We start from the raw sequence: 52,847 nt of genomic DNA, 5'->3' as shown, positions 1-52,847 counted from the left end.
TGGATGGAAAGGTGTAAAAGCTTGACTAAAAATTTTGTTTGCGCAGCATTCGGCAGGAAAAGAACTCTGGAAAATGCCACAGCCAAGATTAATCTTTGTTTGATTCGACTGATGCTTAACAGGTTGGCGATCGCGACTTAGTATAATCTTGGACAGAAAAGATACGGTTAGGGGTTCTATAGTCCTTATTAGTTACGTTTACGACTGTTGTGGTCATATCTAACTTTTCCTAATATGTTCAGTCCTTTTACTTTGAACTCCAAGAGATTCACCAGTCTTTTGTTAGCACCCTTTCAGGTTAGGTATTTCAAGATGTTACTTGCCTTATCCGTCAAGTTATACCAATTATGGCTTTCCTTTTGGGTTTCCCCAGACGGCATTCGCTTCTAAAGACCTCCCTCACCCTCTAAGGAATTGATAGTCCTCTTGCGATTTCTCTACTTTGAGCGTGGGAATTAGCTCAAAGACCTTATAGGGGTTATCCTGTTCCGCATGGGATGGAGATACAACCGACTTAGGACTCTATCTTTACTCCGGGGCTAGGTGTCCGCGAGTGATGCTCCTTATGACATCATTCCATTAAACCCATACTTCCGTATCAATCACTTTCGGAAGTCCGACGTCACGAAGCATGAGATAGATTTGCTGTTCGCTGTCCATATCGGTTTGGCCCTGGCCTCCTTTTAGGTTGTGATTACTTATTCAGGTTCGGCTTTTCTTCTCGCTGTGCGACCTCTGGATTACTCCGGATGCCGTGAAAAGATGGACACAGGCTTTTTGGACACTTGCCTGGGGAGTTTCAGAGTCTCCCACTCTCCCATGCGACTTTCAGGTCGCACCTAACAAAATCATCAGCATAGCGTATCAGAGAAAGACTTAGGCATTTCGCTTGCCAACTTTTTTGACGACCATTAGAATTTTTCATATCTATGGTCTTGGCAAATGTCAATTAGTCTTTCTTCCATACCGTGTAGGGCGATGTTAGCTAGTAGGGGCGATATTACCCCTCCCTGTGGTGTACCTTCCACAGTGTCTAGAAATTGATTGTTGTCAAACACTCCAGACTTTAACCATTGCTTGATTAGTCGTCTATAGAACCCATTTGAGATCTATTTAATAAAGAGATGGAGATATCTTACAAGGGTATGTTTTTGATATTGGCAACCAAAACAACTTCTCTCGACTGACTGAAAGCTTGATTTTTTCGTTGTCTTACTCTAAAACTAAAAACGCTGAAACCAATATTTTTCCTAGGTTTATTAACAACATAAAGTATTATGCCACAGTGAGCAAAAGAGGAGCGAAATCAACTATTCCACCATGCCAAAATGCTGTGATTGGACAGCGTGGCAACTGCAAAGCTACTCTCCATCCCAGAGACGAGAGTTTCAGACGAATTCGTAAAAAAGGAGGTAATCAATGGAAGCATGAAAGTGGATATCATCGACGCACTAAGATCGCAAACCACTATGTTTAGACTCAAAGTTTGATTTGGGGGTAAACTGCGAAGACAATTGTTTGAAAACCAAGCAGTGGAGTTATTCATTCAATACCCTATGCAAGGGCCGCATGATACAGAATGGTAAACCCGAAAGTTATTAAATAGACGTAGAGAGTTATTTTTGATTTTAACATCTCTTTAAACATCTCAAAATTTAATCTTTTTTTAAGGAATTAATTCTTATTATAAAGTTAAGAAATTGGAAATAATAGCTAATTATACTCAATGTTTATTAAAATTGAAGAATGTAAACTTAATTTTCGGGTAGTGAAGAAATATATGGAACTATTGCAAGAACAAATTATTGCTTTGAGTAAAAAAATTGAAGCAATACACACCATTATTGAAAAACTGAACGATCAGGTATCAACCTTTATAATTAAACAGAAGATAAATAAACATTCATCTACAGAAACTACTTCTAATCTGATACAGGTCAATGAGCTAAAACAAAAATATAACGGTTTTGATCTAGAATTAGAACACAAAGATGTGCTAGTAGATGATGACTATATGAATCAAGGTAGTCAAAATATGGATGGAGAATTAACATCAGAGATTCAAATTCAACGGCTAACAGCTCAATTGACGGCGGCTTATAATAGAATTGCTGCTTTAGAAGAACAATTACTTTCAAGAAGAATTAAAACTTAGGTATATAGGGTAAATTAGATATGTAGGGTAAAAAGGGTAAAATAGAGGGCTACAAATGAGTTAAAAACCTAAACTAAATTGAGATGTTTTATATTAAATAGACTTAAATAAATGCTTTTAACCCTCAGTAATTAGGTTAGCAAAATTAAACGTCAAATATACGGATGTTGTAAATTTATCCAAACCTGGGCGGAATTCTGTATGTAGCCAATTCTACGGCTCTCCTAATAGATATATCATACCATACTTATGATACTAAATCCGCCGAGCCAAAGGTACTTTTCAATCCTCTCTAACCTTTCTGCCCTCTGGTTTACCATCGTAATAAAGATACTCATAGATAGATAGCCGGATTTAGTGTAGCTTATCCTCTTCAAAGTTAACTTTATTTATGATCGGCTATCAGAATTTTCTTATTAGAATTATGTCTCCTGACTCCTGAGTCCTGACTCCTGATTCCTGAATTATGCAATAACTAATTATGGGGATACTCTGTTACTGCGGAACAGACCAAGACCGCACTTTACCTAATGTTACAGGCATCAAGTCAGATACATCAATAGTAAAACGATATACTTTTTTTGCCCTCCTAGTGTTGTCTGGATTAAAAAACTTGAGCTTTACATCCCAACAGTTGCTATTGTAACGACAGAAAGGACTTTTTTCGACTTCTATACTGTGCAACTCCATACCAACTGCTACTGCTTTAGAAATAGAAGCTGTTGCTTGAAAAGCGTTTGTCGCAGCAAAGTTAATGGCCCGATCACGGTCTGCTTGTCCCAAGTTGCGGAGGTCATAATAAACCCGTTGCAGAAAACTTCTGAGAGATTTTCGTATTGCTTCCTCTTGAGCTTCTTCTCGCTCTGCACTTACTGATGCGAGAGCACTATCAATCAGCATATTCACTGTCCAACCATACATTCCTCTGGGACTATATATTTTTACCACAGGTAGAATTTGCCCAGAAAATAATTTCACAGTTTTGTCGCTCAACCTACCAGTGATGCTGACTCTTTCGATGTAACCTTCATTGTCTTCTTTCTCAACCTCTCCTGCTAACATATTTTGCAGAGTTTTATAAATATCCTCGGCAAATGCGCCTACAGGTTGGAGGGCGTAAATAGGAGTTAATTCTATATTTAATGTCCAGATTAAAGATTTGGCTTCATATAAATTAGCATCTAAATAATTTGCCATTTGGCTAGCATTATAAGGGTTCGCAGGAACTTGAACTCCTAAAATAACTGCTGCTGGCATCAACTGTTTAAATGAGTCGCGCCGTGCTTCTGTGCCAAAATCATAACCCACTGTTCCCAAAGCATAAATTTTGTTGGAAGCAGCACTGGGCATAATACCTTGAGAAGGTAGAAGGCAGGAGGAAGAAGGCAGAAGGTTCTGTTCAGTTGGGGATTCTGACCCCGAATGAATGGGAGTCACTGAACGGGAGATCAGCGGAGGTTTGAAACCCCCTTTGGTTGCCAGAATGCTCCTGCCTATCTCCTGCGGAGACACTACGCGAACGGCATCGGGATAAATCTCTCCTGCCTCCTGCTCTCTGCCTTCTGCCTTTCTATCAACCCCACTATCTCCTAATATTACATCTTCCTCTGGCGTTACCTCTGCCGTAGAAACTTCCACTGCTGCTAACTCCTTTCCTGTCAAAAGTTGAAAAGCTCCGGCAACATTGAGCTTACCTAACATACAGCGTTCTACTTCTTCGGTATCTTACAAAGTACAGGGAATGGCACTATTTGTTAATGCTGCCCGTATTGCTTCTGCATCTGGAGCTGCTCCTTGCTGCAATTGTAAACTCATTAGAAGTGCCGAAATACCTGTTACCATTGGTGCTGCACAACTGGTACCTTTATTACGAATAGTTTCTTCTGTTCCTGGTTGGGCACCAAGAATATTTTCTTCGGGAGCAATAATACCTTGTTTTTGGTACTGCCCACCCCAGTTACTAAATTTGAAGACTTGCCCATTATCTTTCATTGCCCCTACCGACATTACTCCAGGCAAGATAGCGGGAAGACACCAACATTCGCCTTTATTATTCCCAGTAGGAGCGACAATTAAAATATTATTTTCTAGAGCTTGACGTACTGCTTTTTCCAGTAGATGTGGTTCATGGTCGCCCTGAAGACCTAGTAAGAATTCGTATAGACTTGATGCATGGGGCTAATTATAACGATCCAGCTCCCTATAATTATCCGACTTACAATCAGCTCAAATTCTCTGGTTGGGGTTGCTGATAGTTATCTGCACCTGTATAGTCGGGCGATCGCTCATCTTGAAAAAATTTATAATGTTGTTAAATAAGGATAATTATATCAGAGCAAACATCTCAAGCTTCTCAAATTTTGAGAACAGCGAAAATCAACATCTATACTGAGCAAGAACAAGAATCTATGATGCTGGCAACTGGTCTGGAAGACTATGCACATTGGAAAATTATGTTCAAAGACCAGAAGAGGGAAGACGATAAACCTTTCCGTCGCGGACGCATTTGGGCTTAATATCGAATCCAGTAGCATTGGTATATAGTAGAAGAAAGAAAAGTCTTGCTTTGTCTGATTTTTAAGCTTTTGATCTGTCCGCGTCCTTTGCTTCGACTGCTATAATTCAGTATTGAAATTAAAAAATAACAGTCAACATTGTAGGGGTAAACGGCCGTTTGCCTCTACTGATGCTAGAAATGATATTACTCACAAAGCAAAGGAATTTAATATTAAGAAGTTAAAACTTAAAATTCTTGATACCAAACTATTTCTTTGTTGCTAAATAGACATCTCCAGAAAAGAGGGAGTAGGGAGTAGGGAGTAGGGGGAAATAATTGATAATTTCTGTGCGATAATTGATTTGATTTTTTATAATTGAAGATGTCTAATAGAAATCTCCAGAAATTAAATATTACTATCTTCCTTCCAGTTAATAAATTTTAACTTCCAAATTTACCCATTCTTATATCATGTCCGGTAGCATCGGTGAGGAATATTTTAAACTTTTAAAACCTCTGATATTATTTCTTGCCTATCAATTAAAAGGGCAAAAATGGCTAGCATATCCAACTAATGAATCTGATGCTAAAAAACGTTTTTGTTTTGCTAAACCTATAGCAGTTCATCTAGTAACAGAAGGAGCTATGTTTGAGCCAATAATTACTAGATTTGATGGAAGTTCTTGGTGGTTTGAAGATATCGATCGTCGTGCTGACCTTTTTGTTGCGGAACAGTTACGGGAAGCGTTCAAAAATATTACGCCACCCACAGAAGTCAGGTTTAAGGGGATAACTCCAGAAATGAAAACAGTTTATGATTTAGTAGCGCGACAAAAAGAATAATTTATGAAACAAATGCAACAGCAAAGGGATGAAAAAAAACTGCGTGAGGCGTTGAAATGGGAGGAGGTGAGTTGCATAATTTTCGCGATCGCTCTACTTATTGGCAAGTAGAATGGGTGACAAGGGATGGAGAACGCCATACTTCTGCTATTGATAAAAATGATTTGACTGTGGTGAGTGCTGGTATTTGTCTGAGTGGGGGCGATCGACATTTTGACTTACAGTCTTTAGTGGGTGTTGTTGAACAGAGGTATTGAGTGGAAGGAAGAAGGAAGAAGGAAGAGGGAAGAGGGAAAAGGAAGGAAGGAGGAAGAGGGAAAAGGGAAAAGGGAAGAGGGAAGGAGGAAGGAGAAAAATTATGCTTCTAATTTACGAATAGTGGCTATAATGAGACGTTGTAGTTCATCAACTTCTTGAATAATAGAATTAAATAGTTCTGGTTTAGCTAAATTTACTGCTTTAGCAATAATTAATTGGGTATCTAACTCTCTGAGAGAACCTAGAGCAATTCTGAGAAAATGTATATATTCAACTTTACTTGTTCTGCCATATCCTTCAGCAATATTTGAAGGAACTGAAACACAACTACGACGAATTTGACTCGTTAAACCGTAAAGTTCAGAAGTGGGAAAATGTTGAGTTATTTGGTAGCAGTTAATAGCCATTTTAACACCTCTTTTCCATATATATTGTTCTCGATGACTGCCCATAATTCAAAATTCTCTTAAGAAGGAAGAAGTAATCAGGAAGAAGTAATCAGGAAGAAAGAAAAAAAAGTAGATAGGGATAGTCTCCTACAAGCTACTCCATGTCTACAAACTCCAAGCAATTGTAGACAAAGTAGGTTAAAGTGAAGTATAAAACCCATAAATAAAAAGATAAAAAGAAGAAATAAGGAAGAAGAAATCAGGAAGAAGAAAGAAAGAAAAAGTAGATAGGGATAGTCTCCGACAAGCTGATCCATGTCTACAAACTCCAAGCAATCTTTACCGATTATTACTTCTTCCTGATAAATTATATCCCTTCTTTCTTCCAATTGATAACTTTTAATTTCCAACTTTACCGATTATTACTTCTTCCTGATAAATTATATCCCTTCTTCCTTCCAGTTGATAACTTTACCCCTTCCAACTTTACCCCTTCCAACTTCCCCTTTCCTTCCTTCTTACTTCTTACTTCCTACTTCCAACTTTAGTCCTTCTTCCTTCTTCCCTCTTCCTTCTTCCTTCAAAACTATGTTTTTTCACGAACAACTTTACCGCAGTCCAGAAGTTATGACAAAGCTAAAAAATTTGTCAATAACTATTTGTGGAGCAGGTGCTTTAGGAGCAAATATTACTGAAAATTTAGCTCGTTCTGGGTTTAGTAAATTACGGGTTATAGATTGCGATCGCATTGAAGAGCGTAACTTATCTACTCAACCTTATTATCGTTCTGATGTGGGAGCTTTTAAGGTTAAAATTTTGACCAATAGTCTCTATCGTGCTTTAGGAGTAAAAATTGATGGTAAAACTCAAAAATTAACTGAAGAAAATGCAGGTAAACTATTAGGAAAAAGTGAGTTAGTGATTGACACTTTTGATAATAGTATTAGTCGGAGTGCTGTGAAAAATTATTGTGCTGATGCTAATATTTCTTGTCTTCATGTAGGGTTAGCTTCTGAATATTCAGAGATAATTTGGAATGAAAATTATCGAGTACCTTCTCCAGTAAATGATGATATTTGTGATTATCCATTAGCGAGAAATTTAGTAATGTTAACTGTTGCTGTTGCTTGTGAAGTTGTGGTAAATTTTGCAGCGACAAAACAGCAGGATAATTTTACTGTTACTTTAGGAGATTTTGCTGTTAGACCATTACTATTTATGTAGGATTAAATCAATATATGCTATGCTGATTTAATGACTAGATTAAAGTTAATAATTGAATTACAAATATATAGCATCATAGGTAAGATAAATGACAACAGATATAGACATTCTCAAAGATGAAAGAGTTAACTGTTATTCTGTAATGATTCAGTTGAGAGTAGCAGAATATTTAGAAATGGTAGAAAAAGTTTTTAATGATAGAGGAGGTTTAGAAGGACAAAGGGATACTGTAAAAACAACAACAGCTCTTCGGATTCGCAAAAGAATGGTCGAAGATTTGAAAAAAGGAGCTATATTACCACCAATAGTTGTAGGAGTAATTACTTCGGAGGACAAGTTATCTACTCTCAAACAATTAGATAGAGATGACTTTCTAAATCTAATTACAAACCATCCTGAAAATATATCTATAATTGATGGTATGCAAAGAACAACAGCTTTATATGAAGCCCAAAAAACTACTGATATTAGGGATAATAAAGTTCGTATAGAATATTGGATAGCATCTCAAGTAAATAGTCTTATCTATCGGATGTTAGTATTAAACACGGGACAAATTCCTTGGAACTTGAGAAGACAAATTGAAACTGTTTTTAAAGAAAATTTGAAGGAACTAAACAAAAAATACCCAGATATACAAATCATAAAAATTGACGATCAAAAGAAACCTATAAATTCTCGTCAATATCGAGCTGATAAAGTGATTGAGTTATTCTTAGTTTTCGGTTCAAGAAAGGAAAAAGTCGATCTACAAGAGAGATTAGCGGATGAGTTTACGAGACAAGACTTTATAGAATCAGTAGCTAATCCTAATTTTACGAATATATTTTATGAGGTAATAGGATGTCTAGCTGACTTTGACTCAGCTCTATCTGCGTATGAGAATACAACAAAAGAAGTGCATTTCAAAAAAGGTAAAGACTTATTTCGTAGTCATCCAGCTTGTATTGGTTTTGTAACTTCTATCGCTTTATATGTACAAGGTAGACCTGGTAATGATTATAGTTTAGAAAAACAAAATAAAAGGTGGAGAAAGATTAAAAACGATGCCAACACACTTTTTAAACGAGTCAAAGAAATGGAACCTAGTGAGATAGGTAAGTTTTTAGATTTTCCAACACTTAATGAACTGATTAGTAAAAAAACGGGTAAATCTACTAACTTTGAAAGAGCGTTTTTCTTAGAAGCTTTTAAAGTATTAATAGATGAAGATTTCGACGTTCAAGTAATGACACCATGTTGGAGAGCTTACTGATACCAAGATGTCTAGAAATATGATCGAGGCTAATCAATATATTTTCAATGAATTAGCTTATTTTGTTGAAGTAAGTAATATAGACATCGTTATAGATGAGCAAAAAAAACGTTATATTGAGACTGATAGTGAAGAAAAAGAATGGTTGAAAAAATTAAAAATAATCAACCAAAAATATCAAATTTTACCCAACTTTGCAACAGCATCTTTTGAATATGGTGGTAATGATTATTTTGTAGCCATTGGTTCACAAGAATATTTAGAAACTAATCAAGAAGTTATTCAGTTTACAGAATTGAATGCAGGCATAATTACTGCTTTATTGTTTGAATTTAAAATATCAGTGGCTCGAAAAGCTAGTCCCTATGATATTGCAGATAAAATTTTTTATCCATCTCAAAAAGAAAGAATAGGATATGATTTTTCTACAGTAAGAGACTTATTTGAACCAATTTTTGTTTATAAAATCCCAGAAAATTCTCCTTTTTTGAATTTAGATTATATAACTTTGATTAGAATTTCTGGCTTTTATGTGAAAAATAGTCAACTGGTTTCATTAAATTTTTCATCAAATACTCTTAATGAATTTGAAAAGCTATTTATTGAAGGTTCAAAAAATATACCTTATGAAAACTTATTACTCAGCTTAGTTTCTGTTTCTTGGAAATATTCATTTCTCGATATCTATAGATGTATCGAAAGATTATTTCCCATATCAGAACTAGAAGACCTGCACACAAAATTAAATATTCAAGATTCCCTATTAAACTTTGCCGATGATATTGAATCTTATATTGGTTGGAAACCAAAAGAAAATGAAGCACTAAATAAACTGATTAAAGATTCTCCCAATTCAGCACGTCAGATACTTCGTCAAGTCAAAGCTGATATTAACAATGTAGAAGAGGGAAATCTTGGAAATTTTGTCTATAAAATTCGTAATTCGATTGTGCATTTTAGACCAGCTATAAAGCAAATTCAATTCAATGATAATAATTGGGATATGTTAATCCATTCATCTTTGCTAGTTATTGAACATTGGTATGATAAATATGAACAACAACTTGCAGATAATAATTTTGATAATGATAACTAAGTGAAATTCAGAATAATTAGAATATCATCTCTACCCAAGTAATTATTTCATCCCCATTAAATTGGGTGCATCTCAATTTTGAATAAAGCCAAAAATTTATCGCTTTTAGGCAACAGTTCATTAATTGATAATTGATAATTACCTCTCCCTAAAAGGAAGAGGATTGAATAAAAAGAAAATTTTTTCTCTCTTGGTCGATTGGATATGGTTAGGAAACCCATCCATCCCACCCTACGGGAAGCTGCGCTAATGACCGCTTGTTTCTCCTTTAAAGGAGAGGATTTTTACCTTAATTATTCAGTAACAGTCAACAGGGAATAGGAAATAGGGAATATATAGGAAAAAAGTATTTTTGCAAATATTGAGATGCATCCAAAATTTGATATATAGCAGTCGAAGGAAAGGTGAGGACAGATAAAAAGCTTCAAACTAAGACAAAGCAATATTTTTCCTTCTTCCCTCTTCTCTCTTCCTTCTTCCTTCTTCCTTCAACAAAAAAAACACTTAAGCTGCAACCGCTTCTTCATAAGGAACAAAAGATTTCTTCTGCGCTCCACAAATAGGGCAAGACCAATCTTCAGGAATATCTTCAAATGCTGTACCAGGAGCAATTCCAGAGTCAGGATCGCCAACAACTGGATCGTAAATCATCGAACACACCCGACAGATCCATTTACGGGTTGCAGCTTCCTTTCCAGCAGCTTTTTGTTTCGGTGCAACACCATTCAAACCTTCGAGAGCTTCTGTATATTGATCCGCGTGGTGATGCTCAATGCTAGTCAATAAACCAAACTTATGAGTTGCTTGCCGAAACATGGAAGCGTGTTCCCGAGACTCTTCCTCTTGCTCCTTAAATTCTGCTGCTGCTGCACTATCGCGGTCTACCCGTGCTTGTTCGGCAAATTCTGGGTACATAGTTGTATATTCGTAAGTCTCTCCTTCAATTGCTAACTCTAGACAACGAGAAGCGATCGCTTTTTTCTGCTCTTCGGTCAAAGTAGATAGGTCGTCTACTACTAACTCTGGGTGAAGTAGGCGAAAGTGGGAAAAAGCGTGTTGAGTTTCTTGGTTAGCTGTTTCCCGGAAAAGTTTGGCTAAATCTTCCATGCCCAATTTCTTGGTTACTTCGGCAAAAAAGAGATATTTACGGTTAGCCATTGATTCTCCTCCAAAGGCATCAGACAAGTTTTTGGCGGTGTTAGAGTTGGACAAGTCCATGGTGTTCTCCTGAATTATTTCTTTTACTCTGTTATATCTAAGAATAATTCTGATTTAATAAAATGTCAAGGATAATATTAAATTAAATTTAACAACTAATATTTGTTGAGATGTGTTATAATCTGAAGTTGGTATAAAATTTATATAATAAGCTTAAGTTAATGAACAGTAACTATACTGCAACAAATATTAAGGAAGAAATGCAATCTAAAGGACTGAGAATCACTCCTCAGCGGTTTGCAGTTTATGCTAATCTTTTATCTCGTTCAGACCATCCTACAGTTGAGGAGATACTGAGTGAAGTCAACCGTGAGTTACCAATTTCTTCCAAGGCAACTATTTATAGCGCCTTAACTGTGTTACGAGAAGTAGGGTTAGTTAAAGAAGTATTGCTGGAAGAGGGAGTAACTCGTTATGACGCTAACGTTAAACCTCATCATCATTTTTGCTGTCAAAAGTGTGGCGCGATCATTGACTTAGAGTGGGAAACTTTTAGTAATTTACAAATAGATCGTTTACCACCAGGAATTTATCCCGAAAGTTATGAGGTTATTGTTAGGGGTACATGCAGTCGTGAAAGTTGTCATGGAGTATAGGTATTGAAGAAGGAAGAAGGAAGAAGGAAGAAGGAAGAAAGAAGAAGGAAGAAAGAAGGGATACTAAAAAGTTGCCACGACCCTTGATCGCTCCCCAACCAATTCTAGGCACCGTGGGTAAGGTTGGGGTATTACACCCATAAGGGAAAAGATAAATTTGATAGTGCGAGCATCTTGCTCGCGAATATTTTAGTATCGCCAAGAAAGAAGGAAGAAGGAAGAAGACATCCCCCCCTTGCACCTCGCACCTCGCACCTCGATAATGCGGGGGGAGGAAGAAGGAAGAAAAAATGGATGGGGACTCAAACCCCAACCAATTGTAAACACCCCCGTTGACGTTGGGGTATTAAACCCAAAATAAAAAGATAAAAACAGAAAAAATGATAGACATAGATAAGCTATAAGATTGTGGAATTTCCTTTGATGGAGCATTTTTAAACTGTAATTTTTATCATCTTCTTTTTGTTAATTACTATTACCAACTACAGGATTGCCGTATGAAAATCAAAAGCTTTAATCATGTTGCAATTATTTGCTCTAATTATGAAAAATCAAAACATTTTTATGTGAATATTTTAGGGTTTGAAATTATTCAAGAAACTTGGAGAAAAGCACGCAATTCTTATAAATTAGATTTACTTGTAGGAAGTGGCGATCGCATAGAGTTATTTTCATTTCCCAACCCTCCAAAAAGATTAACTCGTCCAGAAGCTTGTGGTTTGAGACATTTAGCTTTAGAAGTAGATAATATTGATGAATCTGTCGATTATTTGAAATCTCACAATATAGAAGTAGAAAATATTAGAATTGATGAAATAACTGGCAAACGTTTTACTTTCTTTCCCGACCCAGATGGGTTGCCTCTGGAAATTTATGAAAGTTGAAAAAGGCATTCAATAATTAATAATTAATAATTAATAATTAATAATTAACAATTACCTCTTCTTTTCAAGGAGAGATAATTATTAATTGTTTACTTCCCCCCTCCTGGGAGCAGAGGTGAGTTCTCTCCCTGTACGGACGCTGCATGCAAGGTCCCTAGTCTACTCAAGAAGGGGTTTAGTACCCATCCACTTTTTCCTTCTTCTTTCTTCCTTTCTTCCTTCTTCCTTCTTCCTTCTTCCTTCAAATAAATGCTAGGATTATTTATAAAACAATTAATTTAGAATTTAATGGAACAAGAAATCTATAAGCAAGCAATAGCAAAATCTCGTGCTAAAGACTATCAAGCAGCAATTCAATATTTTAGTAGAGTTATAGAAATTAATCCTAACTTTGCTGAAGCTTATTATGGCCGAGGTTTAGCAAGGTTTGATTTAGGAAATAACAATGAAGCGATCGCTGATTATACTCAAGCTTTAGCAATTAATCCTAATTATATAGATGCTTATTTAGCTCGTGGTATTGCTAAGTTGGCAGTAAAAGATATTTCAGCAACTATTGAAGATGCAAATCAAATAATTACTATTAATAATCACTATGCTCCGGCATATAAATTGTTAGGTAATGCTTATCGTAAACAAGATAATCAAGCAGATGCCATAGATAATTTTAAGCGGGGGGCAGAATTATATTTAGAGCAGAAAGATGCAGTGAATTGTCGGAAATGTTTGGATAATATTAAACAAATACAATCAGTATCTACTCCTGCTGTAAAAATTGAAAATAATCTCCAAAAAGGTGATAGTAAAACATTTTTAACTCGGATGTTGAGAAGATTTGAAAAAGGCGATCGCCAGGGAGCAATAGCAGATTTAAACTGGGCTTTACAAGTAGATACAGAAGATTCTCAAACCTATTGTTGTCGAGGAATTATTCGTCATAAACAAGGGGATAATTTAGGAGCAATATCAGATTTTAATCAAGCTTTGCAATGTAACGACCGAGATGTTTTAGCTTATCAAAATCGAGGGGCAATTCGCAGTAAAATGGGAGATTTTAAAGGAGCGATCGCTGACCTTGATGCAGCTTTAAAAATTGAACCGAATAATTCGCTTATTTATGTAAGTCGGGGAAATACTTATCGGGATATGGGGGCCTATGAAGAGGCAATGACAGATTATGAACAAGCATTAAAAATTAACCCTAATGAAGCCAAAGCTTTTTATAATCGAGGCATTATTTATTCCCGTTTAGAAGAAATGAAAAAAGCCATAGATGATTATCAGAATGCTGCTCAATTATTTGGGGATGCTGAAGATTGGAGTAACTATAAAAAAACATTAGATAATCTGAAGAAAATTCAGGGAACTGTTCCTAGTCAAAATCAGAACCTTAACGAAGATAATCAATATAAACAATTACAACAAAAACTTTTAAAAATGGTTGGTGGGCATTGGGAAATGGCAGAAAGATTAATTGCAAAAGTTCGAGAAAAATATCCTGGAAGAGATAAGGTTTGGTATTTGGAAAAAGTTATATCTGATTATCAACAATAGCAAGATAATTCATCACAGCAAATTGAAGGTATAGCGCTGTGCGCAGGCAACAGGCAACAGGCAACAGCTCCGGAAGGGGGAATAAAAAACCGATAATATAAGGCTTTTAGCTATTGGACAGTTCTTGTAATTTGTAAATATCCCAGCGCACATTGCTATATAGGGTGTACAAATATGAACGAGCGAGTGTTTGTAGTGCGGAAATTTTGCCCGCAACATATCAATTTAATTTTTAGACATTTCCAGAAAAAAGAAAGTAAGGGGGAAAGAATTGATAATTTATGTACCATAGTTGATTTCATTTTTTATTATTGGAGATGTCTTTTAATCTATGGATACAGATACAAAGATAAATTCAACCTAAAACCAGGCAATAAATTTTCACCCGATAATTCTGTTGGAATATCTCTTACTTCCACATCCTTTTCCAGACGATAAATTTCTACTTGTTGCTGCTGAGGATTAATTAACCATCCTAAATTTACTCCAGCATCCATATATTCTTGCATTTTCTCGCGCAACATTTCCAAATCATCTGTTGCTGACCTTAATTCAATGACAAAATCCGGTGCAATGGGAGGAAACTTGCGCCGTTGTTCAGGTGTTAATGCTTCCCAACGTTCCCGTTTTATCCAAGCAACATCTGGGGAACGGTTAGCACCATTTGGCAACTTAAAAACAGTAGACGAACTGAAGGTAAAACCAAGTTTTGTTTGCCTATTCCAGATGCCCAAATCAATAATTAATTCAGCTTCTCGATTACCACTATCCCCTCCAACGGGTGGCATAATAATTAATTCTCCTTTAGCCGTTATTTCAAAGTTAAACTCGCAGTTATTTTGACATAACTGATAGAATTGTTCGTCTGTGAGGTGAACAGTATCTAAATTTAATGTTAAAGCACTCATAATTTTATACTTATTTAGAATTTTTATAAAAATTATATCATGCTATTTATTGAGAACAAAAAGTTAGGTAAAATCCTAATAATTATATAAATTTGTGACCAAAAATATCGTGTCTCTAGCCTCCCTTTTTAAACCCAAGCTTTTAGCGCGCTGAAAGCTGTTTGCGGAGCATTCCGGTACGGAAATGCTGAAATTCTGATAGCTATTTAAAAAGCGCTTCGGTCTGGAAGCGGATCTTTCAGCCGATTGGCCTTTAGAGGTCAGCTTTGGGCGTTTGCGCAGCATTCCGGAACGGAAAGGGGATTTAAACCCCTCCTAAAATTAAACGACTGATAGAAGTTGGTGATTTAAAACCAAGCTTTTAGCGCGCTGAAAGCTGAGTGCTGTTTGCAGAGCATTCCGATACGGAAAATGCTGATAGCTAGTTAAAATTAGCCAATTTCCGCCGTCATACTAATAACTGTTTCCACAGTTTTACCAGGTTCAGCAATTAATAAACTTTCCCCAGTATTCATAGCATTACGAGGTGCACTCCAAGGTTCTAAACAATAAAAATCTTTACCTTTCACAGTCCAAAAAACTAGAGTAGAGTAATTACTATCGTAGTTAATAGTTAACTTCAAATTACGACTTTTATCAGTAACTACTGCTGATTGTTTTGACAAATTAACAAACGCCCAATCAATTTCTTCGGCATTAAAATCAAACTCTCCAGAAAAAGTATTAACAGTTTGTTCGCCCTTAAGTTTATACTCATTTGAAGGTAAATCAAACTCTAATTGACTCTTATCAGTTACAGCAAAATAAGGATGAATTCCTGTAGCAAATGGCATAGGTTTCTGAGACAAATTCGTGTGAGAATATCGCATCTCTAGAGTATTACCCCGCAATATATAGGTATAATTCAACTCAAAATTAAATGGATATACTGCCCGAGTTTCATCACTGCTGCGAAGAGTCACAGTAATACTTGCGCCATTCTCGGTAGACTGTTGTGTAACTTCCCAAGGGAGGGTACGAGCAAAACCATGTTGCTTGATTTTGTAGCTTTCTCCATCTAACGTATAGGTATCGTCAACCACGTTGCCACAAATAGGGAACAGTAGAGGAATACCACCGCGTACCGAAAGAGTGGGGTCAGCAAAACGTTCCTTATCAAGATAAAATATTTTTTGGTCTTGAGTACGCCAGTCAGTAATGATGCCACCTCGTTCAGGAACAACAACTACCATAGACTGAGTAGTTTCATCAGAAAGAATATAGGGTTGATTTTGATTTTGTCCAACATTAGCAGGCATAGATAATTTACCTAAAACAACTGCTATTAAGTTCTCATAGAATCGTCTGAAAAACTATTCATTTTGGACATAATACGAATTTGATAAACGTTTGCTACAAATATCTAGGGGATTTTTTAGGAGTCAGGAGTCAGGAGGCACGGAAGGAAGAGAATTTAGAAGGATTTGGCAATGGCGCTGAGGATGGAACATTTTTTTATACCGAACCCGAGCGGATTTTATATAAAATATTGCTTAAAATTTTAAGCATATCATTTAAGTGAACTGAAAACAAGTCTAAACTTAGTGCTACTAATATCAGTTACCAACATCAAAAAATTAGGTAGTGCATAAGTTCTGAACTTAAGGAAATATATCTAGCGATCGCAGGACTTATACAATAGACATCTGGTGATCATCAAAAATAAAATCAATTATCGCATATAAATTATCAATTCTTTCCCCCTACTCCCTACTCCCTACTCCCTCTTTTCCGGAGATAACTAATATATGAGGTCTAAACACTAAATATATAAAACGTTATAGTTTTGATTGACTATATCAATCATCGATAAACTGGTAAAGTAAACTGAAAACAACTACCATTATTTGGACTAGACTCTACCCAAATTTTGCCGTAGTGGGATAAAATAATCCTCTGACATAGAGCTAGACCAATACCATAACCTTCTTGTGACTCATCACGCTTGAGCCTAAAACTATCTTCAAAAATACGACCGTGATTTTCTTTAGGAATACCAGGACCACTATCACAAATTGTCACTTGAATCTTTTGAGTAGTGCGATCGAGGATTAAAACCTGTATTTTTCCTTGTTTAGGAGTATACTTTATGGCATTATCCAGCAAATTAACTATTACCTGACGTATTCTTTCTCGGTCAGCATAAACTAATGGTAAATCATTAGGAATATCCGTTTTCAAATGCAAATCTTTTGACTTAAGTCGGTCTCGAAAACTAATTATCACCTCGCGACACAATGCCCCCAAATCTAATTTTTCAGGCTGAATTTGTAACTGCGTACTTTTGCCTCTTGGCCTCTCCAGAATATCTGTAATCATTCTGTCAATCACACGAACTTGGTAACGTGCCTGCTTAATTAGCCTTTCCATAAGAGTTGGAGAGCTTCTAGGAAACTCACTATTAACAGTTTTTTGAGTTGATTCTAAAGTCTCTAGAGCCAATGAAACTGCTGTCAGAGGGTTGCGTAAGTCATGAGCCAACATGGCCACAATACGGTCTTTAAATCTTAGTTGAGCTTGAAGTTGTTCCTTTTCCTGTTTGAGACGAAAAATCTCATCTGACATTTGCATTAATTCTGCAGCACAGTCGATGGAACTAACAGATAATTTTTGATTAACAACCTGTTTAGATTGAGGCTGAGAGTTATGAGTTTGCCAATATTCGGCTATGGAACGTTGCCAGCGTGGCCACCAATATTCCAGTTTGGCAATTAAATCTGTACCAGTTAGAGTTTGTCTCGGTTCAGGATAAATTTTGAGTAGAGCAGGAGTAGCAATTAACTTGAAGTGCTCTGCCATATAGGGTTGCTCTTGTACGTCAATGACTTGAAATTCAAAGGGATAATCATAATCTTTTTCTAAATTGTTGAGGGACTTACGAATGGCTTGAATTTGCTCTTGAGAACCAGGACGTTTGTTGATAAACAATAAAATCTGTAAAAATCCCTGCTCATTACTATTATTATTATTATTAGATTTTTCTGAAGACACCTGTAAAAAATTTCTAGGTAAGTGGGATAAGCTATTAGCATCTCTTTTGCAAATAGAATAATTTACCATTTAGTAGTAATCCATATTGAATATTCCCGCCTACCTAGATACTTGGCCCTATGCTGTAAGCGGGGCGGGGTTTACCACTTACGATTAAAAAACTAATTGGATGAATTTTATATTTTTCTATTAATGGCCTATAAAAGAAAATTAGTTTCTGAGATAATTTAATATCTATTTCATATTGTGACACTAATACTTTCAATTCGCGTTCTAGAGTATATTGAGATTATCTCATGCTGACTTGACATAATTGATATTTTATAGTAAGTGAATACAGATAAATCTTACCAGTGGTTATGATGACTCAAGTGAGGGAGAATTTTCTGGTAAGTGGTATACTGCAAGCTTAAATTTTATAGTAGTTGGAGGTTTGCTGAGGATACTCTCAGAAATTTGTGCCTCAGTCGTGAAAAAAAATGTAATTTTAAATTTTGAATATTGCTAAAAGTGGATGAAGTTGGTTAGCTGGCAAAAAAATCAGTCCCTCACAGTGGTGCTTGTGGCGGCGATCGCCTTCTTTTTAATATGTCTATTATTTAACCTGCATCGTTATTATAGTTTTTACGCCTCTTACGACCAAGGTATATTTAACCAGGTCTTTTGGAATAGTATACACGGTCGTTTTTTTCAAAGTTCTCTCTCTTCTGCTCTTTCTACAAATGTAGTCCACCAAGGCCAAGTACCAGAAGTATACTATCACCGCTTAGGCCAACATTTTACTCCAGCTCTATTATTGTGGTTGCCAATATATGCTCTATTTCCATATCCTGTCACCCTAACAGTATTACAGGTCACATTAGTTACTGGTGCTGGTTTAGTTTTATACATTTTAGCTAGGCACTATCTCCAGCCACCCTTATCAGCCATAATTACCATTAGCTTCTATTGTGCTAATGCAGTAATTGGCCCTACTCTCGCAAATTTCCATGATATTTGTCAGATACCTATATTTATATTTAGCCTACTATTGGCAATGGAAAAACGCTGGTGGCCTCTATTTTGGATTTTAGTAGTATTAATTTTAGCTGTTAGAGAAGATGCAGGAGTAGTATTATTTGGAGTAGGATTCTATCTAATTTTGAGTAAACGCTATCCCAAAATAGGTTTAGCTATTTGTACTTTCAGTTTTGTTTATATGGTAGCTTTAACAAATCTGATTATGCCCCTATTTTCCGAAGACATTTCCCAGAGATTTATGATGGAAAGATTCGGTCAATATGCAGATGGAGATGAAGCTTCTACTTTGGAAATTATTTGGGGTATGATTAGTAACCCTTGGCGGTTAATAGCAGAAATTTTCACTCCATTTTTTGGCACTATCAAGTATTTATTAGGTCAATGGTTACCTTTAGCATTTGTACCTGCTGTTGCTCCCGCTTCTTGGATGATAGCAGGGTTTCCTTTACTGAAATTATTTTCTGCTCAAGGTTTGTCTGTACTGTCAATTACAATTCGCTACGCTATGACAGTAGTACCTGGATTATTTTACGGTGCAATTCTATGGTGGGGAAAGAGAGAATCAGAAGTTGAAAACTCACCACTGCCATCAGGAAAGTTTCGCCGTTTTTGGGTAATTTGTATTTGCTTGTCGCTATTTTTTACATTTACATCTAATCCTAATCGCACTTTTTATTTTTTAGTACCAGATTCAGTTAAACCTTGGGTTTATGTTCCCGCACACCAACAATGGCAACACGTTGGTAAAATGCGACCATTGTTAGGAAAAATTCCTGATGATGCAAGTGTGGCAGCAACTACTTATATTATTCCTCACTTATCAAGTCGTCGAGCAGTTTTGCGGTTTCCTAGAATGCAATTTAGAAATGATGCAAAAGAAGTTGAAAAAGTACAATATATAATTGTTGACCTGTGGCGGTTGAATAGATATCGGGTCGCATTTAAGAGCGATCGGCAACGATTAGAAACAATTGTTCCTAGAATTGAAGAACTTTATAATTCTGGTGAATATGGAATTACTGATTTTAGAGATGGTGTGGTTTTGATGGAAAAAGGAGTTGTTTCTAATTTGGATGCTGTTAATGGATGGGAAAATTTCCGCATGAAGAAGGAGTCAGAAGAAGGAGTCAGGAGTCAGAAGAAGGAGACAGGAGACAGGAGACAGGAGTCAGGAGTTAGAATAGGCAAGAAGGAGTTAGAATAAAAGAACAAACAAGGAGACAGAATGAAGAGAGAATTTGCTAAAAGTTTTCAAGATTTGATAGTTTGGCAAAAAGCACATCAACTCGTTTTAGAGGTATACCGCTTTAGCAGTAACTTTCCTAAGACAGAAACCTACGGATTAATTTCTCAGTTAAGACGAGCATCTGTATCAGTGCCAGCAAATATAGCAGAAGGTTTTCGGAAAAAAGGGTTAGCAGATAAAATCCGATTCTTGAATATTGCACAAGGTTCCCGCTTAGGAGTCGCGATATTACTTAATTCTGGCAAATGACCTTGAATATGGGAATACTTCAGAATTGGTACTGCATTTAGAAGAAGTAAGTAATATCATGTTCCCCCTCCGGGGGAGCTACGCTAACGGACGGGTCAGTTATAATAAAATTTAAGGACTCCGGGTATCGACAGTACCAAACAAATACTTAAATTATCAATACCCCCAATACCAATATTTGTTCTTTTTCTCCAATATTTCCTCCTGACTCGGTCCTCCTGACTCCTGAGGACTCACAACAGTCATTTATAAGTATTCAACCGTTAGCGTAGCTCCCCCGGAGGGGGAACATGATATAAATTACTAGATTCTTATATTGCTGCAATTATGAGAAAAATTTGCTGCTCCTCCGGAAGATGTCTTAGGAGAATTGTCTCATTTTGAAATGGGAATTAGGCGTTTTTGTTACTGGTGCGATCGCCACATCTTGATCGAAATAGGCAAAGAACAAATCAAAGTATTTTTAGACCCCGATATCTCTATGCTCCTTGAAGAAGATTTACCTACAAAAATCGACCAGTTATCGCGAGGGGGAACAATACGGTTAGAATTTGTTGATAGTTTTTGCCTCAGAATAGAATTAGTACCTCTTGGCAACAAGGTTAACTGCAACTTACGATATTTTGGCTATTTGGATAGCAATAAAAACTTTTCTCTAGATAGCAGTTACAAACAATTTCAATTAGACCGCAAAGAAGTCTTGGAAACTTTACTGACTTTTGCATCAAGATTGCAGACATGGCAACAGAAACAGGTTATATTACCAGGCAAGAAAGAGACGATTTTATCTCTCCTGTGGAAATACATAAAATCAGCTCGTTTATGAAGAAGGAGTCAGTCGGACCGAGTCAGAATGAAGAGGGAAGAAGAAGGAGTTAGTAGACAGGAGTCACTCCAGTAACGCACCGAGATCTTTGAGATAGCTACAAACTACTCAACGGTGCGTTACGGCGCAACGTAATATTTGACAGTTCAACCGTAGTTTGTAGTAAGCGCCTAACGCACCCTACTGTACTACTACGGAGGCGATGGCACTTTGAGGTGGTGGCTTTACGCCATGACAAAAGCGCCCAAATCAGGAAATTTAAATAAGATACAACATTTCACTGCTTGGTATAAGAGTATAAAGATTGGGGATAATTTAACTGATATTATGAAGATTTGATGAAGACGATATAGTAATTTACACATTTATATGAAGATTTGATGAATTTGGTATTTTTTTCTTGACATGTTCTTGGCATGACATTAGGATTTATACAGATAAGAAAATAATAGAAAAGGAAGAGAAATAATCATGCTAAAAACATTTACAAGAACCCAGAACACAGCAGCAGCTTTGGCTTTTATTGCAATTGGTTTATTTACACCTCCTGCTCAAGCTCAAGCTATAACCTACACCTTTTCTGCTTCTGAAGCTTGTGACATTGGTTGTACTGGTAATGTAGATGTAATGGGAATAATTGAAACTGATGGTACTCTAGGAGCTATTACGACTGAAAACATCATAGATTGGGAGCTTACCTTTAACAGTTCCCAGTTTAATCCCACCATCCTGTCACCAGACAATTCGGAGATAACCACCGATGGTGCCGTGAATTTAATGGCAACAGCAGATCAAATCACTTTGGATCTTTTTGGCGTGTTCGATTCCGAGTCCTCGTTTTTTTCGATTTCTGATGTTGCTCCACCACCTTTTGAAGTTAGCTATACGCTAATGGGGGGCTCATCCACTTCAACGGAGATTGTAATAACGCACCAGCCGCTTACCTTATCCGACCCACTGGGGGGGGACGAAGCCCGTTCCTTCATAAACAAAGGAACAGGGCAAAGGGACTTCGTCTTAGCTTCGGGAGGTACACCCACCGAACCAGTCCCAGTCCCAGAACCAGGCCTAATGTTAGGTTTGATCACACTTGGTGGAGTAATGCTAGGCAGCAAAAGAAAGGAGAAGTCAGAAGTTTGAAGTTCTTTGAGAAGATTTGATGAAGAAGACGCGTGATTTTCACTCTTTTTATCAAGATTTGATGAAGTTGGCGAAATGCTCTTGACACTAGGGGGTGGAAATTACGATTACAAAATAATCAAAAAAAACCAAAAACAATATATGAAATCCAAAAACAAGGTAACGAAAAGTATTGCTAGCGTTGGCGCTGCCCTAGTGGCTTTTTCTGCCTGCCTGTTCGCACCGCCTAGTGCATCTGCAACGACATTAATAAGAGGCAACGACGGAGCCGTGGTCTCAATATTGGATTTAGAAGTCCATGAAGAGTTATTTGATGTAGAATTTATATTCGATTCATACGATAATATTTACAATGGGACTTTTGACTTCGACACCGAGAGCGGAGCCCTCAAGGCAGCAGAGGCCGTCGTTACTGCGTTAGGCTAAAGCGAATTTACTCGTAGGTTACCTCAATTCGCTTTAGCTGACTGGTTTTTGATTCCTTTTTCTTTTAATACACCCCTGTCCGTACGTTCAGTGCAAGATGCGTCATCACCATCACAGGATCTGTTGTTTTTGCGTTCTAGTGCACGTTTTTCTTCTCCTTCATCAATTCCGTACGCCAAGTTTACTCCCCAAGAAACTCCCAAACCCACAAAAACACCTGAACCAACCCTAATTTTTGGTTTGATCACACTAGGCGGTTTAATGCTAGGTAGTAAAAGAAAGACCAAAGGCTAATCAAACCAGACCTAGCAGTGCTTCATTATCAACTAGGGGTAGCATTATACTTGGGAAAATAAACGACCTGAAGCATTAGTATCTCTCACCCATTGATACTAAATCTCACGCATTATTGCTACATCTCCTTGAGAGTAGGGAGTAGGGACCCACCCCTAACCCCGACCGTGGAGGGGAAAAAGGAGTAGGGAGTAGGGTGAAAAGAGGTAATATATCTTGGTTTAATGCCGATAATCGTTATCAACATTACTAAACGATTATTATTACTTAATAACTGAAGTTCATCGGAAGTATAGCATTAATGCATGGTAATTGGTATGAGACCTATTAAAAGAACAAGGTAAAGAAGAAGATGTAAAAAAAATCGAGAAAGCAATACAAAGAATTCAAGCAGAATCTTAAGAGAAATATAGGTAAAAAAATATAGCGGTTTGTGATTAATTTATATGCAAACCACTATTTTTTTGTTAGTTTTTCAGGCAAAGCATTGCTAATGCTACAGTTGTTATACCATTTTGAAAAAAGAATGTTACGAATAGTAAGGGCGATAAAAATATTTTGCAGGAGATGTCCTTTTGAGAAAAAAGATGATTTACGGCTTAAAAAATGGTATTGAAGCAATTCCTTCTGACTCCTGACTCCTGACTTCCCCTCCCCTCCTGGGAGGGGTTAGGGGTGGGTTGGGAGGGGGAGGGGCGAGGGGTGGGTTGACTCCTAAAAAGTACCCTAGCTATTTGTAGCAAACATTTATTGAATTAGTATTATTGCCTTGATTAGGAAAACAGTGTCACCTTATCGATTAGACTATACAGCAAAAGTATCTACAAATACTGAACCTGTCGTGTTACCATTAATAGTTGAGAGTGATAAAGTAGTGTCGTCACTTTGCGGGAATGTGAACCCATCTAATAGATCGTTATACAATGTGTGAGCGTAGCTGTGATTACTTACAAAACTAAAGGAACCTGGTTGGAATAGATCGTCCCAGTTAATATATACATCTAAGTCAGCTAATGGGTCATCGTATCCCAATGTACTGCTTGTATGGAAAGCAACAACTCTATCCGCATCACTTGGATCTAGGCGATCGTCTGTGGGGTTAGCACTAGAGAACCAACCTCCTTCAAATTCAGGACCTGCTGGATCGAGACCAATAAGTTGATCGACTTCCCCACTACGTTCACGAAATTCTTCTCCTGCTTCACCCATCACATGAGCACCTAAACTGTGACCAATAAGTGTGGTATCGGCAGGATTAATACCTTGACCCAACAAATAGTTTGCGACTTCAACTCCCACATCATCAACTCTGTCAGCAGCAGCCCAATAATTGAGAGTATCAGCGCCATCTTGCCAATCTACTAATAAAATGTTAGCATCATTGCCTTCCAAATCTCGTATATTTTGTGCCATTTCTGACATCCAACCTTCAGGGGTGAAGTTATTACCTGAATTTCCACCCGTACTTTGGAAACCATGTACGATTACATAAGTAGGGTCGCTTGTGTCTATAGAGCGTGAATTATTTAATCCGCCATTATCCCAAGAATTAAAGAAAACGTCTACCATATTTTTAGTTTGTTCCCATGTATAAGTGTTTACTGAAAATATTATGCTTTGTGTTGAGTTCCAAAATGGAACTGCTACAATAGTCCTACAAACTTTTGGTATGTAGGCTACTAGCTATTATTGGGCAAAAAAGCTAGGAATTATGGCTATGTCCAGTTTTGATGGATTTTTTCCATCTATATTATTTACAAGTTTTTTATAGCATTTTCAGGACGGGGGGCAAATATGCGTTGAAAAGGCTATATGTAGGGATTAATGTCCTTCGCTATCACTATATTTAGTTTCCGTGCGTAAGTTGTGAAAATATAAGTAGAACTCTCAAAAAAAATCAAGCAAAGATTTAGAAGCTGAATTCCGTGCTTGATAAGTTAGCTATGAGAAATTTTTCTTGTTATTTTTTCTGCTGCTTTTTTCGGGATAAGGCGGCGATCGCAACGGTGCCTGCTATTCCTAAGAGCGATGATGGTTCTGGTGTTGATTTAGGGTCAGGTGTTGATTGAGTATTAGTGGTAAACAGGTAAGCTGAACCACTGTTTGTTCCGTTGTCGTCGTCTCTAAAAGAACCTATCAGAGCTGTGTTACGGTTTAGAGCTACTGAGTTTCCGAAGCGGTCGAATGGAGAACCGTCGGGCGCAGTAAATTTACGGAGCAAACTGCCAGTAGTAGTATCAAATAGGTAGGCTGAACCACTGTATATTCCTTTATCGTTGTCTCTGTAGGAACCAATCAGGGCTGTGTTATCGCTTAGAGTTACTGAGTTTCCAAAATTGTCGTGAAGAGAACCGTCAGGTGCGGTAAATTTCTGAAGCAAACTGCCAGTAGTAGTATCAAATAGGTAGGCTGAACCACTGTTTGAGCCATTGTCATCGTCAGATGGAGAACCAATCAGGGCTATGTTATCGCTTATAGCTACTGAGTTTCCAAAATTGTCGTTAAGAGAACCGTCGGGTGCAGTAAATTTGTGGAGCAAACTACCAGTAGTAGTGTCAAATAGATAGGCTGAACCGCTGCTTGAGCCGTTGTCATCGTCTCCGTAGGAACCAATCAGGGCTATGTTATCGCTTATAGCTACTGAGTTTCCGAAGATGTCGTATGCAGAACCGTCAGGTGCGGTAAATTTGTGGAGCAAACTGCCAGTAGTAGTGTCAAATAGGTAGGCTGAACCACTGTTTGTTCTGTTGTCTTCATCTAAGGGGGAACCAATCAGAGCTATGTTATCGCTGAGAGCTACTGACTTTCCGAACCAGTCGAATTCGGAACCGTCGGGCGCAGTAAATTTGTGGAGCAAACTACCAGTAGTAATGTCAAATAGGTAGGCTGAACCACTGATTGAACCGTTGTCGTCATCTCTATAAGAACCAATCAGGGCTGTATTATCGCTGAGAGCTACTGAGTACCCGAAGTCGTCGAATGCGGAACCGTCGGGTGCGGTAAATTTGTGGAGCAAACTGCCAGTAGTAGTGTCAAATAGGTAAGCTGAACCAATGTTTAATCCGTTGTCGTCATCTCCATAGGAACCAATCAGGGCTGTGTTATCGCTTAGAGCTACTGAGTTTCCAAAGAAGTCACCAACAGAACCGTCGGGTGCGGTAAGTTTCTGATAAAAAGCGTTAGCGGGAGTTGTAAAAGCTAGGAGGATGAAGAGCTGAAAGCAGGCTCTTTTACCAATTTTCTTTAGGTTAGTTGCTTGGCTATTAATTGCTTGTTTTTGATTGTGCATATCTAATAATTAGTTCTTAGTTACCTTTATTTTTGTACTCAGGTTGTTTAGTTATGTTTATGAATTAGACTTTTGACTTTATAAATTCAAAAATCCTACAAAATTTTGCTATGTAGTTACTGTAGCTATTGCTTGCCAAAAAAGCTAGGAATTATAGCTCTGTCAGTTTTGATAATTTTTTCGTTTATTTGCACACTTGCACAATTAGCATAACATTTTATTTAGGCAAGAGGGAATAGGTTATACCAAAACTTTACCAAAATTTTAAATTTCAGTAGTATCACGGAGTTTCTGAGATTGCTTCCTTCCACTCCGTTCCAGTCGCAATGGCTAGGGTATAGTAATTATCAGGTCTAACTTCTGGCTTCTGTACGTCGCCAATCCGAATGCTCCCCTATCTAACTTCTGACTTCAAATGTCACTCCTTCATACAAAAGTTCCATCGGACATTCAAACTCTATACTTTCTAAAGCGATCGCCTCTCCCGCTTCATAAAAATTGCAAAGCCACATTTTCCCCTCTCTTCGACGATAAATTTCCACTGAATTTGATTCCGAGTCTACCAATACATATTCCTGCAAACTAGGAATTTGACGATAATATTTAAACTTATCGCCGCGATCGTAACTTGCTGTACTTGGCGAAAGCACCTCAACAATTACTTTTGGATGTTGGATAAAGTCACGGGATTTTAGATCGTCAGGGTGGCAAGTAACCACTAGATCGGGATAGAAATAACGACTATTTTCATTCGCCTGAACTTTCACATCTGCAACATAAGCTTCACAACCTCTTTGACTCAAATGAGGAAACAAAGCTCTGTAGAAATTGAGGTAAATTTTAGAATGAGGAATAGTTCCCCCAGTCATGGCAAAAATTTCACCATCAATATATTCATAACGAAGTTCCTGTTTTGCTTCCCATTCGAGATATTCTTCAGGACTCATTTTTTGATAATTTTGAGGTTCAGCAATCATAGTTTTTCAAGTTAAGAAGGTAGAATATTCAGAATTTTATATTAAGGATAGTATAACAGATATTGAAATTACTCCAGAAATTTTTGGTAATCAAAGTAGCGATCGCACCTTGACAATTAGAAAAAGTTGTTATATTCTCAGATTAGATTGGTATTGTGGGAAAATAGTGGCTCTTTTTTTAGAGTCTGAATAACCGTAGGGGTTTGGTCTCCAAACCCATACCCCTTGATAATCTGAAAAATTAGACTCTTAGACTTCTTAACTACCATCCGTGTATCCGTGGCAAAATCCGTGTCTTCCCCTAACTTCCCCACTGAACTAAATTTCTCACAAATTCATAGGATCGACATCCACAGTCAAACTTACTCCTGGACGACAAATATTACTCAACTTAGTCAGATCGGGTACATCATCACATCCAGACAATAACTTTAACAAAATCTGCCACCGATAACGATTAGCGACTCTAGCAATAGGAGCAGGTGCAGGCCCCAATAAATCGTATTTTCCTGCTTCCGCTTTTTCCATTAACACACTTGCTAACTTTTGAGCAGTTACCGCTACTTCAGTCGGGTCATAACTACTCAGACGCAATAAAATCAACCGCCCGTGAGGAGGATATCGCAATTCTGCTCTTGCTTGTAATTCTGTTTCCACAAAAGAATCATAATCATTACGTTGCACTGCTTGAATCACAGGATGTTCTGGAGTATAAGTCTGAATAATTACTCGCCCTGGATTATCTCCACGACCAGCACGACCTGCCACTTGCAACAATGTTTGAAAAGCACGCTCATTAGCACGATAATCTGAAAAATGTAGTAACCCATCGGCAGAAACAACTCCTACTAATGTTACCTGGGCTAAATCTAAACCTTTGGTCAACATCTGAGTACCGATTAATAAATCTGCTTCTCCATTAGCAAACTGAGTTAACAATATTCGATGTGCATCTTTGGTGCGAGTAGTGTCGCTATCATATCTAATACATCGTAAATCGGGAAATTGTCTAGTTAACTCTTGAGTTACCTTTTGAGTACCACTGCCAAAAAATTTGAAAAAAGGAGAATCACATTCAGGACAACGTTGGGGTTGTAGTTGAGTGTAATTGCAGTAATGACAACGTAACAGTTGAGTTGCGCCTTCGTGGGTGTAATGATAGGAAAGTGAAACGTCACAGTGGGGACATTCCATTACATAACCGCAACTACGACAAGACACAAATGTACTATGACCGCGACGATGGATGAATAAAATGCCTTGTTGTTTAGTTTCCTGTAGTTGTTGCAGTGCTTCTTGTAGAGGATAGCTGAACATTGTGCGGTTTCCCTGTCGCAGTTGTTGGCGCATATCCACTATTTCTATGGGTGGCATTGATCGTGAGTGGACGCGCTCTGGTAGTGACAGGTAATAGGTGTTTGTTTTTGAGGAAACAGTTTCATCTATATGGTGTTTCCTAGTTTCCAACCAACTTTCTAAAGAGGGTGTTGCGGAACCTAATATCAAGGGGCAGTTTTCGAGTTCAGCTCGCCATTTTGCTACGGTGCGAGCATGATAACAAGGGGCAGGACGGTCTTGTTTGAAACTGTTATCGTGTTCTTCGTCTAATACGATTAGACCTAGTTTTGGTAATGGAGCAAAGATAGCGGAGCGAGTGCCAATAATAACTTGAGGAATACCCCATGTCATATTACGCCAGGTATCGTAACGTTCCCCCGGAGACAGAGCGCTATGGTAAACGTAGACTTTTTTTCCGAAACGGGCACGAAATCTATCAGTGAGTTGGGGTGTCAGACCAATTTCGGGAACAAGTATAAGGGCAGATTTGCCACTTTCGAGAATAGGAGCGATCGCCTGTAAGTATACTTCTGTTTTTCCAGATCCTGTAACTCCATGCAACAGCACTTGAGCAAATTCTTGTATTTGGGTAATAGTTGTTAATGCTTCTCCTTGATAGGGAGTCAGCATTTTGATTTCATCTCTGATATTGCCCCTACCTTCTTCACGTCGCAACACCTCCTGTGCTTCTATGATGACACAGCCTTTTTCTTCTAGTTTTCTTACCACAGAAGAGTTGGTTTTGCAACTATTAAGCAATTCAGTTAACCATGTTTCCCCACCATTTCGCCGTAGTACTTCCATTACTTCTTGTTGACGTGGGGTTAAATCTTTGGGTAAGTTTTGAACAACTAAAGTTACAGCTTGTCTCAATTTTGGTTTTGGAGGAGAAGGAGGTTCGAGATAACTTTCTACCCAACCTCGTTGGAGTAAATCTTTTAATCCTCTGTTAGCACTTTTGACTTGACGTTGGATATATTGCCAGGTGTAATCTTTGGTTTTAGAATTTTGCAGAACTTCCAGAATTTTTTTAGCGGTAGCATTGAGAAAAATTTCTGCACCTGTTGGTATTGCTTCTTCTATAATGCGGATGCGTCGTTGACTACGTTTGAGTAACCCTGGTGGTAGAGCGGTGCGAATAACTCTAATAATAGGTGTTTGATAATAACTAGCAACTTTTTCTATAAGTTGCCAATAAGTGGGAGGGAAAAAACCTCTAGTAATAATGTCCGATACATTTTTGATGCGATCGCTCGTTAACCCTTCTGGTAGTTGGGAGGTTTTGCGAATGGCGATCGCCCCTACCTGTTGACTGCCAAAGGGTACTGTTAAAATGTCTCCTGGTTGAATGTCCAGATCGGGAGGTATTTTGTAGGTAAATAACTTTTCCTCCTCTTCAGCATCATCTGTTGAAGTTTTGAAAGGAACATCAACTAAAACTTCCACCCACTCTTGCGACTCTTGAGGATGGTTGTTTTTGTAAGACGATCCAGGTTCAGCCAATATTGGTTTTGAGAGTGCTTGAGTAGTTTGGGACATTTTGCCAAATTAACTAGAGGACAAGTAGGGTGTTTTGCTAATGTATCTCCCTAAATTTGTTTGCACTAGCTTACTATATCTGGCAAGATTTTGCTAGCAACGTCATGGATGTTTTAGGGAAGTTCCATGGTATGATTTATATAGTATTCGGATAATTAGTTACCGTATAACTCAGGAGTCAGGAGAAAGGAAGCAGAAAGGAGGGAAAAATCTGGGGATATTCCGGCATTTTATGTGTGCATTGAATGGAAGTAGAAAGTACGATAACTATAGAACCCCTAAACGGATCTTTGTGAGAGAGTATAATGGATAGAAAATGCCATACTCAAGTAGCTTGACAGACAGCGAGTGGGCTTTAATTGAACCACTGCTGCCCAAAAAAAAAAGAACTAAACCCCCTAAATGGAGCAAAAGAGAAATATTGGATGGTGTTCTCTACCAGCTCAAGAATGGTTGCAACTGGTGTGATTTACCCCTGGACTTGCCTCCTTATTCTACAGTATTCTGGCATTACAAACAGTGGCGAGATGAAGGAGTAATTGAGAAAATTAGAGATGTATTGCATGCCAAGGTACGCCAACAAGTAAAAAAAAAGCCAAATGGACGACTCTAATCATTATTGATTCACTCATAGGTGAAAAATACTTGTAATGCTTGTGTAGAGTCATGCATGATTTTGTTTTTACAAGGCTACTAACGGAATTAAGAGACATCTAGCAGTAGATAGTCTAGGTTTTCCCTTTTTTGCCCATTGTACCAAAGCATCAGTGTCTGATGATGTGGGATTAATTGAAATGTTGTCAGACAACATTGATTATTTTAAGTCTAAACCGGTCAATATTCCTAAAATCACCATCCTTCTTGATAATGGATATCACCCGGAAAAATTAACGATTGAGTTGAAAAAAATTTATCCAGCTATTATGACCAAGATTAGATTTAAACTCTCGCCCAAACCATCGAAGGCACAGAAAGAGAATCTGGGAAAAACAGGATTTATCCCAGTTAAAGCAAGGTGGGTGATAGAAAGAACCAACTCCTGGATGGAAAGATGCAAAAGCTTGGCCAAAAATTTTGTTTGCGCAGCATTCCGCAGGAAAAGAACCTTAGAAAATGCCACAGCCAAGGTCAATCTTTGTTTTGTGAGACTGCTGCTTAAGAGATTGGCGATCGCCTGATTATTGAAAAAAAAGATACCATCAGGGTTCTATATAACCGGATTTTATATTACAGCAGTTTTCGAGTTGATCAGGTACAAGGTACAAGGTACAAAGTTCTATGCTTTTAGGGAATAGAGAACAGGGAACAGCAGTGCAACCCCGCGTCAGCGACAGACGCAAGCGGTCGGAATCCGTCTTTTGCTCGCGCAAAGCTCCGCTTTATATGTTGCAGAGCAAAAGGTAAACTACAGACAAAATATAAGTATCTTTGAAGTTTAATAATTACAGACTTAATAACTGTATTCTATGTTAATGAAAACTGCTATAAAATGACGGTTATTTAAGTTTTTATGGATAGATATAGAATCAGAAATACTGGGCGATCGCTCTGTTAAAATTATAGCGTTAGCGGAGCTTGGCGTCAGCAATCGCTCTATTTGCAATGCGCCATATATAGTGTCTTTCCCTAAGTCCTGACTATTTATCAACTCAAACATCAATTATTATCCAAATATCTAGTATCAGATCTCAAATATCCTAGGCGTTGGTGATGCGTGGTTATGATTGTGCTTGAATGGCAATTGTCTAACTATTAACTGAAAAACATTTTATATTTGGCTAAATTTAGGTTTCATAGCTTGATTCACCAACGCCATATCCTACAATTAAAATGACGGTTATTTAAGTTTTTATGGATAGATATAGAATCAAAAATAGTAGGTGATCGCTGACAAAAATCATAGCGTTAGCGGAGCTTGGCGTCAGCAATCGCTCTATTTACCATGCGCTATATATAGTGTATTTGCGTAAGTCCTGATGTATTTAATTTAATTGCTGTAAATATGTCGGCGACAGTCGAAACAGACGGTAGAGTATGTCAATTAATGTGGATTTTTTTCAGAGCAGTAATAATCTGACTATTTGCTTGGGGAAATGTAAATTGCTCGATATTATCTAAAGTTACCCACTTAAACTCATCACATTCTATAGTTTTTGCTGTTCCCCGCAAATAGCGACAATGATAGACATGAAGTGTTACTTTAACTTCAGAATAACTATGTTCTATAGTAATTAAATGTTCTTCTACTGCAATCTCAATTCCTAACTCCTCTAAGATTTCTCTTTTAATACAATCTTCTATTGTTTCCCCTGCTTCTATTTTGCCACCTGGAAATTCCCATAAACCACCAAATGCACCCCCAGGTAGTCGTTTATCAATTAAAATTTGTCCTGCTTCATTCCAGATGACAGCAACACCAATTAACTTATGAGGCAATATCATATTTTAATCTTTTCTATTTCAAACAAAAATCCCCTGGTTAATTAACCAAGAGGACGATCAAAACTTAATTAATTAACCTTCATTATTGCTGATTTGATTTCCTGGCAAAGATTTTTCAAATGTCATTCTCTGTTCAGCATTTCTGAGAAAATAACCACTGATCATTGCTGAAGCTAATAACTTACCTAAATTTTCTCTACTGGTTGTTACACTTACATTAAATTGTTCTGAGGGTAGATTGCCTAAAAGTCCAACAATGTTTCTTTCCATCACTTGAAAAACTTCTTGAGAATTTGGCTTTGATAATTGAGAAACTGTGTCTGAACTCATAGATTGGACATATTCCCAGAGTAAATTACTTCCTTCTGAACTTTCTTCAAAAAACTCTCGGGTTTGATTTCTTCTATTGGTCACTTTACTAACTCCGTTTCAGAAACTTTGTTTATATCGACAAATCAAATGTGGTTGATTGACTTAACCACATAATATATTGGGGTTGTTAATATTCTTACTTCCTATAAACTAATGTAACAGCATAATTGTCACATCAAAGTAGATATAACCGAAATTATTACTTCAGGTATTTCCAATGTCCATTATTTAAAAGCTAGCTTAAAATGTGCGTAGAAATTATGGCAGCTAGAATATTAACCATTGGTTGGGACAAAATTTGCATATCATTTTAATAGGCTCTATAAGTATATATTATGTAATAATACATTTTGAAGCTTTAAATGTCAATATAACTCAAGTCCGACAGCATCGGTATGATCGAGTGCAAGCAATAACAAATTCAAAAAAGGTAGTGACATCTTAATTGGTAATTGATTCCGACAATAAAAAATCATCAATTCCATAAATTATAAAAATTCAACACTTTTTCCTCTTTTTAATCCTGTTTTTCTTTCCCTGTTCCCTGTTCCCTATGTTGTGACTGTAGCAATATTTTATGAACTATAAGGAAGAAAGAAAAAGTAGAGATTTACCAAGTTTTTATACAAACTATACCAATGGACATGATATGATTGATAAATTGATTTAGAATCTGAGAAAGCTAAAGCAGAGAAAAAGTATTTTATTTCCTCTGCTTCTTGTTCTATTTCTTTACAGGGTTATTGACATCCTCACTCGTTAAGTCGCTCGATTATAACGAGGAATTCCCAAACCTCATGATTTAGGTTTACTGCTTGAGTGGCACTTATCTAGATTGTTTCCAACCCCCGACAGTGCGCCTACACAGTCAATTTGTTGAACCACTATCTGTAAAGGCGGCAGTAATACCTCAATGACAAATCACTTTTGCAACTGCCACATGACGCTTTATTTCGTAATTCTAACATAATTCGGTAGTGGTGTACAAGTAGCGATATTCTTAAAAAAATTAAGTGGGCAAGCAAATACTATTCCTCTAAAACGATTGAATTAGATATATTTTCTCTTGCCTTTTGCCAGATGAGCTGTTGCCTACCTTGACAATAAATCACTACATCTACAGGACTACCCATAATTCTATCTGAGAGTGGTGTTAAGTTAGACTCTTGCAAATCAAGGTCAGTATCTGTTTTTATTTTGGTCACGATTCACATCCCGGTAAATCTAAGATTATACCGGGAGTCCTCTAGCTTCATTTTAGATAGGTTTTGATAAACTCCCGATGCTGCACTTGAGCGACAACGCGGGATTATTCAGCCCGCAGAAGAGTTGCAGCTTGTATAGAGGTCATGTCTTCCCCCTGTGTCCATTAGTATTCTATGTTATGGCTCTCCTATAGGGCCTTGAATCAAATATTATAGGGTGGGGACTTTCCGCCAGAAAAGTTAACTAGCTAAATAATCATTCATATCTTGTTTTCTTTTACGAAGTTTACTTAGAGCTTCTCTTTCTATTTGTCGTACTCTTTCACGACTAATATTTAGGCGATCGCCAATTTTTGAGAGAGTCATACTTTGTCCATCCTCTAAGCCAAATCTTAAGGCCAAAACTTGCTTTTGTTGAGGAGTCAGGTCAGTCATAATTGATTCTAAATCACTACGCATAGAAGATTGGAGAGCATAATCTTCTGGAGAAGCTCCTGTATCTTCAAGTAAGTCTCCTAACTCCGTATCTTGATTGTCCCCTACTCGTAAATCCAGTGAAAGAGGTAAGCGAGCGCGTTCCAAACATTCACGAATTTGTTTTGGAGTGAAACCTAGTTCTTCTGCTAGTTCATGGGTAGTGGCAGAGCGTCCTAACTCTTGAGTTAGTTGGCGTTGGGCTTTTTTGATCTTATTCAGCTTTTCTGTAATGTGGATCGGCAAACGAATTGTACGACCTTTTTCTGCTATGGCCCTAGTTATGGCCTGGCGAATCCACCAATAAGCATAAGTGGAAAATCTATAGCCCTTGGTAGGGTCAAATTTTTCTACCCCTCTCTGCATACCGATAGTGCCTTCCTGTATTAAGTCAAGCAAATCTACATTTCGTTTGATATACTTTTTAGCAACAGATACTACCAATCGTAGATTGGCCTCGACCATTTTTCGTTTGGCTCTTTCACCTTCGCGAATAATTCGCTGCAATTCATAAGTCGATAATTTTGTTGCCTCAGCCCATTCTGCTATTGTCGGTTTGCGGCCTAAACTTTCGGTGAGGGTCTTATTTACTTCATGCAAAGCTGTGAAGCGTTGTACTTGTTTTCCATAAAGAATTTCTTCTTCATGAGTTAATAGGGGGACACGGCCAATTTCTCTGAGGTAAGTGCGTACAGAATCGGTGTCTGAGGTTTTTGTCTTCATAACTCTTCTCCCGCTAGATATCTCTACTGGTAGGGTTTCGAGCGCCCTGTTTTGAGTTAGCAAGAAAAGCGGGCGGGTATTGCGCTTTCCTTGGATTTTTTTTAAGAAGTTTGTTCTATGGCCATTTGATATAATTAATTTGGCCTACAGAAATTCTAAATTATAAATTTGATATTTCTGAGATTTTAGATCTGGTCAAAAAACCAAATTATCTTTTATCTTTTGAATCTATTTGTAAGAATTTGTGGACAATAAAAGAAGTTTTACTATTTTTTGAGAATTTAGATTAGATTTTGACTAAGATTCAAGTGCTTTAGTACAGAATCCAGATTGGATTGGCCTAAAGTACAGCTTTTTCGTTTCTTATCTATTCAGATAATTATGATGGCCTTTACACTACTCAATACTATGTCAAGAATGTTAACATTTATTACGTCTTATGGCTATACCTATAAGGATGATTTTTCGGATGAATGAGTTTAATTACCTAAATTAGTTAAATTATCTATAAGAGGGTACTCATAAATTCTTAAAAAAATTGCATCCTGCACAACAAAATCACAAAAATTTTGCAAAAATACTTAAACAAGGTCAAAAAAAGAGTATATGAAGTATATTCACTTGACTTTTGACTTTCAATTTTAAACTTTTGACTATCTTGAGTATGTCTTTAATTCTGTTTGCATAACATTTCGCACCGAAAAGTTTGCTCAGAATTACTTACTCGTTTTTGGCTTCCGCGAAGCGGTTGAGTTACTTAATATATGACTTATTGCCTTGGTATTATTACTGAATCTGGTATTTAAATGGCCTCTGACTCTCGTACTAATGCGGGAGTAGACTATATTTCCACTTACCTGAAGCTATTTGATTTTTCTCTGACTGGAGAGCGGGTTATCCTCATCAGCACTTCTGGAAATTTGTCAATTACTCCTTGAGTAATCACTGAACGAAAAAAAGACTTCAAGATTTCTGAGGATACTAATCTTCATACTATTCCTACCCTTTACGAAATTGCTCGCTATATTGGGAGTAAAATTCGACAGATTCAAGAAAAAGACCGCTCTTGGCTACAAAAGGATCGAATTGACACTGGATGCAGTATATTACTAGGGGGTCAAATTAAAGGACAAGATCCTGAATTATTTTTGATTTATTCTCAAGGGAATTGTATTTCTGCTACAAAAGAAACACCTTTTCTACAAATAGGTGAGACTAAGTATGGCAAACCAATTTTAGACCGTGCTTTAAGTTTTTATACTTCTTTAGAAGCTGCTGCTAAATGTGCTTTAGTTTCTCTAGATTCTACAATGAAATCTAATCTTTCTGTGGGACCTCCGATTAATTTGGTGATGTATGAAAAGGATAGTTTTCAAATTCGGCATCGCCTGCAAATGCGTCTGGGCGATCCTTATTTAGCTAAAGTGCGAAAGTTATGGGAGGAGTCTATCAAACAAGTTCTTGATGAAATGCCAGATTTAAACTGATTACATGATTCTCAAGAATCTCAGGAAGATATTTTGATTGATTGAACAACACAAGGGAGTGGAGGAGTGGGGGAGTGGGGGCGAACGGCCGTTTGCCCGTAGGAGTACAGGAGTCAGGGAGTGGGGGAGTGGGGGAGAAATAAACATCAGAATTACCACTTACACAGTACAACGTATTTCCGGAATGCTCCGCAAACGAGAACATCTCAAAAAAATCTGCTGAAAGCTGTTTGCGCAGCATTCCGCAGGAAAAGCTGAACGCTGAGGTGCTTCTTTAATAATTGAAATGCTACCTAAGTTAAGCATTAATTCATGGTAATTGGTATAAATTAATCGAATTAAGCGATCGCGCAAGTAGAATAGAATTCTATCCCTCTAATATAGTTTCACCCCCATCGCGGAGTGTCTTTTTGGACGATAAATCTTGATCGTTGGTAAAAAAATTTAGATGCGTTGTAGTACTACAAGAACTTGGTTAGGACATTTTTCAATCCTAAAATCCTTTTACAGTTTGTGATTCCCTATTCCCTGATCCCTACTCCCTAGCGCGTAGGGCTATAATTTTTCAGTTTTCCCCATTTGTGGTTGTCAATAGTATAGTTAGAAAGAATTGGTTAGGACATAGACTAATGACGAATCTTAGACTAGAAAATTTTTTTCCAACTGTCCCCTGTTCCCTGTTCCCTGCTATACAATGTAACGGTTGTTTTAATTTTATTATAGAGTGTGATTGAACGTTACACCTTGCCCGAAATGGGTGAACTTTGGACTGAGAATGCCAAGCTAAAAACTTGGTTACAAGTAGAAATAGCTGTCTGTGAAGCTCAGGCAGAACTTGGGTATATACCTGCTGAGGCAGTAGAAGAAATCAAGGCCAAGGCTAATTTTGACCCAAAGCGGGTTCTCGAAATTGAGGCAGAAGTCCGCCATGATGTGATTGCTTTCTTGACAAATGTGAATGAGTATGTTGGTGATGTTGGGCGGTATATTCACTTAGGGTTGACAAGTTCTGACGTTTTGGATACTGCATTAGCATTACAGATGGTTGCGAGTCTGGATCTGTTGTTGTCATGTGTTGAAGAGTTGGGACAAGCAATTCGCTATCAGGCACAACAGCATCGGGAAACTGTGATGGTAGGTCGTTCCCATGGTATTCATGCGGAACCTATAACTTTTGGTTTTAAGTTGGCAGGATGGTTGGCAGAAGTTTGTCGCAATCGCCAGAGATTGGTAAAAATGCGCGATAATATTGCTGTGGGTAAGATTTCTGGAGCAGTGGGAACCTATGCAAATATTGACCCACGAGTTGAGGCGATCGCTTGTCAAAAGCTGGGACTTCAACCGGATACTGCATCTACTCAAGTAATTTCACGCGATCGCCATGCTGAGTATGTGCAAATTTTAGCGTTGCTGACTGCTTCTATGGAACGTTTTGCTGTAGAAATTCGTAACCTCCAGCGTACCGATGTTTTAGAGGTTGAGGAATATTTTTCTAAGGGTCAAAAAGGCTCGAGCGCCATGCCTCACAAACGTAACCCCATTCGTTCGGAAAGGTTAACGGGAATGGCGAGAATTGTGCGGGGTCATGCCGTTGCCGCTTTGGAAAATGTTGCTCTCTGGCACGAACGAGATATTTCCCATAGTTCTGTTGAAAGAGTGATTTTGCCGGATGCTTGCATTTTAACTCATTTTATGCTCAAAGAAACTACTAATTTAGTCAAAAATTTGTTAGTTTACCCAGAAAACATGAAGCGAAATATGAATGTTTATGGAGGGGTAATTTTTAGTCAGCGAGTGCTTTTGGCATTAGTAGAAAAAGGCATGATTCGAGAGGATGCTTATCAAATTGTTCAGTCTTGCGCCCATCAAGCTTGGAATCAACCAAATGGTAATTTTCAGGATTTAATTTGCAAGAATGAAGAAATTAAAAGTAAGTTATCTGAGGCAGAAATTGCAGCTTGTTTTGACCCGAAACATCATTTAAAACATTTGGATGATGTGTATCAAAGATTAGGTATTTGAAGTTTGATTTTGAGTATGTAGAGATTTTTTCCCTTGATAGTGACTTTCAAATGTTGAGCGATCAAGATAAGATACACCAAGAAAATACTTGGCTGTTTTTACAAATTAGGTTGAATTATTGAAGCTATAACTTACTTATTTATTCATACCAAATTTAACGCTATAATTTGGTGAAATTGTTTTTGGTTCTGAATTAATCAGTAATTCCAATTAAGAATTTCGGTAGCTCCTAAACTGAAGTTTCTATAAGAAAAAATCTCAATTTGTAGTTCCGCTAACTGCACCCAATTGAAGTAAGACCGGGTTGAGCGGAACTATGAGTTTGGTGATAATTAGTAAAAATTAATCACGCGCTAATCACGAAACTAATGCTCTAACAGCAACTAGTGGTGCTACTACTGTAACTATTGGAGCGATCGCTAGTATAGCGAACAAGTTTCCGATCATTCTGACAGAACAGCGAATTAAATTCAATGGTTTTTTAGCCCGCGAGCAAATTTATTAAAGTTAATTATTAACTCAAATTGAACTGAACTTTATTGATACAAATTTTTGGCTTGATCGCTTATTTGATGACCAACGGATAGAAGAAACAATAGAAAGAGAAAGAAAGCGAAATATTGCTATTTATATCACATAAAAATCGAATCTCATTATCAGTACCAAAGTAATCAATGAAATTTCAGTCAATTTAATTAAAAAAGCTAAATTTGATGAAAGTAAAATTAAGGCAGTTATTCAATCTCTTTATAATCACTGTCAAGCCTTAAAATTTGATTTAACTATTCTGGAATCTGCTTCATACTTACGCAATCAATATAGTTGATAATTTTGGGATAGCTTAATTGTTGCTAGTGCCTTAGTAGCAGGTGCAAATGTTCTTTATTATGAAGATATACAAGATAGTTGAATAGTTTAAAAAAACTCAAGATTATTAATCCGTTTAAATAAAATAAATATTTATTTACTTCTTTCCTAATACCTACTTTTACAAATATCGATTGTTCTAATTTTAGCAATAATTATATTGGCAATACCTATCAATTTACCACAAATAAAATAGGTATTACTCAACCAATATTCATTGATAATCTGGCTGAATCTAAAATTACTGAATGGGCAAGATTAGTAGATATAAAAACTCTGAATCATGAGATTATTTTAGATATTCGCTATGCCACTACAAATAATTTCCTCAACCAAAAATTATACCCTGTAGCAAAATGTGCTTGAAGAAAAGAAGTAGCAGAAAAATTATCACAACTCCAGGCAGATTTAAAAATAATAGGATTAGGTTTAAAAGTTTATGATTGCTATCGACCTCTATCAGTAACAAAAAAGATGTGGGAAGTTTTGCCAGATTCTCGTTATTTTGCTAATCCTGAGAAAGGTTCTCGACATAATCGTGGTGCTGCAGTTGATGTGACTTTAGTTGATTTAAATACTGGTAAAGAGTTAGAAATGCCTACATAATTTGATGATTTTTCTGAAAAAGCTTGGTGCAATTATTCAGGTAATAAATTAGAAGTTCAGAGAAATAGCGAACTACTAGCAGAGAAAATGAAAAAGTATGGCTTTGAAGCATTAATCACAGAATGGTGGCATTTTGATGCAATAGGATGGCAAAAATTTGCTATTTTGGATGTAGCCTTAGATCGAATTACTGAATTTTAAAAAATATCAACTATGGATGTAAAAAAGTCACTAAGTCAGGACTAAGGTATTAAACCCCCTACTGTGGATAAATTCTGTTAAAGATGAGTATTATATTATCAAAAAATCCGAAGTTTGACTTTGAAATTGAGAAAGTTTATTATAGAGAACAACGTAAGCATTTCCTGCGGAATGCTGCGCAAACAGCCTTCAGCTATTAGCTAGCTTCCTATGGTCGGAACTGCGTTATCAGCTATTAATTTTGGAGAAGGTAAAAGCAACCGTTAAAATTGAGAAAGAATAAAAGTTACTGCCAAAGTCCCCTTCTTAAATCTTAAAAGTAATTATTCATTACTAATTGCTGTTTGCGTAGCATCCTGCAGGGAAACGCTGACTACTAATAGCTTAATGCTCACGGAACAACTAATTTGTCAGTAATTACCAAGCCAAACATTAAGTAGTTCTCACTAATTCCGATTTTAATCAATTTTCATGGAGAACAATATGAAAAGTATACTACTACAACCAACTTATATTTTTAATGATGAAAATCCACTAACTCAAACAATTAACTTGACCGATAACTATGAGAAAATTCCTAGTCAGATTACAGAAAATAAACATTTACCAGAACAGTTCAGTCGTTATGGGTATCCAAAACAATTACAAGATGACCTCGAACCTTGGGAAATAATTCGGTTAATTAAACAAACTAGAATTGAGATTGCTGAATATGCCGAATCAACTATTATTGGTTCAGACAATAAATACGATAAAATTAAAGCCGAACTAGGGATGAATATTATTATTCCCAAAGGCAAAATTGAACAACTCAGATTAGAAATTTCCTTAATAGGAGGTACTGATTCCGAACCAATAATAGCTGTAGATGGATTACCATCCGATTTATTTGATGATAAATATCTGGTTCAAGGCAAAGTTACAGTAGCAGTTGATAAATTACTAAAATTTATTCCTGTAACTGTTAATGTTTTAAATATGTTACCTGCTGATATTGAACTAGAACCTTGGGAATTTAATGTGGGACGTATGAGAGATGTCACAATTGATTTTTCCGGTGGATTAACTTCTCAACCAGCTTGGTTTTTTCAAGGTAATGGGATTAAAAATGATGTGAGAGTAGCTCTGACAATAAAAAAAACCAAAAACTTGCATAAAATTACTGCAGATGTACGAGCAGCTTGGGTATATAAACCAGGTTTATTTCGTTCAAAAAAAGTTGGTAGTGATGTGAAAAATATCCTGATTTATGAACAGTATTAAATCAGTTTTAGAAAGCAATACAATATCTTCTATTATGTTGACATCTATTTTTCATTAAAAAAAGCTTTTAAGCCCTTTGATTTATCTAGGGGCTTATATTCTTAATATATCATTTTTTATTCTTACTTAAACAATAACTACTTGATTAAATATTTATAACAGTCGAAGGAAAAGGCGCGGAGATATCAAAAACTGAAAACTCAGACAAAGCCAGATTTTTCGGTTATTCCTCCTTCCTTCTTTTTGATTAAATATTTATAGCAGTCGAAGGAAAAGTTAGAACAGATCAAAAGCTGAAAACTCAGAAAACGTCAGATTTTTCGGTCTTTCTTTATTCCTTATTCCCTCTTCCCTCTTCCTTAGTAATAATATGAAACCAGAAAAAATTGCTCCAGGATTAATGACTGCCTTAGAAAACTATCAACAACAGGGTGAAAAAGGTCTCAACCTGCATCTGCGGTCATTAGGTATTATTAATCATCCCAAAACCTCTAAACCACACTTAGCATCAGTATTTATCCGTTGTGAAGAAAACGCTAACCTCAATCATCTCAGCAAATATGGAATACAAATTAAACAATCAAAAGGAAAAATTCGTACAGCTTTTGTTCCCTTAGAAAAGATCGGGCGTTTATCCGAAGAATCAGCGATCGCTCGTATTACTCCCTCTCGTTACCTAAAACCATTATTAGACGTAGCAAAAAACACTATTGGTTTACCAAATTTTCAGACCAAAACTAAGTTAACAGGCAAAGGAGTAATTATTGGCATCATCGACAGTGGCATCGATACCACCCACCCCGCTTTTACTGGTAGAATTTTGCGGATCTGGGATCATACCTTACCTAATGATGGTAACTCCGAATATCCCGAAGGTTTAGAACTGACTGGCAACCTATCCAAAGGAATATTAGCAATGTCTCGCGACCAAACTGGTCACGGTACTCATATAGCTGGCATTGCAGCAGGTAATGACCATGCCTTTACAGGAGTTGCCCCTGCAGCAGACTTAGTAATAGTCAAAGCAGGCTTAAATACATATATTGCCGATGCGATCGACTATATATTTCGGGTGGCAGATGAACTTCAACGACCCGCAGTAGTTAATCTCAGTTTAGGAGACCACTACAACGCCCATGATGGTAGCGATCCGTTATCTAATTTCATCGATCAAGAATCAGGTCCGGGTAAAATTGTTTGTTGTGCTGCGGGTAACGAAGGTAACGCTGATATTCATGCAGAAACTATTGTGCAACAAAATCAACAAGTCTGTATCCGTTTCCTCATACCTGCTTCCATTTTGTCCAGTCCTTTAAAATGGCGTGCAGAATTAAATGGTTGGTACGCCAGTAGTGATAATATTGAAGTCGCGGTACAATCTCCAGAAGGTAGTCGCACACATTTCCAGAGTATCGGTGACAATGGTTACTCTCAGAAAACACACCATATATCGGGGGCACAAGTACAGATTATTATGTACGGTCCGGAAAATACAGACAACGGTGAATATTGGTTTAATATTGAGATTACTCACGATCCTAATTCCGTATCGATCGCCACTGGAAATACTGGAACTTGGCGACTTTTGTTAAATGGTGTTGCTGTCAAAAATGGAAAAGTTAATATCTGGAGTGGGGAAACCACAAAAGGATTTGATGTTGTATTTACAGGGTCTGGAGTACAAGATTTAATGAAAATAGGTTCTCCAGGGGCAGCGGCGAGAGCAATAACAGTGGGTTCCTACACGGCGCGACTATCCTGGCAAGATGTGGATCAAAATTGGCAAAAGGTAGGATTAGATTTGAACACAGTTTCAGAGTTTAGTAGTCCAGGTCCTTTGCGTAATGGTATGATGAAGCCAGATGTAGTTGCACCGGGAGCGATGATAGTTTCTGCTTTATCTTCTGCTTCTACTTGTTCCCCAATGATGCAAGTTGACCAGTTTCATAACGTCATGGCAGGTACAAGTATGGCAACGCCCTTTATTACTGGGTTGGTAGCGTTACTGTTGGAAAAGGAGCCGCAGTTAACCCCTGAAGAAATTAAGCAACGTTTGCATTCAAGTAGTTTTATTCCTGAAAAACCTGTTGGCAGTTTCGACCCAAAATGGGGTTTTGGTTTGATCGATGCTGAAAAATTATTGACGTTGGTGAATTAGTGTATGATATTAATCTTAATTATTTAGGAATCAACCCACCCCTCGCCCCTAACCCCTCCCAGGAGGGGAATTCAGGAGTAAGGAGTCAGGAGGCATCGAAGGAAGAGAATTGAGAAAGATTTAGCAATGACTAAAGATATAGCATTATGCGCTGGTATATTCACAAATTGCAGGAACTACCCAATAGATAAAAGTCTGATATGACTCTTAAGAAATAGCCTAGCTATTTGCTGATACTATTTCTCACAAACACCGATCGTGCTTGTTATTACTAATGATATCAAATCCGGTTGAATACTTATCATATATTTGGGAGTGGGGAGTAGGAGACTAGGGGCGAATGGCATTAGCTAACGCTCTCAGTAGATTTAGTATCCGTGCGTAAGTCCTATTATATAACTGGATTCTATATGAAGCTAGAGGATCGGTTTTTCCCAGGCCGCTATTAAACAAATGGACATGATATAAGTCCTAAAATATGTTTAAGAACTTATTAAGAATCTATATCAATAAAATTAAGGTTATGTTAGGTGATTTTTTGAATAAATTATAAATAATATCACCCATAAAAAAAAGGATTGTGCATGATGAACATTTATTGCTACTAGGACTACTAAACTAATTGTTTCTTATATATCTCCTAGATTTTCCTGCTATTTCTTACTTGCTCTCCAACCCCAACTCAATTGATGTAACAGATGCCCCTTAATAAAACTTCATATTATTTTATTGATAAAAAATTTTAATTGTGTTCAAATAAAATTATTGATAATAAAGCTCAATATAGTAGTCCTATTTCCGCTATGTAGAAAATATCCAACAGAGCAAAGGTAAAAGGAATAATAATCGTCAAAATTTTTATTCTACTTTGGGATTTTTACAAATTATTTAGGACTGCTATAGAGCCTTCTTTAATTGATCTTCATCAGACTGAGGACTAAATTTCTATGCAAACATTTGGCAATGAAGAAAGCAGCACCATTGAAATACCTGAGTCTACAACTAACGACAGTGGAGTTTTCTGGACACCTGTTTGGCGATCGCTAGGCTGGGATGTTGAGGCCACTGAAGAAGAAGGTGCAGCTTTATTAGGAGGCAATATCAGGTTCAAAGACCTCTCTGGGCAATTACTAGGTGCCCATATAGCCCATGCTGGTTTAATCATGCTGTGGGCAGGTGCCATGACCCTGTTTGAGCTATCTCAGTTTGACCCCAGCGTACCAATGTACGAGCAAAAACTAATTTTATTACCTCATCTAGCAACATTAGGTATTGGTATGGAAGCAGGGGTACAAGCGATCGACACCTATCCCTACTACGTCATCGGTATGCTGCATCTCATCAGTTCTGCTGTTTTGGGAGCAGGAGGTATCTACCATGCAGTGTTAGGACCGAAACAGCTTGATGAGAAAGGTTTTGGCTACGACTGGGAAGATGGCAACAAGATGACCACTATTTTGGGTATTCATCTAGTGCTGTTGGGGGTTGGAGCAGCACTACTGGTAATTAAAGCAACGATTTTAGGTGGTATTTACGATCCACTAATAGAACAAGTAAGGTTAATACAGCCTAATCTTGATCCCGCCAGAATTTTTGGTTATCTGTTTGGCTTTAGTCCTAATGGTTGGACAATAACTGGCATGGCGAGCGTAGATAATCTCGAAGATGTGGTCGGTGGTCATGTCTGGGTGAGCCTACTCTGCACTGTTGGTGGTCTATTTCACATTGTTTCCAAACCTACGGGTTGGGCAAAACAAATACTAATCTGGTCCGGAGAAGCTTACTTGTCTTACAGTTTAGGGGCACTTGCGATCGCAGGATTTAGCGTAGCTGTCTTTGTATCCACCAACGAAATTGTTTATCCTAGTGTGTTTTATGGTCCTATTGGCAGCAACTCTGTGCGAGCAGCTCTTGCTACCATTCATGCTGGATTAGGTTTCCTAGCTTTGGTCGGACACTTATGGCACGCCTATCGAGCGCGAGCTGCTACTCGTAGAGTATTTTATGGAACGTTCTTTGACTTTATGGCTAAGAATGTTACACCTATTACACCTGCTTGAACAGAACTCAGAATCTAAGTTCATTGAAGAAGGAGACAGGAGACAGGAGACAGGAGACAGGAGGAAAATTACATGGGGATAGTCAACGAAGGGCCGCTCCGCGTCTACGCTCCCCCAAGTAATGCGTGAACACCGCAAGTGACGGTGGGGTATTAAACCCATAAAGAAAATGATAATTATACAAGGAGAACAATAGCAATGACTGTCGTAACTGATGAGAATGTACAAATTCCTTGGCGAGCAGGTAATGCTCGACTTGTTAACCTATCCGGCAAGCTATTGGGCGCTCATGTAGCTCATGCTGGCTTGATTGTACTCTGGACTGGTGCTATTACTTTGTTTGAAGTAGGAAATTTTGATCCCTCTTTACCCATGTACGAGCAAGGCTTAATTGTACTGCCAAATCTAGCACGCTTGGGATTTGGAGTTGGTGAAGGAGGTGTCATTGTGGATACCTACCCTTACTTTGTGATTGGGGTACTGCATTTGATTAGTTCAGCATTTTTAGGAGCAGGTGGTATGTTCCACGCTCTCAGAGGTCCTGCCAAACTAGAAGACAAATTTTCCTTCTTTGGCTATAGCTGGGATAATCCAGGTAAAATGACAACTATTCTAGGTATACATTTAGTATTGTTAGGAATCGGAGCCTTTTTACTTGTAGCAAAAGCGATGGCATTCGGCGGGTTATACGATCCAGTAGTTCAAAATGTACGAGTAATATCAAGTCCCACTCTAAATCCTACTACCATTTTCGGCTACCTGTTAGGTACAGAAGGGAAGTTCTGGCTTGCTGGTGTCAACTCTTTAGAAGATGTAGTAGGCGGTCACATTTGGATTGGTGCTATCTGCATTCTAGGTGGTATCTGGCATATTCGCACCGTACCCTTTGACTGGGCTAAAGGTTTATTTGTCTGGTCAGGAGAAGCATATTTGTCTTACAGTATTGGCGCAGTCAGCTTAATGGCGTTTGTCGCAACATTGTTTGTGTCTGTTAACTCCCTGGTATTTCCCACAGAATTTTTTGGACCAACTTTGACTCTGGTGTTCGATCGCTTTCCTGTATTCGTTAGTACTGATGGAGCTTTGACTGCAAGAGTATGGTTAGCTAATGCTCACTTCTGGTTAGGATTTTTCTTCCTGCAAGGACACCTATTCCATGCTCTACGGGCAGCAGGCTATAGTTTCACCGAAGGCAGAGTAGTAACATTTACAAGAGGTCAAGTAAGCTAGTTATGACTGTAACTAAATCAAATCCATTAAGGTTTTTAGGCTTTTCAACAGATAATAATGTTGATGTTGCGAACTATGTTAGTGATTCCCAAGAACCCTATTCTTGGTGGGCAGGTAATTTTCGCTTTGTTAACTTATCTGGAAAGTTATTGGGAGCGCACATTGCTCATGCAGGGTTGATTGTACTCTGGGCGGGAGCAATGACTCTGTTTGAGCTATCCAAATTCGACCCTAGTCTACCCATGTACGACCAAGGGCTGATTTTGCTACCCCACATGGCGGCTCTGGGTATAGGGGTTGGAGCCAATGGTGAAATTATTGATACTTATCCCTACTTTGCTATTGGTGTTATCCATCTCGTTAGTTCAGCAATTCTAGGTGCTGGTGGCATTTTCCATGCCGTGCTTGGACCTGACAAACTTGATGAAAAAGGATTTGGCTATCAGTGGCATGATGGCAATAAAATGACTACTATCCTTGGTATTCATCTACTGCTACTAGGGATGGGAGCATTTTTGCTAGTAGCCAAAGCTATGTATTTTGATGGTTTGTATGACCCGGCGATCGCCAATGTGCGACTGATTACTGAACCTACTCTCAACCCCCAGACTATCTTCGGTTACCTCGTCGGTATCACCCCTGATGGCTGGACGTTGAAGGGTATGGCTGCTGTCAATTCTTTAGAAGATGTGATAGGCGGTCACATTTGGATTGGTAGTATCTGCATTCTGGGTGGTCTCTGGCATATTACTACTGCTCCTACAAAATGGGCTAAGGGTCTGTTTGTCTGGTCGGGAGAGGCATATCTTGCCTATAGTCAGGCAGCTCTAGCTTACATGGGCTTTTTTGCTGCCTACTTTGTCTGGGTGAATGATACAGTCTATCCTTCAGTATTTTATGGTCCTGTAGGTGTGACTAATGTTGATGGTACAATTACTCCTCGCACCTGGTTGATGTTGTTCCAACTCATCTTTGCCTGTCTGCTACTAGCAGGTCACTTTTGGCATGGTCTCAGAGCTAGAGCGATCGCCAGTGGATTTGTCTTCAGTAATATGAAGTTCAATCCCGGTGCCCTCTATGGAGACACTCAGTTTAATAACGAATCTCTAGTGACTGGTATTGTACAGCCTTTCCAGAACAATCCCCAGTTGGGTAATTTGGCAACCCCAATTAATTCCAGTCAGCTTACCATCACTTGGGTTAAGAACTTACCCATTTATCGGAATGGTTTATCCCCTATTGCACGGGGTCTGGAAATTGGCATGGCTCACGGCTACCTATTATTAGGGCCTTTTCTCAAACTCGGACCATTGCGCAACACCGACCAAGCTCTTCTAGCTGGAGGTGGTAGTGCATCTGCCTTGGTAGTGATTTTAAGTATCTGTCTGTTTGTTTATGGGGCGGTAGTATTTCAAGGTTCTAGTAAACCAAGAGGCGTTTTGCCGGAGAACCTGCAAACTTATCAGGAATGGAGTCTGTTTACCTCTGGTTTTCTCATTGGAGGAATAGGCGGTGTGATTTTTGCCTGCTTTATCCTTATAGAAATCGGGCGATCGGGAATTTTATAACTTTGTTTGCTTGAGCAGGGGAATAGGGACAGCAGTTTATATTCCTAATTTTTATCAGGAAAGGCAGAAGGCAGGAGGCAGAAGGCAGAAGGGAATTCTGACTCGTCTGTTACCTTTAGGGGAACAAGGGTATAAAAACCCCATCCAATTGTTCCTTCTGCCCTCTGCTTTCAGCATAGCTGCCTTAGTTCATCGGATATTTACTATTTGACATCTCCTGCTTCAGTTAATAGCTCAAAGATGTTTTGACAACTCTATTACCTAGAAGTTGTTTTTGACATCCTCCCCGGCCTAAAGGCGCGGGGATTCCTACTGAGCCGTAGCTCTTCGGCGGGTTGACGTTTCACAGGGTGCTGCTTCCTTGGCGGTAGTCTGATGCTTCCCTCCACGTCCGTTTAGAGTTTCCGAGTGCCCCCCGGCAACTAATAACAGTTTAGCATATATCCAATTCACTTGCATGCTCAAATAAAAAGTCGCCCTACAAGGGCGAGGCTTTAAACCCAATTTTTCGGTAAATAATTATTTTGTAAATAATTATAAAGTTTTTTTACTCCTCACCAATTATAAATCTCCGATAATTAATCTCAAACCCTTGTACTACCTGGGCAAAAACTTCGCTTCTGGAGATGTATATTGAGTATTTCAGAGTAAAAAGTTTGGAATAAATAACTAAATTAAAGGTGTTCCTTTCTCTTACAAAAATTTACAAACAGTCTCTTAGGAATTTTTAGGTAATTCACTCTATGGTATAGTCTAGTCTTATAATTTTTAGTTTTTACAGGATTTTATCAATGACAATTCCTTTAATGTACTACCCACTCTCTAGTCAAAACCATCGGGTTCAAAAATTTGATGTCCCTGGAGATGAATATCCTATACAATACACTTTAGAGAACCTGCCCACTGCTACAGAGATGGATGAGATTATCTGGGCAGCTTATCGGCAAATTTTCAATGAGCAGCAAATTATCGCAGCCCATCGACAGGTTGCTCTGGAGTCTCAACTGCGCAATGGTCAGATCACAATTAAAGATTTCATTCAAGGTTTGTTGCTTTCTGAGTCATTCCGGCAACTGATCTATGATAGCAACAGTAACTATCGTTGTGTTGAGCTTTGTATTCAAAGGGTTTTAGGACGCCCTGTCTATAACAATAAAGAGAAACTTGCTTGGTCTATTGTATTGGCAACAAAAGGACTTCAGGGTTTTGTCAATGACTTGTTAAACAGCGAAGAATATGACAAGTATTTTGGCTATAACTTTGTTCCCTATCAACGTTGCCGAGTTTTACCTCAACGCACTCAGGGAGAGTTGCCTTTTGCTCGGATGGCTCGTTACGACAGCTATTACTTAAAGCAGTTATATCAAACAGGGCAGCTACGGAAATTTGATCCAGGTATGTTAGATAGTAGTGCTCATGTTTATCGCAAAGCTCTATTATTTGTGGGAATACTCTCTGTAGCAGTGTTATTAGTTACTCTGATTCTAGTACTGGACAGTAGACTTGTCGCTTTATAACTTAAAAATTCCCCAAAAACCTTGTTCTGTAAGGATTGTAGCTATTGGATGGCAAAAATGCTGGGAATTATTGCTCTGTCTAGGTTAGAGTGATTTTTTCCCTTTATTTAGCGACAACTCTAATACAAAGTTCTGGGTAAAAAAAAACATTCCCCGCTTTCATGTCGGGGAATGGTGCATACTGGTTAATGATTCTAAATTTTTACCAGCTAATCTCTCGGGATGCACATAATACGTTGAGTAGAGCAAATCCTGAGCAATTTACGTCCAGTGTTTAGTTGTCATGCTACTTATGAATGGTTTGTTATCCTAATTTGGGGCATTCAGCTTATGCAGTCAACATCGGGCAGTGACAAGCTATCGATGGCGCTGTGGGACTAACACAAAATTACTACACCCAAGCTTTGCACTGGTTTCATTCAAAGGCAATTACTGCCCAACAATTATCCACCATGTGGCATGAATGGTTAATTACTCACCCAAAAGTCCATCGTCAAAGAGGTCAAGCAGTTGATGTAGGGGATGGTATTAAAGTCGGTAAGGAAGGAAAAAAAATGCCTGCGGTGAAAAAACTACACAATGAATCAGAAAACGTAACCAAGTCAGAGTGGATACGAGGTCATTATTTTGGAGTTATCACTTTATATCAAATCCGGTTAATTGCACATACTATGAACTATCAGGCCACCAGTGGTAGCAGGTTAATCTATGAATCAGCTCACAGTGATTAAGTAAAGCACGACTTCAACCCGAAACCGGTGACTTCTGCTACCTCTGCTGTAGTTTTACCCCTGCTTAATAACCAAATGACTTGGTAGTGAGTGCGAGTGATCGCGGAAATTGCTTGACGATATCCCATTTCTAGTTCTTCAAGGGTCAGATGGGGTTGAATGGTAAGCTTTCTAGGCATTTTGACTTACTAGCTACAGCAATACTCCTCTATTATACTATGTGCAATTAACCGGATTTGATCTCACTGGGAATTGGGTAGTTTCCAGAAAAAATCAAAATCCCAATAGCCTCTATTGGACACATCCTATATTTAGAGGCTACTATCTGCTATATAATTGGCCATCAATTAATGAGAAAAATTAGTCTAAAATTTTCTAAGATATTAGAATTCTAAGATTAATTATTATGAGCGTCGTTGTGCCAAAAACAATCCTATTAGCGATAATTTTTGCCCTTTCTCCACACAATGTCTAATTTATAGAATAGTGGCTGAGTTTTATGAAGGTTTGATGAAGACTAACCCCCTCTTATATCTGTAAATCTACTATTATTAATTTTACTTATTAATCAAATGTATTTCCGTTGTTGTAGAGTTTTTAAATATTTAGAAAAATTGTTGTAATCATTTTTTTGGTTGAGAGTTAGATTGTTAAAAATATCCTACATCCTTTGATAAAACCATTTTTTTTGTTGTTTTGTTATTATCATTATCCTGTTAGTGTTTTGCTTTGTTGGTTTTTGGCTTTTTATCGGATGATTTTATGAGTTGTTTTACAACTGTGTCCATTTGAGTTACAACTGTACTGATTTATTCTTTGGATACAATTTGTAAGTATTTGAAAAACTAATGTATTGAGATTGACTGGTTATATAAAGATTCAGTAAAGATATTGATTTTCCATTGCTTTATTTGTGTTGTTGGCTTTACTATTCTTTCTAGTTTGTAGTCCAGTCGGAAAGGCTAGTTTCCGGCTTAGATTAACATATTTGACCCTAGTCTAGTAATTTGATCTACATTTTTTTCGTAGTTTTTTGAGGCATTTAAATATGAAACTTGTTCAGAAAACCTTTCGATCAACAGCTATTGTTACAACTGCTGTTCTTGGCATTTCAATACATGCAGAAGCAGCAAACCTTACTGTTAATGTGGGGCTAAACTTCACAGGTAGTACCCTTGGGATTGATAGTGGCTTTATTCCTCCGGATACGATGGGTGGAGTTGGTAACGATCACATTGTTGAACTGATTAACGGACGGTACTCGGTTTACGATAAAACAACGGGTACGCGAGTCCAGACCAGTACCCTCGACACATTTTGGACTGACGCTGGGGTAACCTTTAGGGAGTTTACCTTCGATCCTAGAGTGTTGTATGATCAAAATAGCAAAAGGTGGTTTGCTGTCGCTGTGGACAATGCTAGAAATGCTAACAATTTTCTAGTTGCTGTCTCCAACTCTTCAGATCCGACTTTAGGTTGGAATGGTTTTGCCATTGACAGCGACTCAGATGACAGTCACTGGGCAGATTTTGGCACCTTAGGCTTAAATGCAGACGGTGTTTTTATCGCTGCAAATATGTTTCCCCTTGTCGGCAGTGGTGTAAATACAACGATTCTTACACTACCCAAGACCGATCTGATAAGTGGGTCAGTCGCCAACCGAAACCTAT

Annotated in this window: 48 protein-coding genes and 5 pseudogenes (1 of these 53 running past the window's edge); 34 read left to right on the top strand and 19 right to left on the bottom strand. The window is 37.8% G+C overall.

Features of this window, described 5'->3' with window-relative positions; translation table 11 throughout:
• Nucleotides 1-841: 841 nt before the first annotated feature.
• A pseudogene (locus tag F6K18_RS09195) lies at nt 842-1,091 on the bottom strand (reverse transcriptase domain-containing protein); the annotation flags it as partial.
• Between the two features lie 194 nt (nt 1,092-1,285).
• Here F6K18_RS09195 and F6K18_RS09190 point away from each other — a divergent pair.
• Nucleotides 1,286-1,477 carry a hypothetical protein gene (locus F6K18_RS09190; protein WP_287520288.1) on the top strand — a complete coding sequence of 64 codons (192 nt, stop codon included), beginning with the start codon at nt 1,286-1,288 and terminating at the stop codon, nt 1,475-1,477.
• A 303-nt stretch (nt 1,478-1,780) separates the two neighbouring features.
• Nucleotides 1,781-2,155 (top strand): hypothetical protein, encoded by a 375-nt coding sequence (locus F6K18_RS09185; RefSeq protein ID WP_287520285.1) that lies wholly within the window; start codon nt 1,781-1,783, stop codon nt 2,153-2,155.
• A gap of 495 nt (nt 2,156-2,650) precedes the next feature.
• Here the strand turns inward: F6K18_RS09185 and F6K18_RS09180 are convergent.
• Both F6K18_RS09180 and F6K18_RS36520 read right to left on the bottom strand, forming a co-directional pair.
• A pseudogene (locus F6K18_RS09180) lies at nt 2,651-3,865 on the bottom strand (PatA/PatG family cyanobactin maturation protease); the annotation flags it as partial.
• Between the two features lie 15 nt (nt 3,866-3,880).
• The gene (locus F6K18_RS36520) at nt 3,881-4,228 is read right to left on the bottom strand and encodes a S8 family serine peptidase (protein WP_353735041.1); all 348 of its coding nucleotides are present in this window, start codon (nt 4,226-4,228) and stop codon (nt 3,881-3,883) included.
• 95 nt (nt 4,229-4,323) lie between these two features.
• Here F6K18_RS36520 and F6K18_RS36515 point away from each other — a divergent pair, with 95 nt between their 5' ends.
• The 4 genes from F6K18_RS36515 (at nt 4,324) to F6K18_RS09170 (ending at nt 5,752) form a co-directional block, all read left to right on the top strand.
• A complete protein-coding gene (locus F6K18_RS36515; protein ID WP_353735040.1) occupies nt 4,324-4,407 on the top strand; it encodes a hypothetical protein in 84 nt (27 codons plus the stop codon).
• A gap of 156 nt (nt 4,408-4,563) precedes the next feature.
• On the top strand, nt 4,564-4,671 hold the full coding sequence (locus tag F6K18_RS36510) for a cyanobactin biosynthesis PatC/TenC/TruC family protein (RefSeq protein WP_353735039.1): 108 nt from the start codon (nt 4,564-4,566) through the stop codon (nt 4,669-4,671).
• A 452-nt stretch (nt 4,672-5,123) separates the two neighbouring features.
• Nucleotides 5,124-5,495, top strand: coding sequence for a hypothetical protein (locus tag F6K18_RS09175; RefSeq protein WP_287520282.1), 372 nt, complete (start codon nt 5,124-5,126; stop codon nt 5,493-5,495).
• A 56-nt stretch (nt 5,496-5,551) separates the two neighbouring features.
• Nucleotides 5,552-5,752: a hypothetical protein gene (locus F6K18_RS09170; RefSeq protein WP_287520279.1), complete on the top strand. Its 201-nt coding sequence runs from the start codon at nt 5,552-5,554 to the stop codon at nt 5,750-5,752.
• Nucleotides 5,753-5,851: 99 nt separating this feature from the next.
• Here the strand turns inward: F6K18_RS09170 and F6K18_RS09165 are convergent, their stop codons facing one another.
• Nucleotides 5,852-6,205, bottom strand: coding sequence for a four helix bundle protein (locus tag F6K18_RS09165; RefSeq protein WP_287520276.1), 354 nt, complete (start codon nt 6,203-6,205; stop codon nt 5,852-5,854).
• 525 nt (nt 6,206-6,730) lie between these two features.
• On the opposite strand from F6K18_RS09165, the gene F6K18_RS09160 reads away from it, so the two are divergent.
• The 3 genes from F6K18_RS09160 (at nt 6,731) to F6K18_RS09150 (ending at nt 9,717) form a co-directional block, all read left to right on the top strand.
• On the top strand, nt 6,731-7,366 hold the full coding sequence (locus F6K18_RS09160; protein WP_287520274.1) for a ThiF family adenylyltransferase: 636 nt from the start codon (nt 6,731-6,733) through the stop codon (nt 7,364-7,366).
• A gap of 88 nt (nt 7,367-7,454) precedes the next feature.
• Nucleotides 7,455-8,621 (top strand): hypothetical protein, encoded by a 1,167-nt coding sequence (locus F6K18_RS09155; RefSeq protein WP_287520273.1) that lies wholly within the window; start codon nt 7,455-7,457, stop codon nt 8,619-8,621.
• Between the two features lie 19 nt (nt 8,622-8,640).
• Nucleotides 8,641-9,717, top strand: coding sequence for a hypothetical protein (locus F6K18_RS09150; RefSeq protein WP_287520271.1), 1,077 nt, complete (start codon nt 8,641-8,643; stop codon nt 9,715-9,717).
• 504 nt (nt 9,718-10,221) lie between these two features.
• Here F6K18_RS09150 and rd read toward each other — a convergent pair.
• The gene (gene rd, locus F6K18_RS36505) at nt 10,222-10,935 is read right to left on the bottom strand and encodes a rubredoxin (RefSeq protein WP_353735034.1); all 714 of its coding nucleotides are present in this window, start codon (nt 10,933-10,935) and stop codon (nt 10,222-10,224) included.
• A gap of 161 nt (nt 10,936-11,096) precedes the next feature.
• On the opposite strand from rd, the gene F6K18_RS09135 reads away from it, so the two are divergent.
• The 4 genes from F6K18_RS09135 (at nt 11,097) to F6K18_RS09120 (ending at nt 13,969) form a co-directional block, all read left to right on the top strand.
• Nucleotides 11,097-11,531 (top strand): Fur family transcriptional regulator, encoded by a 435-nt coding sequence (locus F6K18_RS09135; protein WP_287520269.1) that lies wholly within the window; start codon nt 11,097-11,099, stop codon nt 11,529-11,531.
• Nucleotides 11,516-11,674 carry a hypothetical protein gene (locus F6K18_RS09130; protein WP_287520266.1) on the top strand — a complete coding sequence of 53 codons (159 nt, stop codon included), beginning with the start codon at nt 11,516-11,518 and terminating at the stop codon, nt 11,672-11,674. Before F6K18_RS09135 ends, F6K18_RS09130 begins: the two co-directional genes overlap by 16 nt.
• 354 nt (nt 11,675-12,028) lie before the next feature.
• Nucleotides 12,029-12,415 (top strand): VOC family protein, encoded by a 387-nt coding sequence (locus F6K18_RS09125; RefSeq protein ID WP_287278562.1) that lies wholly within the window; start codon nt 12,029-12,031, stop codon nt 12,413-12,415.
• Between the two features lie 288 nt (nt 12,416-12,703).
• A complete protein-coding gene (locus tag F6K18_RS09120; protein ID WP_287520263.1) occupies nt 12,704-13,969 on the top strand; it encodes a tetratricopeptide repeat protein in 1,266 nt (421 codons plus the stop codon).
• A gap of 329 nt (nt 13,970-14,298) precedes the next feature.
• On the opposite strand, the gene F6K18_RS09115 is transcribed toward F6K18_RS09120, so the two are convergent.
• Nucleotides 14,299-14,877, bottom strand: coding sequence for a Uma2 family endonuclease (locus F6K18_RS09115; RefSeq protein ID WP_287520260.1), 579 nt, complete (start codon nt 14,875-14,877; stop codon nt 14,299-14,301).
• A 431-nt stretch (nt 14,878-15,308) separates the two neighbouring features.
• The gene (locus F6K18_RS09110) at nt 15,309-16,175 is read right to left on the bottom strand and encodes an aldose epimerase (protein ID WP_287520259.1); all 867 of its coding nucleotides are present in this window, start codon (nt 16,173-16,175) and stop codon (nt 15,309-15,311) included.
• Nucleotides 16,176-16,255: 80 nt separating this feature from the next.
• Between F6K18_RS09110 and F6K18_RS09105 the strand changes: the two genes are divergently transcribed.
• Nucleotides 16,256-16,438: a hypothetical protein gene (locus F6K18_RS09105; RefSeq protein WP_287520256.1), complete on the top strand. Its 183-nt coding sequence runs from the start codon at nt 16,256-16,258 to the stop codon at nt 16,436-16,438.
• A 281-nt stretch (nt 16,439-16,719) separates the two neighbouring features.
• Here the strand turns inward: F6K18_RS09105 and F6K18_RS09100 are convergent, their stop codons facing one another.
• On the bottom strand, nt 16,720-17,976 hold the full coding sequence (locus F6K18_RS09100) for a histidine kinase (RefSeq protein WP_287520253.1): 1,257 nt from the start codon (nt 17,974-17,976) through the stop codon (nt 16,720-16,722).
• Between the two features lie 445 nt (nt 17,977-18,421).
• Between F6K18_RS09100 and F6K18_RS09095 the strand changes: the two genes are divergently transcribed.
• The 5 genes from F6K18_RS09095 (at nt 18,422) to F6K18_RS09075 (ending at nt 22,814) form a co-directional block, all read left to right on the top strand.
• Complete coding sequence (locus F6K18_RS09095) at nt 18,422-20,131, top strand: DUF2079 domain-containing protein (RefSeq protein ID WP_287520250.1); 1,710 nt, start codon at nt 18,422-18,424, stop codon at nt 20,129-20,131.
• A gap of 21 nt (nt 20,132-20,152) precedes the next feature.
• Nucleotides 20,153-20,422: a four helix bundle protein gene (locus F6K18_RS09090; protein ID WP_287278570.1), complete on the top strand. Its 270-nt coding sequence runs from the start codon at nt 20,153-20,155 to the stop codon at nt 20,420-20,422.
• 370 nt (nt 20,423-20,792) lie between these two features.
• Nucleotides 20,793-21,248 (top strand): hypothetical protein, encoded by a 456-nt coding sequence (locus F6K18_RS09085; protein WP_287520247.1) that lies wholly within the window; start codon nt 20,793-20,795, stop codon nt 21,246-21,248.
• A gap of 471 nt (nt 21,249-21,719) precedes the next feature.
• The gene (locus F6K18_RS09080) at nt 21,720-22,388 is read left to right on the top strand and encodes a PEP-CTERM sorting domain-containing protein (protein ID WP_287520244.1); all 669 of its coding nucleotides are present in this window, start codon (nt 21,720-21,722) and stop codon (nt 22,386-22,388) included.
• Nucleotides 22,389-22,529: 141 nt separating this feature from the next.
• Nucleotides 22,530-22,814, top strand: a complete 285-nt coding sequence (locus tag F6K18_RS09075; RefSeq protein WP_287520241.1) for a hypothetical protein — start codon at nt 22,530-22,532, stop codon at nt 22,812-22,814.
• 23 nt (nt 22,815-22,837) lie between these two features.
• Here the strand turns inward: F6K18_RS09075 and F6K18_RS09070 are convergent, their stop codons facing one another.
• Nucleotides 22,838-23,062, bottom strand: a complete 225-nt coding sequence (locus F6K18_RS09070; RefSeq protein WP_287520238.1) for a hypothetical protein — start codon at nt 23,060-23,062, stop codon at nt 22,838-22,840.
• On the opposite strand from F6K18_RS09070, the gene F6K18_RS36500 reads away from it, so the two are divergent.
• Nucleotides 23,055-23,108 (top strand): hypothetical protein, encoded by a 54-nt coding sequence (locus F6K18_RS36500; protein WP_353735038.1) that lies wholly within the window; start codon nt 23,055-23,057, stop codon nt 23,106-23,108. The two genes, F6K18_RS09070 and F6K18_RS36500, sit on opposite strands and share 8 nt — an antisense overlap.
• 599 nt (nt 23,109-23,707) lie before the next feature.
• On the opposite strand, the gene F6K18_RS09065 is transcribed toward F6K18_RS36500, so the two are convergent.
• From F6K18_RS09065 to priA, 5 genes are all read right to left on the bottom strand, one after another.
• Nucleotides 23,708-23,851: a hypothetical protein gene (locus tag F6K18_RS09065; RefSeq protein ID WP_287520235.1), complete on the bottom strand. Its 144-nt coding sequence runs from the start codon at nt 23,849-23,851 to the stop codon at nt 23,708-23,710.
• A gap of 61 nt (nt 23,852-23,912) precedes the next feature.
• Nucleotides 23,913-24,677 (bottom strand): alpha/beta fold hydrolase, encoded by a 765-nt coding sequence (locus F6K18_RS09060; protein WP_287520234.1) that lies wholly within the window; start codon nt 24,675-24,677, stop codon nt 23,913-23,915.
• 391 nt (nt 24,678-25,068) lie between these two features.
• Entirely contained in the window at nt 25,069-26,397 is a 1,329-nt protein-coding gene (locus F6K18_RS09055; protein WP_287520232.1) for a WD40 repeat domain-containing protein, read from the bottom strand.
• A gap of 398 nt (nt 26,398-26,795) precedes the next feature.
• On the bottom strand, nt 26,796-27,374 hold the full coding sequence (locus tag F6K18_RS09050) for a Uma2 family endonuclease (RefSeq protein WP_287520230.1): 579 nt from the start codon (nt 27,372-27,374) through the stop codon (nt 26,796-26,798).
• A 327-nt stretch (nt 27,375-27,701) separates the two neighbouring features.
• The gene (gene priA / locus F6K18_RS09045) at nt 27,702-30,251 is read right to left on the bottom strand and encodes a primosomal protein N' (protein WP_287520229.1); all 2,550 of its coding nucleotides are present in this window, start codon (nt 30,249-30,251) and stop codon (nt 27,702-27,704) included.
• Between the two features lie 316 nt (nt 30,252-30,567).
• On the opposite strand from priA, the gene F6K18_RS09040 reads away from it, so the two are divergent.
• Nucleotides 30,568-30,864, top strand: coding sequence for a transposase (locus F6K18_RS09040; RefSeq protein ID WP_287520228.1), 297 nt, complete (start codon nt 30,568-30,570; stop codon nt 30,862-30,864).
• A gap of 88 nt (nt 30,865-30,952) precedes the next feature.
• Nucleotides 30,953-31,429, top strand: a complete 477-nt coding sequence (locus F6K18_RS09035; protein ID WP_287520307.1) for a transposase — start codon at nt 30,953-30,955, stop codon at nt 31,427-31,429.
• An 859-nt stretch (nt 31,430-32,288) separates the two neighbouring features.
• On the opposite strand, the gene mutT is transcribed toward F6K18_RS09035, so the two are convergent.
• The 4 genes from mutT to F6K18_RS09015 all read right to left on the bottom strand — a co-directional run bounded on the left by mutT (nt 32,289) and on the right by F6K18_RS09015 (nt 35,467).
• Nucleotides 32,289-32,693, bottom strand: coding sequence for an 8-oxo-dGTP diphosphatase MutT (gene mutT, locus F6K18_RS09030; RefSeq protein ID WP_287274454.1), 405 nt, complete (start codon nt 32,691-32,693; stop codon nt 32,289-32,291).
• 72 nt (nt 32,694-32,765) lie between these two features.
• The gene (locus F6K18_RS09025) at nt 32,766-33,107 is read right to left on the bottom strand and encodes a DUF760 domain-containing protein (protein ID WP_124144411.1); all 342 of its coding nucleotides are present in this window, start codon (nt 33,105-33,107) and stop codon (nt 32,766-32,768) included.
• Nucleotides 33,108-34,093: 986 nt separating this feature from the next.
• A complete protein-coding gene (locus F6K18_RS09020) occupies nt 34,094-34,270 on the bottom strand; it encodes a hypothetical protein (RefSeq protein ID WP_287520226.1) in 177 nt (58 codons plus the stop codon).
• A 240-nt stretch (nt 34,271-34,510) separates the two neighbouring features.
• Nucleotides 34,511-35,467 carry an RNA polymerase sigma factor, RpoD/SigA family gene (locus F6K18_RS09015; protein ID WP_287520225.1) on the bottom strand — a complete coding sequence of 319 codons (957 nt, stop codon included), beginning with the start codon at nt 35,465-35,467 and terminating at the stop codon, nt 34,511-34,513.
• Nucleotides 35,468-36,273: 806 nt separating this feature from the next.
• Here F6K18_RS09015 and F6K18_RS09010 point away from each other — a divergent pair.
• The 11 genes and pseudogenes from F6K18_RS09010 (at nt 36,274) to F6K18_RS08960 (ending at nt 51,177) form a co-directional block, all read left to right on the top strand.
• Nucleotides 36,274-36,954, top strand: a pseudogene (locus F6K18_RS09010) (peptidase).
• Nucleotides 36,955-36,991: 37 nt separating this feature from the next.
• Complete coding sequence (locus F6K18_RS09005) at nt 36,992-37,177, top strand: hypothetical protein (protein ID WP_287520224.1); 186 nt, start codon at nt 36,992-36,994, stop codon at nt 37,175-37,177.
• A 503-nt stretch (nt 37,178-37,680) separates the two neighbouring features.
• A complete protein-coding gene (gene purB / locus F6K18_RS09000) occupies nt 37,681-38,976 on the top strand; it encodes an adenylosuccinate lyase (protein ID WP_287520222.1) in 1,296 nt (431 codons plus the stop codon).
• A 1,248-nt stretch (nt 38,977-40,224) separates the two neighbouring features.
• Nucleotides 40,225-40,650: pseudogene (locus tag F6K18_RS08995) on the top strand (M15 family metallopeptidase); the annotation flags it as partial.
• A gap of 483 nt (nt 40,651-41,133) precedes the next feature.
• On the top strand, nt 41,134-41,913 hold the full coding sequence (locus tag F6K18_RS08990) for a hypothetical protein (RefSeq protein WP_287520221.1): 780 nt from the start codon (nt 41,134-41,136) through the stop codon (nt 41,911-41,913).
• 370 nt (nt 41,914-42,283) lie between these two features.
• Complete coding sequence (locus F6K18_RS08985; RefSeq protein WP_287520219.1) at nt 42,284-44,071, top strand: S8 family serine peptidase; 1,788 nt, start codon at nt 42,284-42,286, stop codon at nt 44,069-44,071.
• A 1,067-nt stretch (nt 44,072-45,138) separates the two neighbouring features.
• Nucleotides 45,139-46,053: pseudogene (locus F6K18_RS08980) on the top strand (chlorophyll a/b binding light-harvesting protein); the annotation flags it as partial.
• A gap of 276 nt (nt 46,054-46,329) precedes the next feature.
• Nucleotides 46,330-47,361, top strand: a complete 1,032-nt coding sequence (locus F6K18_RS08975) for a chlorophyll a/b binding light-harvesting protein (protein WP_287520215.1) — start codon at nt 46,330-46,332, stop codon at nt 47,359-47,361.
• A 2-nt stretch (nt 47,362-47,363) separates the two neighbouring features.
• Nucleotides 47,364-48,929 (top strand): chlorophyll a/b binding light-harvesting protein, encoded by a 1,566-nt coding sequence (locus F6K18_RS08970; protein WP_287520212.1) that lies wholly within the window; start codon nt 47,364-47,366, stop codon nt 48,927-48,929.
• Nucleotides 48,930-49,720: 791 nt separating this feature from the next.
• Nucleotides 49,721-50,446 (top strand): phycobilisome rod-core linker polypeptide, encoded by a 726-nt coding sequence (locus F6K18_RS08965; protein ID WP_287520210.1) that lies wholly within the window; start codon nt 49,721-49,723, stop codon nt 50,444-50,446.
• 371 nt (nt 50,447-50,817) lie between these two features.
• The gene (locus F6K18_RS08960; protein ID WP_287520208.1) at nt 50,818-51,177 is read left to right on the top strand and encodes a hypothetical protein; all 360 of its coding nucleotides are present in this window, start codon (nt 50,818-50,820) and stop codon (nt 51,175-51,177) included.
• Here the strand turns inward: F6K18_RS08960 and F6K18_RS08955 are convergent.
• Nucleotides 51,174-51,356, bottom strand: coding sequence for a hypothetical protein (locus F6K18_RS08955; RefSeq protein WP_287520206.1), 183 nt, complete (start codon nt 51,354-51,356; stop codon nt 51,174-51,176). The two genes, F6K18_RS08960 and F6K18_RS08955, sit on opposite strands and share 4 nt — an antisense overlap.
• An 869-nt stretch (nt 51,357-52,225) precedes the next feature.
• Between F6K18_RS08955 and F6K18_RS08950 the strand changes: the two genes are divergently transcribed.
• Nucleotides 52,226-52,847 carry the 5' portion of a hypothetical protein gene (locus F6K18_RS08950; RefSeq protein ID WP_287520204.1) on the top strand. 824 nt of this gene lie beyond the right edge of the window, so only the first 622 of its 1,446 coding nucleotides appear in the window; it begins with the start codon at nt 52,226-52,228; the stop codon falls past the right edge of the window.

The sequence above is a fragment of the Okeania sp. SIO2C2 genome (assembly GCF_010692625.1).
In the GTDB taxonomy this organism is placed as follows: Bacteria; Cyanobacteriota; Cyanobacteriia; order Cyanobacteriales; family Microcoleaceae; genus Okeania; species Okeania hirsuta.
This window is presented reverse-complemented; position numbering and strand designations above follow the sequence as displayed.

What these genes read in the sequence shown, in the direction of transcription:
- F6K18_RS09060 (WP_287520234.1), bottom strand. Translation starts at nt 24,677, where the DNA reads ATGGTAGACGTTTTCTTTAATTCTTGGGATAATGGCGGATTAAATAAT.
- F6K18_RS09075 (WP_287520241.1), top strand. Translation starts at nt 22,530, where the DNA reads ATGAAATCCAAAAACAAGGTAACGAAAAGTATTGCTAGCGTTGGCGCT.
- F6K18_RS09170 (WP_287520279.1), top strand. Translation starts at nt 5,552, where the DNA reads ATGGGAGGAGGTGAGTTGCATAATTTTCGCGATCGCTCTACTTATTGG.
- F6K18_RS09115 (WP_287520260.1), bottom strand. Translation starts at nt 14,877, where the DNA reads ATGAGTGCTTTAACATTAAATTTAGATACTGTTCACCTCACAGACGAA.
- rd (WP_353735034.1), bottom strand. Translation starts at nt 10,935, where the DNA reads ATGGACTTGTCCAACTCTAACACCGCCAAAAACTTGTCTGATGCCTTT.
- F6K18_RS36515 (WP_353735040.1), top strand. Translation starts at nt 4,324, where the DNA reads ATGCATGGGGCTAATTATAACGATCCAGCTCCCTATAATTATCCGACT.
- F6K18_RS08985 (WP_287520219.1), top strand. Translation starts at nt 42,284, where the DNA reads ATGAAACCAGAAAAAATTGCTCCAGGATTAATGACTGCCTTAGAAAAC.
- F6K18_RS09100 (WP_287520253.1), bottom strand. Translation starts at nt 17,976, where the DNA reads ATGGTAAATTATTCTATTTGCAAAAGAGATGCTAATAGCTTATCCCAC.
- F6K18_RS09160 (WP_287520274.1), top strand. Translation starts at nt 6,731, where the DNA reads ATGTTTTTTCACGAACAACTTTACCGCAGTCCAGAAGTTATGACAAAG.
- priA (WP_287520229.1), bottom strand. Translation starts at nt 30,251, where the DNA reads ATGTCCCAAACTACTCAAGCACTCTCAAAACCAATATTGGCTGAACCT.
- F6K18_RS09185 (WP_287520285.1), top strand. Translation starts at nt 1,781, where the DNA reads ATGGAACTATTGCAAGAACAAATTATTGCTTTGAGTAAAAAAATTGAA.
- F6K18_RS09040 (WP_287520228.1), top strand. Translation starts at nt 30,568, where the DNA reads ATGCCATACTCAAGTAGCTTGACAGACAGCGAGTGGGCTTTAATTGAA.
- F6K18_RS09165 (WP_287520276.1), bottom strand. Translation starts at nt 6,205, where the DNA reads ATGGGCAGTCATCGAGAACAATATATATGGAAAAGAGGTGTTAAAATG.
- F6K18_RS09090 (WP_287278570.1), top strand. Translation starts at nt 20,153, where the DNA reads ATGAAGAGAGAATTTGCTAAAAGTTTTCAAGATTTGATAGTTTGGCAA.
- F6K18_RS08965 (WP_287520210.1), top strand. Translation starts at nt 49,721, where the DNA reads ATGACAATTCCTTTAATGTACTACCCACTCTCTAGTCAAAACCATCGG.
- F6K18_RS08975 (WP_287520215.1), top strand. Translation starts at nt 46,330, where the DNA reads ATGACTGTCGTAACTGATGAGAATGTACAAATTCCTTGGCGAGCAGGT.
- F6K18_RS09120 (WP_287520263.1), top strand. Translation starts at nt 12,704, where the DNA reads ATGGAACAAGAAATCTATAAGCAAGCAATAGCAAAATCTCGTGCTAAA.
- F6K18_RS09015 (WP_287520225.1), bottom strand. Translation starts at nt 35,467, where the DNA reads ATGAAGACAAAAACCTCAGACACCGATTCTGTACGCACTTACCTCAGA.
- mutT (WP_287274454.1), bottom strand. Translation starts at nt 32,693, where the DNA reads ATGATATTGCCTCATAAGTTAATTGGTGTTGCTGTCATCTGGAATGAA.
- F6K18_RS09050 (WP_287520230.1), bottom strand. Translation starts at nt 27,374, where the DNA reads ATGATTGCTGAACCTCAAAATTATCAAAAAATGAGTCCTGAAGAATAT.
- F6K18_RS09125 (WP_287278562.1), top strand. Translation starts at nt 12,029, where the DNA reads ATGAAAATCAAAAGCTTTAATCATGTTGCAATTATTTGCTCTAATTAT.
- F6K18_RS36510 (WP_353735039.1), top strand. Translation starts at nt 4,564, where the DNA reads ATGATGCTGGCAACTGGTCTGGAAGACTATGCACATTGGAAAATTATG.
- F6K18_RS09095 (WP_287520250.1), top strand. Translation starts at nt 18,422, where the DNA reads ATGAAGTTGGTTAGCTGGCAAAAAAATCAGTCCCTCACAGTGGTGCTT.
- F6K18_RS09055 (WP_287520232.1), bottom strand. Translation starts at nt 26,397, where the DNA reads ATGCACAATCAAAAACAAGCAATTAATAGCCAAGCAACTAACCTAAAG.
- F6K18_RS09155 (WP_287520273.1), top strand. Translation starts at nt 7,455, where the DNA reads ATGACAACAGATATAGACATTCTCAAAGATGAAAGAGTTAACTGTTAT.
- F6K18_RS09135 (WP_287520269.1), top strand. Translation starts at nt 11,097, where the DNA reads ATGAACAGTAACTATACTGCAACAAATATTAAGGAAGAAATGCAATCT.
- F6K18_RS08955 (WP_287520206.1), bottom strand. Translation starts at nt 51,356, where the DNA reads ATGCCTAGAAAGCTTACCATTCAACCCCATCTGACCCTTGAAGAACTA.
- F6K18_RS09175 (WP_287520282.1), top strand. Translation starts at nt 5,124, where the DNA reads ATGTCCGGTAGCATCGGTGAGGAATATTTTAAACTTTTAAAACCTCTG.
- F6K18_RS09080 (WP_287520244.1), top strand. Translation starts at nt 21,720, where the DNA reads ATGCTAAAAACATTTACAAGAACCCAGAACACAGCAGCAGCTTTGGCT.
- F6K18_RS08990 (WP_287520221.1), top strand. Translation starts at nt 41,134, where the DNA reads ATGAAAAGTATACTACTACAACCAACTTATATTTTTAATGATGAAAAT.
- F6K18_RS09150 (WP_287520271.1), top strand. Translation starts at nt 8,641, where the DNA reads ATGATCGAGGCTAATCAATATATTTTCAATGAATTAGCTTATTTTGTT.
- F6K18_RS08970 (WP_287520212.1), top strand. Translation starts at nt 47,364, where the DNA reads ATGACTGTAACTAAATCAAATCCATTAAGGTTTTTAGGCTTTTCAACA.
- F6K18_RS09110 (WP_287520259.1), bottom strand. Translation starts at nt 16,175, where the DNA reads ATGCCTGCTAATGTTGGACAAAATCAAAATCAACCCTATATTCTTTCT.